We start from the raw sequence: 57302 nt of genomic DNA on the forward strand, positions 1-57302 counted from the left end.
GGCGGGGGCCTCGTTGGGTCCCGGATTGATCGATTGCGCTCATCCTGCCGCGGCGGCGCAGGGGTGCGCCGCCGCGCCGTCATCCTGCGATCAGACGATCACCGGCTCCACCTTGCCGTCGAAGATGCGGATCTTCTGGCCATCGAACTTGGTCAGCTCGAAAAAGGCGTCGTCCTCGTTGAAGCCCAGCGACATCTCCTGCAGCAGCCCGATGGCGATGGCCTCGCCGAAGGGCAGCGACTCGGTGTAGTCCGAGCGCCAGTGCACGCCCGCCGCGTTGCGGAAGAGGGCGATGTTGCCCGCCAGCTTGTTCAGCTCGCCGCCCACGTTCATCGCCGGCTCGCCGGCCGGCGCCACGTACGAGACCAGCGCCGTGCCGAGCGAGTTGGCCACCACCGGGTTCTCGATGGTCGTGCTCTCGTCGAAGAACGCCTTGAGGATGGTGGCGCAGGCGCCCGCGCCGGTCGCGTGGCCCGCCCCGTACGCCGGGTGCGTGGGCGCGCCCTCGGGGTACGCCTGCGGCAGCAGGTACGACTGCGGGAAGCGTTCGCCCAGGTTGCCGAAGTACGGCGCCAGCGCGCCGGTCAGCATGGAGTCCGTGATGCTGAAGTGCAGCGGGTAGTCGCCCCTGCCGGCGAGCAGGTTGTCCACGCGGCCCCCGTACTCCTCCGGGCGCAGGCGGCGGTGCACCCCCCACTTCTGCCACCAGGTCGCCCGCAGCGCCCGGCCCACCACCTCGCTGAGCACCTGCAGCAGGTGGATGGGTCCGAAGGTGGCGAAGCCGGCCTGCGTCCGCGAGTCGCCCGGCGTGCCCGGCGGGTTGTACGGGTTCCCCTGGTCGTTCTGGAACTCCTGGTCGATCTGCGGCCGGCCCGTAATCCCCGCCTGGAAGGTGAGCTGGTTCCCCGTGGGCTCCGACATCAGGATCCACGCGGCGTTGTAGAACGCGTCGATCACCTGGTCGAAGTGCACGAACGTGGCGCCGTCGCGCAGGTTGCGGATGAAGCGGCGCGTGGTGTCGAACACGTCGTCGCCGCGCTCGTCCACCCCGTTCTGCGCGGCCAGCCACTCCGCGTGGGTCTTGAGGTAGTCGGTGCCGGCGGCGGCGGGGATCAGCCGCTGGTCGATCACGCGCGCGCCGTAGGAGATGAAGCCCTCGTTGGCGTCGCGCCCCAGCCCGTCGGGCCTGCGCGGGTCGTTGTTCCCCTTGAGCAGGAACTGGCTCACGTACGGCCCGATCTGCTCGCCCGGGTACACGCCGCGGAACAGGTTCTTGCCCGTCACCGGCGTGGTGCCGCCGAACTGCGGGAACTCGTTGTTCAGCGAGCCGATGGCCGCCGTGATGTCGGCCGGGGGCGTGGTGGCGGTGTAGTCGGCGAAGTGGATGTCGCGCGCGACGGCCATCCAGTACAGCTCGCCCATCTCGTGCGCCGCGACGGCGCTGTCGAAGCGCGGCGCGGGGGGCAGCGTGTACGCCTGCGCATCGGGCCCCTCCAGGTCGAAGGCCAGGCCGGCCTGCGGGTTGGTGAACTTGAGGGCCGTGGACGAAGCCAGGATGATCTCGTCGAAGTCGGCCGGGTCGCGGCTTTCCAGCGCGCGCAGCATGGTGCCGTACGAGATGGGCTCCGGGTCGCCCACCGCATTGTGGCGCAGGCTCTTGGAGTAGCTGCCGATGAACGGCAGGTCCGGGTAGTTCACCTCGTCGTTGTTGTTGGCGTGCTCCTCGTGGTTGCGCTCCGCCGCCAGCTGCGCCGCCTGCACGCGGACGTCGCGCGCGGACAGCCGCCGCTCGTCCAGCCGCCGGGCGCGCCCGGTGTCCTGCACGTTGAAGTTGTCGAACACCACCACGCCCGGCGCCGGCACGGCCACCAGCGTGCCGCCGCCGAACAGCGCGTAGACGGCCGTCAGGGTGATGGGATGCGGAGAGCGGCTGGCGACCACGTGCCAAACCGTGCCGTCCGCGGACACCTCCCAGTACACCGTCCCGAACGCCTCGCGGATGCGCAGCCAGCGGTGCGCCACCGGGTCGTAGGGGATGCGGGCGAGCTTGGTGGTGGTGTTGGAGATGACGATGTCGGCGTTCAGGTTTCCTCCGGTCACCTGGAACTGCACGCGGTCGCCGCTCCCCAGCGTAGCCTGCAGGTACGCGCCGGCCCCGTAGATGCCGAAGGGCGCGCGGACCAGCTCGATGCGGAATTCCGAGTCGGTCAGGTCGTAGGTCGTGAGCGACCGGTAGTTGTAGAACGCCTGCGCCGTGTTTCCGATCGGGCGGATCTCCACCCGCTCGTTCACCTCGCTCAGCCGGTCGCCGGTGGAGCTGAGCCACCTTGCGGTGTCCTGCGCGTTGTCGTTGAAGTTGTCGACGAGGGTGTGTGCCTTTGCCATCGGTCGCTTTCCCGCCAGGGTGCATGGCGCCCCTCCGCGGATGTGCGGCGGGGCTCGCGGCCGGTCGCTCTGCCGGCGTGGCCTGGCTGGCCAGCTCTCGAACCGTCTCCATCGCGGGACACAAAAAGGCCCCCGTCCGGCGTTCTGCCGGCGGGGGCCTGGATGGTCCCGGATCTTTTCGTGTCTGTCGCCGCCGCATTGTCGCTCCACGTCTCGGCGGCGTGATCGAACGATATTCAGCTTCCCTCCGCCCGTCAACCCCCGCGTATCGGTGCCAAGTGTGCTTTCTGCAAAGGGTTACAGCCGACGCGACTGATTGGCACCCGTGCGGAAGCGGCCCGTTCCGGTGGGCTGATCGGTCAGGCCGCCACTCGATTTCGCCCTGCTGGAACCGTCCGAATCCGTCGCCTGTGTTGCCGACGCTCAGGAGGTTTGGCGGCGGACCACCAGAATTCCGACGGTAGATTCCTCAGTCGGCGCCAGGCTTCTGGGTGGGGTACGGTGCCGTGCGGCACCTCCTTCGGAATGACAGATCAAGGGGGCCGGACAGCATCACATGATCGCACTCCCGCACTCCCGCACTCCCGCACTCCCGCACTCCCGCACTCCCGCACTCCCGCACTTCACGTCCCTCCTCCCCCCGACCGCCACCGGCTCAGCCGGCGCCAGACCGCGCGCAGCTTGCGGAGCATGGTCTCGTTCTGCCGGTTCAGGCCGCGCAGCTCGTCCAGCGCCTGCCCCACCAGCCGCTGCTGCACGTTCAGCTGCTCCACCATGGCGCGGGCGCGGCAGTTCATCAGCGGCTGGCCGTCGGCCGGGTCGCTGCGGCCGCGCAGCTCGGCCAGCCAGCGCGTCTGCTCCTGGATTTCGGCCACGGTTTCGCCCATGCGCTGCAGCCGTTCCCGGTCCGCCGTCAGCATCTGGAACGCCTTCTCCAGCCGGCGCCGGTCCTCGTCCCGAAAGCCGCCGCCCGCGGGTGCGGCGGGGGCGGACGACTCGGCGGCGCGTGCGGTGAGCACCTTGTCCAGCACCCGCGAAAGCAGCTGCACCAGCCCGTAGGCCAGCAGCGCCAGCCCCACCGTCTCGATCGTGGCGTCGGGTCCGCCGGGGAGCACCTCCCCGCCCGGGACCGCGGCCTCGGTGGATTGATACAGGATGACCATCGTTCCTCCTTTTACGTGCCCGCACGTTGGGCGGGGATCTGCTCCGGCGGCGGCAGGCGCACGCCGGCGATTGTCGGGGTCTGGCATCCGCGCGGACACGCGGAACAGGCCCCCCGGACGCTGTGCCGGGGTGGCCGCTGGGTGTGGCCGGTGTCGATGGTTCCGCGGCGCGGGCGATTGCGGGCGCCCGTGCCCGGCGAAGGGCAGGCGGAGCCGGAGGGGTGCGGCGAACGAAAAAGGCCCCTCCGCCGGCGCTGTGCCGGGCGAGGGGCCTGTGCGGACCTCGTTCTCTCTTCCGTCTCCCTCCAGGCTAGCGGGAAACGGCTGTTCCGTCAACCCGGGGACTTCAGGACGCCTGCTGAAAGGCGCGGGCTACGAGGTCGAAGATGGCGCCGCAGCGGCGCCGCTGGCACTGGTAGGTGGCCAGGCGCGCGTCGGGGGCGTGCGCGGCCAGGGCCTGCACCACCCCGGGCGCCACGCGGACCGCGGGACGGGACCCGCAGCGGGGGCAGCTGGCCGACAGCCGCAGCAGCCGGCCGTTGGCGGGCTCCTCCGGCGGGGGCGGAACGGGTTGGCTTGTCATCACGGGTACCTCCTTATCTGGCGACGAAAAACGGCCCCGAACCGGCCGCTGTGCCGGTTGGAGGCCATCGTGGGCCGCTCGTTTGTCATGATCCTCCCGCGTCCCACGTTCGTGGGGCGGGGGTGCTTCCTCAGGACCGTATCCAGTCCGGTGCTGCCGTTCGCATAAAGTATAGCCAAACCTTTCACGAAACAAAAGGGGACATTTTGTCCCGATTCTCTTCGGTATAGATCTCTTTGTGCTTATCTTTAGGCGATTGACGCGCGGCGGCTGATCGGTTCGGGTGCAGGGGGTGATGCAACGAGCTACCCCGTCCCGAGGGCGGATGTTCATCTCCTGTGTTGGCGCTAGACGGATGTGGTGCGTCGGTCCCGCACGCGTCTGGCACCCATCCTGCCGACCGTCGGCGCGACACCAGCCCAACACGGAGACCGAGATGCTCATCCAGGAAGTGCTCACCGACGTGCCGGCGCCCGAAGTGATCCAGCGCGCCCGCGAGTTCTTTACGCTGCGGCTTACGCCCTACGGCGCGTTCGACGAGGATTCCAGCGACCACCACATCAAGCTGGCCACGGAGGCGGGCGACCTGACCATCGGCACGGGGACGCAGGACGGCAGGACGCTGGTGCGCGGCAGCACCAGCCGGCTGCACCACGAGCTCTCTCAGTTCCTGAGCACGCTCGCCCCGCCCGAGGAGGTGCGCCAGAACCATCCCGGCGCCGGCAGCTCCGGCGCGGGCTGAGCCCCATCCGCCGCCCCGCCCGAACCCGCGCGGGGCGGTGGTGTATCCGCCCTGCGCGGGTTGCCGTTATCTTCATCCACGGAAACGACGTGCGGGGCAGGCGGGGCGATCCCGAGGCCGATCCGCGCCCGCCCGCAGGGGATGCGGTGCGGTGTGGTCCCCAGGGATCGATGCGCGTCCGCCCGCGGGAGCGAATGAATTCGCCGCTGGAACGGCACGAAGTCCGCCTTCGCGGACTCGGCGGCACGGGGTGTACGGCGCTCCAGGCACCTGTGCGTCCGCAACGGGGGATGCGGCGGTTCCGCGGGATCGATGCACGTCCGCCTGCGGGAGCGAATGAATTCGCCGCTGGAAAATCGCAAAGTCCGCCTTCGCGGACTCGGCGGCACGGGGGTGTGCGGCGTTCCAGGCACCTGCGCGTCCGCAACGGGGTGAGATCCTCCGGATGTCGTAAAGATCTCCAGGAATCGGGCACTCACGCACTCACGCACTCACGCACTCACGCACTCACGCACTGCCTTGATCATCCGCTCCCTCTTCTTCGCCACGTACCGCGACCTTGCCGGCCACGACGAGCTGGCGGTGGAGCTGCCGTCCGGCGCCCGCGTGGCGGACCTGGTGGGCAGCCTGCGCGCGCGGGGCGGGGGATTCTCGCGCCTTCCCGAAAAGCCGGTGGTGGCGGTGAACATGGACTACGCGCCCCTGGCGACCCTGCTGGCGGACGGCGACGAGGTGGCGTTCATTCCCCCCGTGGCGGGCGGCTGACCGTGGACGGCAACCTGGCGCTCGTCACCACGGACCCCATCGACCCGGCGCGGATGCTGGGCGGCGCGCTGACCCCCGCGGACGGCGCGGCGCTGCTGTTCTGGGGCGTGGTGCGCCAGGAGAACGACGGGCGCGCGGTAAGCCAGCTGGAGTACAGCGCTTACGGGCCCATGGCGCAGCGCGAGATGCTGCGCATCGCCGACGAGGCGCGGGAGCGGTTCGGGACGGGGGCCATCCACGTGGTGCACCGGGTGGGGCGGCTGGAGATCGGCGAGGCGAGCGTGGCCATCGCGGTGGCTTCGCCGCACCGTGCCGAGGCGTACGAGGCGTCGCGCTACGTGATCGAGCAGCTGAAGCAGCGCGTGCCGGTGTGGAAGCGCGAGGGATACGTGGACGGGCAGACGGAGTGGGTCCCCGGATTCTCCCCCGTGGCGGAGGCGGCGCGATGACCACGCTGGTGCAGCTGGGCGGCATTCCCGTGGCGCCGGCGCGTCCGGTGCCGCAGGCGGGGCCCATGGCCGACGGGTTCGGGCGGCGCATCGAGTACCTGCGCATCTCCGTCACCGACAAGTGCAACCTGCGCTGCGTCTACTGCATGCCCGAAGAAGGGCTGCCCTGGCTGCGCCGCGACGAGATCCTGTCGTACGAGGAGATCGCGCAGGTCGTGCGGACGATGGCGGGCGTGGGGCTGCGCAAGGTGCGCATCACGGGCGGCGAGCCGCTGGTGCGCCGCGACCTGCCCGCGCTGGTGCGGATGATCCGCGCCGTGCCGCAGATCGAGGACGTGTCGCTTTCCACCAACGCGGTGCTGCTGGAGGAGCACGCGGACGAACTGCGCGCGGCGGGGGTGGACCGGGTGAACGTGTCGCTGGATTCGCTGCGGCCGGAGCGCATCGACGCCATCTCGCGGCGCACGGGCTCGGCGGAGGCGATCTTTCGCGGGCTGGCGGCGGCGGAGCGGGCGGGGTTCGCGCCCATCAAGGTGAACTGCGTGGTGATGCGCGGCCGCAACGACGACGAGGTGGCGGACTTCGCGGCCATCACCCGCGAGCGGCCCTGGCACGTGCGCTTCATCGAGGTGATGCCCACGGGCGACAACCTGGGCGTCAGCGCCGACGAGTTCGTCTCCGCGGACGAGATCCTCGAGAACGTCGGGCGGATCGGCGACCTGCAGGCGGTGCGCGGGCCGGCGGGGAACGGGCCGGCGCGCTACTTCGCCTTTCCCGGCGCGGCGGGGACGGTGGGCGTCATCACCCCCATGAGCCACAACTACTGCGAGCGCTGCAACCGCATGCGCCTTACGGCGGACGGCCAGCTGCGCCCCTGCCTGTTCGGCCACGTCCAGACCAACCTGCGCGACCCGCTGCGCCGCGGCGAGCCGCTGGAGCCGCTCATCCGCCACACGCTGACCATCAAGCCCGAGCGCCACTGGCTGGTGCAGGGCACCGACACCGGCTCCGGCGGACTGCGCGCGCTGTCGCAGGTGGGCGGCTAGGGCAAGGCGCCGTTGGGTTGCGCCGATGCGAATGGGGGTCCGGTTCCGATCGGCATCGTGCGGATCCGCCCGCGGAGCGAATGAATTCGCCGCGGGAAGTTCGCAAAGTCCGCCTGCGCGGACTCGGCGGTCCGGCCGTGTGCGGCGTCTCATGCACCTGCGCGTCCGCAACCGGAGGATCATCCAGTCATTGCGGCAATCGAAGCGGCCCCGCCGGAAATCCGGCGGGGCCGCTTGCTATCCGGCACGGAATGCGGCGCTCAGCACATCCCGCCGCCGGAGCAGCGCTCCTCGGTGCAGCACATGCGCGCGTCGGTGTTGGGATACAGACAGTAGCAGGTGAACTCGCCGTACGTTTCCGTGGGCTCGCAGCTGTGGTACACGGCCGTGGGATACACGCAGCCGTCGCGCACGGCCGATGCGTGGCCCACCACCGTGCCCTGCTTCTCCGGCTCCTGGCTGGCCGAGAACGACTCCACCTGCAGCTTCTCGAGGTTCAGCTTTACCTTCCGCATCGTTCGATCTCCTGGTGTGGGTTGAGGGACGCGGGCCGTTCATCCGCGCGACGGAATTCTAGGCGATAAACGTGAGGTTGCAAGAGGGGCGTGGGGCGCTGCTTTACGCTTCGTCCAGCAGGGCCGCGCCCTGTCGCAGGTGGGGGACAGGACGGTCCACAGGCAGGTCCTGGACCGATCGTAAAGCGGCGGCAGGCCCGGAGGCCTGACGCCGCTCTCTCTGTCGTTCCGCCACCCGGTGGGGGCGAGGTCAGCAGGCCGCTACGGCCGAGCAGCCTTCGCTGTCGCAGCAGACGCGCCAGTCCGTCCTGGGGTAGGCGCACCAGCAGGTCTGCTCGCCGTAGGTTTCCGTTTCACCACAACTGGTCGTCGGAAACACGCAGCTGGAGCCATTGGTGCACGGGCGCGCTGGGTCGCAGGCGCCGTGACCGACAACGGTTCCACGGTTAGCCGCGTTATCGGCGGTGTTGAAGGACTCCACGCGCAACGCGTTGACGTCCAGCCTCAGCTTGTTGTGCGACATCGGATACTCCTCGTTCGGGATCGGCGGGCGGTCGATGCGCACCAGTTCGCACACGCGAGCTCCAGTGGCAGGCGGACAATGTTAATCCGACCTTTTTCTTCGTGCAATAATCATCGTTGATTGGGGCGCTCGTCGGCATGTGTCCCGGGACCATCCATTACATCTGTGGGATCCCCATCGACCTGCCTGCCTGCGGGTGCATGGCGTGGCGCTTGCCCGAAGCGGGTTTTCGTGCTGACGCCACAACCCCCGATTCTCCGGAACATGATGCCGATTACGCGCCGGCTCGCTCGCGCCGTGCTCCTGCTTTCGCTTTGCGCGGGGTGTGCGGCGCCGCTGCCGGCCGGCGACACGGCGCCGATGGAATCCGCGGCTGCCATCGACATCCCGCCCGTGGCGCGGATCGACTCCGTTTTCGCGGCGTTCAGCGCGCCGGGGGCGCCGGGGTGCGTGCTGACGGTAATGCGGGCGGGGGACGTAGTGCTCTCTCGCGCGTACGGGGTGGTGAACCGGGAGACGGGAGAGGCGCTTTCCCCGACGACAGTCATCGACGGCGGGTCGCTGACCAAGCAGTTCACGGCGTACGCCATCGCCATGCTGGCGGCGGAGGGGCGGCTCTCGCTGGACGACGACATCCGCAAGCACGTCCCCGAGCTGCCGCGGTATCCGCACACCGTGACCCTGCGCCACCTGCTGAACCACGCCAGCGGGCTGCGCGAGTACACGGAGCTTCCGTCGCTGGCGGCCAACGGCCAATCGCCCGAGGCGCTGCTGCTGCGCGCGGGCGGGCTCAGCTTCAGGCCGGGGAATCGATACGAATACTCCAACAGCGGCTTTCACCTGCTGGGATGGGTGGTGGAGCGCGTGTCGGGGCAGCCGCTCGCGGCGTTCCTGCACGATCGCATCTTTCAGCCGCTGGGGATGGAGAACACGCGGCTGCCGGCCGACAGCGCGCAGGCGGCGGAGATGGCGCACGCCTACGTTCGCGCCGACACCGGCTGGGCGCACCAGATGCCGCCCGCGGAGCCCGGGTCCGGCGACTTCGGACTGCGAACCACGCCCGCGGACCTGGCGAAGTGGGACCGCCACTTCTACGCGCCGACGATCGGCGGGGCGGCGGTGCAGGCGGTTTTGCGCGATTCGCCGCGGATGAACGGCGGTTCAGTATCCACCTATTCGTTCGGATTGCACCGCGAGCCGTACCGCGGCGTGCGGCGGGACTGGCACGGCGGGCAGTCGTACGGGTTCCGCGCGCAGTGGTGGCGGTTTCCGGAGCAGCGCATCTCGTTCCTCACCACGTGCAACGTGCGCAACGCGGAGCCGGGCGGGCTTACGGAGCGCGTGGCGGACCTGTTCCTGGCGCCCGCCTTTGCGGCCGCCGGGCACGCGGTGCAGCCCGAGGCGCGGATCGACTCGGCGGCGGCGGCGCGGTACTTCGGATTCTACGTGAGTCTTGGCGGGAAGCAGCCGCGCTTCGTGCAGTGGCGCGACGGGCGGTTCGCGGTGCGCCACGTGGCCACGTGGTACGAGCTGGTGCCGGTGGCGCCGGACCGCTTTCGCCTGCGCGGCCAGCCGGCCGAGATCGTGTTCCGGATGCGGCCGGACGGCGGGATGCGGCTGGAGGAGTACGCGCACGGCGTGGCCGCGGCGCTGGTCTTCGAGACCCCGGACCCCGCCGAGCCAAAGCCGGCGCTGGCGGATTTCGCGGGAACGTATCGCAGCGCGGAGCTGGGGACGGAGTGGCGGCTGTCGGCGGGGGAGAGCACGCTGACGGCCGCGCTGCCGCGGGACACGACGGAGCTGCGCCACGCGGGCGGCGACGCGTTCTCGGACGGCTACGTGCTGGTGGTGTTCCGGAGGGATGCGGCCGGGCGCGTCACGGGATTCGACGCGTCGACGCCGCGGACGTTCAACGTCGCGTTCGCGCGCCAGCCGTAGCCGCGGGATCCTGAAAACTTATCCCCATCATCATACCAGATCCGGAAAACAACACCTTTGGGGTACAGAGGAACAGAGTCAAACAGAGAAAGCGAGTGGAAGCATGATCTCGTTTCCTCTGTCTGACTCTGTTCCTCTGTACGATTATTCTTTTTCAGGATCCTGTATCACACGGAGGGCACGAGGGATACGGAGTTCTTATCCTCCGTGTGAGCCCTTCTCTGTGTCTCTGCCCGTCAGCCGGTCACACGGCGGATGCGGCGGGCGCGAGGGCGGCGCGGGCGTCGGCGGTGATCTGGTACGAGCGCAGGCGGGCGGCGTGGTCGTAGATCTGCGACGTGATCATCAGCTCGTCGGCGCCGGTGCGGGCGATGAACGACTCCAGGCCCGCGCGCACCGTCTCGGGCGAGCCGGCGGCGGTGCACGAGAGCACCTCGTCCAGCATGGCGCGCTCGAAGGGCTGCAGCTGGCTCTCGAAATCGTCCACGGGGGGCTGCAGCGGGGTGGGGCGGCCCTTGCGCAGGTTCACGAACGCCTGCTGCATGGAGGTCATCAGCCGCCGCGCCTCGTCGTCCGTATCCGCCGCGAAGACGTTGAAGCCCAGCATGACGTACGGCCGGTCCAGCTGCTCCGACGGCTCGAAGCGCTCGCGGTACACCTCGATGGCCTGCATCATCATCCCCGGCGCGAAGTGCGAGGCAAAGGCGTACGGCAGCCCCAGCGCGGCGGCCAGGTGTGCGCCGAACAGGCTGGAGCCCAGGATCCAGATGGGCACGTGGGCCCCCGCGCCGGGGACGGCCCGCACCAGCTGGCCGGGCTCCGGCTCGCGGAAGTACCCCATCAGCTCCTGCACCTCCTGCGGAAAGGTGTCCATGGGGCCGGTGGGAATGGTGCGGCGCAGGGCGCGGGCGGTGACCTGGTCGCTGCCGGGCGCGCGCCCCAGCCCCAGGTCGATGCGGCCGGGGAACAGCGCCTCCAGCGTGCCGAACTGCTCGGCCACCATCAGCGGGGCGTGGTTGGGAAGCATGATGCCGCCCGCCCCTACGCGGATGGTGCGGGTCCCCGCCGCCACGTGGCCGATGAGGACGGAGGTGGCGGCGCTGGCCACGCCGGGCATGTTGTGGTGCTCGGCCAGCCAGAAGCGGTGGTAGCCCCAGCGCTCGGCGTGCTGGGCAAGGTCCAGCGAGTTGCGCAGCGCCTGCCCGGCGCTGCCGCCCTCCACGATGGGGGCCAGGTCCAGCACGGAGAACGGAATCGGTTCCGGCATCTGCGTCATCCAGACGAAAAGTAAAAATCCGAACCGCACCGCGAGGCCAGCTTCGCGTGCGGTTCTCCATCGCGATGGGCGCCGCGCCGATTGCAGCACAACGCCTGCCGCCCGATCATACACTGATGTCGCCGGTCGGGTCGCGCCCGCCCTCCACCCAACCCAACGCAGCCGAACCATACCGATGGACGACCGTCATCAACCGATCCACGTAGCGCTTCTGGAACCGGAGATCCCGGGGAACGCGGGGGGCGTGGCGCGCCTGTGCGGGGCCACGGGTTCGCCGCTGCACCTGATCGGGCGCCTGGGATTCTCGTTCGCGCATCCCAAGGCCAAGCGCGCGGTGATGGACTACTGGCAGGAGGTGGACATGCGGCGCCACGTGGCGTGGGAAGACTTCGAGGCGGCCGCCGCGGCGCAGCGGGTGTGGATGCTGACCACCAAGGCGCAGCAGACGATCTGGGACGCGGAGTTCGCGCCCGGCGACGTGCTGCTGTTTGGCCCGGAGTCTCGCGGGCTGCCGGAGCCGCTGCTGGCGTCCGCGCCCGAGCGGTGCCTGCGCATTCCCATGGCGAAGACCGCGCGCTCGCTGAACCTCTCCACCGCCGTCGGCATCTCGCTGTACGAGGCGCTGCGGCAGACGGGGCTGCTCACGTCCAGCTGACCCCGAACCGCAAACGATGGCCTCAGGGGGTGTCGCCAAACCTCACCCGATCCTGGGGGCACAGTGTCATCCTGAGGGAGCGCACGTCCGTAACCATAATGACCACAGGAGCTTGCGCGCGACCGAAGGATCTTTGCCGGGTCGCGCGAGGCCCACCCACCGGGAGCCGTTCAAGTCCCCTGGTCAGGCAGACGAGGTCCTTCGGTCGGCACCAACTCTTTGCGTGAAAGCAGTCTGCGGAGCGGCGCCTCCCTCAGAGGGTGTTGCCAAACCTCCCGGCGTGATTGACTTCCTGAGGGAGGCGCCGCCCCGCAACTCACTTGTACACTTCACCTTCGCGCCGACCGAAGGACCTCGCCAGCAGAACGACGGGGCTGGTCCCGTGCCCTGATCTGAGCCATGCGCCACCGAGACGAGGTCCTTCGGTCGCGCGCTATCTGTAGTGTGACTTCTGGCTGAACGTGATGCGCTCCCTCAGGAAGTCACCGCTTCGTCATGGATTTGAGGTTTAGAGCGGTTTGCGATCTGGTTTGCAGTCGATAGGCCGCGTCGATCTCGCGAATTTCCACGGTTTGCGCCCGGCAGGCGACTACAGACTGCCCTGCAAACCGCTCTAGCAACACCCTCTCAGGAAGTCAACGCTGTGGACGGTTCAGCAACACCCTCTCGCGCAGAGGCGCGGAGACGCGGAGAGAGCGAAAGAGGTTCTCTCTGCGCCTCCGCGTTTACGTGAGGCTACTGGATGGAATCGGGCGGCGCGGAATCCGGCTGGACGGAGTCGGTCCGCGGGGAGCCGGGACGGGGAGAGCAGCCGAGGGAGTCGGGCGCGGCGGTGCCCTGGCCGGCGTGCCAGCTGATGCACGCGGGAAGGCTGTCGGGCGGAAGCAGGATGCGCTCGCCCTGCTCCCAGCGGAACGCCAGCCGCTGGCCCACGCGGTACCGGCTCCACTGCTCGAGCGGGATCTCGATCTCGTCTTCGTACGTCCCGTCCGGTCGCCGGAGAGTGACGAAGTACTGTTCGGAGCGCGAGCGCAGCCGCCGGTCGGGGCCGAACGCCACCCCGGGCCATCCGGGTGGCGTGGTGTCGCCCTCCGCGCGGTAGATGCGGGGCGTCCACACGGGCATGTTCCAGGTGTACCACGTGCCGTGGACGGGAACGGTGCGGTAGACGGGCTCCTGGGTGGTGATGGTGTCCAGCCACCGCTCGGTGCGGTATCGCGGCTCCTGGTACGTTTCCGTCCGCGTGCGGGTCTCGTACGTGGGCTCGGTGCACTCCACGTCTTCGAAGTAGCCGTTGCCCAGGTCGCGCGACCCGCAGGTGTAGGTGCGCGTGCCGGTCCGCACCCGCTCGCTCACCTCACGCGTGCGCGTGTCGTACCCGTCGGCCACGCGGTCCGTCACCCACCGGGTGGAGGTGGTGGTGACGTAGCGCTCCACCACGCGCTCCTGGCCGCGGCCGCGGCGCTCGCTGGACAGCACCAGCGCGCCGTCGGGGAGCGCCCAGCCCGCGCCGGGCACCAGCCGCCGCTCTTCCACCGCCACGTCCCGCCGCCACCGCATCGCCTCTACCACGGCCGGCTGCACCGCGGGGGGCGCCTCGTACACCGGGAGGGGTCCGTCGTCGTACGCGGGCGCGGGCTCGTGGTTGGCGATCCCGATGAAGCCCAGCAGCACCAGGACGCCGGTGAAGGCGACGCCCGCCAGGATCCCCGCCCGGCCCGGACGTGCGTTGGTAGAATCGTCGGCGTCCACGGCGGGGTCGTCCGCATCCACGGCGGCGGCGGCCATCCGCGCGGGCTCGGCGCCGGGCTCGGGGCGCGGGGGAACGCTGCCGCGCGCCTTGCCGCACGCGGTGCAGGCCCAGACGTCCGGCGCGTTGGTGGTGGGGCAGTGGTTGCAGATCCAGCTGGGGCGGAACCCGCCCGCGGCCGTGGGCGAGGCCGCGGCAGGCGCATCGCCGGAGCGCGGAATCTGGCCCAGGGAATACGTAGCGACGGACTGCGTGGGGCTGGTGCCCCGCGGCGCGCCGCACCCGCCGCACGTGTCCTGCGCGGCGCGGGTGCTGGCGGCGCAGTGCTCGCAGATCCAGTCCGCGCCCGCCTTTGCCTCCGCAATCTGCGCTGCGTCGGCGATCGCCGGCTCGCCGTCCGCGAGGTAGAAGCGGACGCCGGCCGGGCGCGGCTTGCCGCATCCGGGGCAATCGACGTGGCGGCCGTAGATGGCCGTGGAGCCGCAGCTGGGGCAGTCCCAGCGGCCTTCGCGAATGGCCATGGCGGATCGTGCGGGGGAGGGACGAGCAAGGGATGGATGATGCCCGGTGCGGATCTGATCCGGTGATCGCCGGGTTGCGGACGCACAGGTGCCTGGGACGCCGCATGGAGCCGGGCCGCCGAGTCCGCGCAGGCGGACTTTGCGATTTTCCCGCGGCGAATTCATTCGCTCCAAGCGGGCGGGCGGCACGTTACCGGATGAGAATCGCGACAAGCATCATCCGTCATCGGAGCGGCGGAAACAGAAAGTGCGGTTGAAGTAGCAGATCAGCAAGAACCCGTGTGCCGCCGCGCGCACACCATGCTGTCGTGATGAAAGTGTGTTCAGGTTTCAGAGTTCTTGACGCAAGCGCCTGATTCCCTGAGAGGGTGTTGCTAAATCTCACATCCATAACGAAGCGGTGACTTCCTGAGGGAGCGCATCACGTTTACCCAGAAGTCACACTACAGATTGCGCGCGACCGAAGGACCTCGTCTCGGTGGCGCAGGGGCCAGATCAGGGCACGGGACCCGCCCCGTCGTTCTGCTGGCGGGGTCCTTCAGTCGGCGCCAGGCTTCTTCGTAGCAGCGGGTCAGGCGCGGCGCCTCCCTCAGGAAGTCAAAGCGGGCAAGCTGATTCTTGAACGCTCTGACAGGAAGTCAGGCGGCAGGCTCGTTCTTCAACACTCCGCGCTACTTCGACGCCGGCTCCGGTGGCGGGGGCGAGCAGCCCAGGGAGTCGGCGGGCGGCTTCTTGCGGTCGCGGTGCCAGCGGCGGCACGCGGCCAAGCTGTCGGCGGGGAGGATCCGGACCTGCGCGCCATCGTCCCCGGTGCGCAGAGCCACGCGCTCGCCGGGGCGCCAGCCGCTCCACTGCAGCATCCCCAGGTCCAGCGTGCGCCGCGCGCCGCCGGGCTCGCGCAGGACCAGGGTGTAGCGCTCCGTCTTTGGTCCCAGGCGCCGGTTGCGGCGAATGGTGGTGTCGGGCCACACCGGCCGCGTGGTGTCGCCCTCCGCGCGCAGGGTGTCGACGACGCTCCACTGGGGCACGCGCCAGCTGTAGTACGTCTGGTAGACGGGCTTGGGGCGGGTGATGGGCACGTCCTCCGTCACCGTCTCGTAGGTGGTGACGTCGCGGTAGCGCGGCACTTCGTAGCTTTCGGTGTGGGTGCGCGTCTCGTAGACGTCCTCCTCGCACTCGATGTCCTCGAAGTACCCGTTGCCCAGGTCGCGCTGCCCGCACACGTACTCGCGCGTCCCCGTGTGCACCCGCTCCTTCACCTCGCGGGTGCGCGTCTCCGTGCCGTCCCGCACGCGCTCCGTGCGCGGCACCTCGCGCGTGACGCTGCGGTAGCCGATCACCTCCTCGTCGTTGTGGTGCACCCGGCGGCGCTGGCGGACCACCTGCGCGCTGTCGGGGAGCTCCCATCCCTCGCCATCCACCACGCGCCGCTGCTCCACGAGCACCGTCCGCTCCCACTGCCGGCTCTCCACGACCGCCGGCTTCAGCTCCTCGCCGCCCACGGGCGGATCCGCCAGGCTGGCGATGGCTGACATCACCACCGGCAGGACCAGGAACAGGAGTCCGCATCCCAGGCACCCTCCGCCCCGCTTCTTTTTGCCCGGCTCCCCGGGCCCACCCGCGTCCGCCAGCGTCCGCGCGCCCGTGCCCGAGGCGGACGCGCCGCCGGAGCGCGGGACGTCGTCGTTGTCGTAGTCGATGACGCGCTGCGACGGGCTGGTGCCGCGCGCCGCGCCGCATCCGCCGCAGTCGTCTTCCGTGGCGCGGCTGCTGGCGCCGCAGTGCTCGCACACCCAGTCCGCGCCGGCCCGGGCCTCGCGCAGCCGGGCGGCGTCGGTGACCACGGGGGCGTCGTCGCTCAGGTAGAAGCGGATGCCGGCCGGGCGCGGCTTTCCGCACCCCATGCACTCCACGTGGCGTCCGTAGATGCCCGTGGAGCCGCAGCTGGGGCAGTCCCAGCGGCCTTCGCGAATGGCCATTCAGGATGTAGCGGGGGAGGGAGTGTGGCGGGATGCGGATGCGCGACCAGCGCAAACAAAAGGTGAAGCAATCGGTCGCGATCAGCAAGCCTGGACCCATCATGTCAGGTCCGGGAAACAACACCTCGATGGGTACAGAGGAACAGAGTCAGACAGAGGGGACCAGGATGATTTCAGCTCGCTTCCTCTGTCTGACTCTGTTCCTCTGTACGATCATTCTTTTTCAGGATCTGGAATCATCATCCCGGCCCCGGGATGAGGATGATTCATGTCAGTCCTCGATGAACCACACGTTGCGGATGAGCCCGTCGCGCACTTCGTAGATGATCACGCTCACGTGCGGGTCGTCCGCGGGAAGGCCCACGATGTACTCCTCGTCGATCACGAAGCGGCCCTTGACCATGCGGCTGCGCACCGTCGCGTGCAGCCGCGACGCGTCCGGATCCGAGAACAGCTCCGTGTAGTGCGCGCGGATCCGTGCGGCGCCGGCGAACGTCGTGTCGGCGGGATGCGCCCAGTGGATGGCGTCGGGCGCGTAGCCGGCCATGAACGCGTCCACGTCGCGCCGGTTGAAGGCGTCCACCTGCGCCTGCACCACCCGCTCCGCCTCGGACGGGGCGGACGGGGAAGGCCCGCGCTCCACGGACACGCTGCAGGCGGCCAGGAGCAGGAGGACGAAGGCGGGGACGATGCGCATCGGTCGGCGGTCTCCGTTCACTGGGGGAGGCGTTCGGCGGGGAGCGGCGAGCAGCCAAGCTCCGTTGGGGGAGGACGGCGGGCGCGGCCCTGGTGCCAGCGGCGGCACGCCTTGAGGCTGTCGCGCGGGAACACGGTGTACGACTCCCGCGCGTACCGCCGTCCGAGCGCGACGCGCTCGCCCGGGTGGAAGAGTCGCAGCGAATCCGCGTCCAGGAGGTACACCTGTCGCATCTCGCCCCGGATGTCGCGGACCCGCGCGTAGTGCCGGTGATGCCGCCAGGTCGGGCGCTCGCCGGGCGCAAGGGTGAGCACCGGCCACACGGGGAGGGTGTTGACCCCGGCGGTGTCGGCGTACCGCACGACGGCCCACCGGCGGGCGCGGTAGCGGTACCACGTGGCGTACACCGGGACCTTGCGGTACACGGGGACGCGCGTGGTGTCGTACTCCGTGTAGACCGGCGTCTCGTAGCGGGTGCGCGTGCAGTACCGGTCCTCGAAGTAGCCGTTCCCCATGTCGCGGCTTCCGCAGACGTACTGCTCGGTCCCCGCGCTGTACGGCTCGCCGCTGCGGGTACGGGTGCGCACGCGCGGCTCGTACCGCTCCACGACGCTGTCCTGGCGCTGCACCCGCTGCTCCGTCGCGATCAGCTCCGCGCTGTCGGGGAGCGCCCATCCGCCGTCCTCGTACGGCACCAGCGCCTCCACCGGGATCTGGCGCACCCACGACGTCTCGACGATCTCGCCGGGCACCATGCGCTCCGGCTCCCACCGGGCGATCAGCACCCCCGCGAAGACGAGCGCCGGCAGGCCCACCAGCAGCGCGAGGAACGTCCAGAGCCAGCCCGGCACGCGGGCGCGGGTGGCCGTCAGCCTCGCCGTGTCGAAGCGGACTGGCCCGCTGCTGGCCGGCGGGTCCGCGGCGGGACGGGGAGCGCCGGCGGACTGGGGGGAATCGCCGGTGGAAGCCCCGCTCGCGCCGCCGAAGCCGGCAAGTGGCGCCGCGGGCGGCGGATCGGCGACGGGGGGTGCCGCCGCGCGCGGCTCCTCGCGCGGCCTGCGATCCCAATCGTCGTAGACGGGCTGAACGAGGCTGTCGCGGGAGCGGTGGGCGCCGCAGCGGCTGCACTCCGCGTGAAGGGCGCGGTTGCTGGACGCGCACAGGCGGCAGATCCAGTCCGGCCCGGCGTTGGCCTGGCGCAGCTCCTCCGGGTCCGTGACCGCCGGCTCGTTGGAAGGGAGGTAGAAGCGCACGCCGTACGGCCGCGACGTGCCGCAGCCGCCGCAGGTGAGCGAACCACCCCGGTTGCCCTTGTGCCCGCAGCCGGGACAGTCCCAGCGCCCTTCGCGAATGGCCATTGTCGGCGGGGATGAATGGAAGAGAAACAACCGGCGGAACCAGCGGGGAAGGGAAGGTGCGCACCGGATGCGGGATGGGCAAGGATGCCGATCATCCCGCCGCCACCGTCCGCTCCCGCCGTTTTCGCGGCCCGTTCTACCGCCGGAGTGGCGGGGATGATCCACGCGGGCAAGGCGAATGGTGCCGGTTGCGATTCTAATCCGGCAACGTGCCGTCCGCCCGCTGAGCGAATGAATTCGCCGCTGGAAAATCGCAAAGTCCGCCTTCGCGGACTCGGCGGCCCCGGGAGAGTGCCGGCGGACGCGCGTGGTTGCCCAGGAGAGTGTCCGCCGGCGCGCGTGTCTGCTCACGCCGAGCCCCCCGGCCGCATCGCACGGAAACCGGCGATCCGCGCCCGGATTTCCGCGATCCGATCCGCCGCTCCTCCACGTATTTACGATGGGGCTCCGCCATCCCGTTGCGGTGTAATGACGATCACGGAACGCGTGTCACACCGCGCCACGTCCCCCGTCTTTGCTGTAGAGGCCTGAAATGCCGGGGAAACCGGGAGAAACAGAAGGCGCGGGAGGGCCGGAACGCCCTCGCTCCGCGGGCGGAGGCCACGGGCGGGAAAACGAGGCGGAACCAGCGGTTCTCACGTGCGTAGCAGCCGCGAGAAATCCTCGCGATGCTACGTTGACACCGCGAGACGCCGCCGGTATGTTGCCGCCACCGTCGGCCCCCAGAATGCAGTGGCAGCAACGGCGTGCACGGCGGCCCGAGAACTCTCGCACACGGCCTGGGATATGATCGACAAGATTACGGTGGTTGGGGCGGGCAACGTGGGCGCCACGGCCGCCCAGCGCGTCGCCGAAAAGGAGCTGGCGCGCACGGTGGTGCTCATCGACATCGCCGAGGGCATTCCCCAGGGCAAGGGGCTGGACCAGTGGGAGTCGGCGCCCGTCGAGGGCTTCGACACCCGCCTGGTGGGCAGCAACGGCTACGAAGAGTCGGCCGGCAGCGGCATCTACATCGTCACGGCCGGCATTGCCCGCAAGCCGGGGATGAGCCGCGACGACCTGCTGAACACCAACGCCGGCATCGTGCGCCAGGTGTGCGAGAACATCGCCCGCGTGTCGCCCGACGCCATCATCATCATGGTCAGCAACCCGCTGGACGTGATGTGCTGGGTGGCCATGGACGCATCCGGCTTCCCCCGCGAGCGCGTCATCGGGATGGCGGGCGTGCTCGACACGGCGCGCTACCGCTCGTTCCTGGCCGAGGCCATCGACGTGTCGGTCGAGGACATCCAGGCCATGGTGCTGGGCGGCCACGGCGACACCATGGTGCCCCTGATCAGCTACACCACCGTCAGCGGCATCCCCGTCACGCAGCTCATCGACCGCGAGCGGCTGGACGCCATCGTGGACCGCGCCCGCAACGGCGGCGCCGAGATCGTGAAGTACCTCAAGACCGGCAGCGCCTACTACGCCCCCTCGTCGGGCGCGGTGCAGATGGCCGAGGCGATCGTCAAGGACAAGAAGCGCATCCTCCCCTGCGCCGCGTGGCTGCAGGGCGAGTACGGGATGAGCGGGCTGTTCCTGGGCGTGCCCTGCAAGCTGGGCCGCACCGGGCTGGAAAAGGTGATCGAGGTCACGCTGACGGACGACGAGCGGGCCGCGCTGGAAAAGAGCGCCGAGGCCGTCCGCGAGCCCATGCGGGTTCTGGGCGCGAAGGTCTGATTCGCGCGACCGGCGCCGCGCCGCGAGCCCGAGGGGCACGCGGCGCGGCGCTTGTTGTACGGACGGGCAGGGAATAGGGAACAGGGAATAGGGAATAGCCTGCAACGGCACCGCGAGGACCGCGCTGCCCCACCTGGTTCCTAACACCGAGGAGTACCGCTGATATGGCTTCCGAATTCCGGGCCCGGTCGCTGGGCCACGCGCTGCGCTACAAGGGCAATGCGGGGATGTGGACCTGGATGCTGCACCGCGTGACGGGGCTGGGCATCCTGGCGTTCCTCATCATCCACGTGGCCGACACCGCCATCGTGGTCTACAACCCCGAGTTCTACGACCACACCCTCGAAATCTACCGCAGCCCGCTGTTCCGGGTGGCGGAGCTGGCCATCTTCTTCGCGGTCATCTTCCACGCCCTCAACGGGCTGCGCATCATCATCCAGGACTTCTGGCCGCTGGCCATGGCGCACCAGCGCCGGCTGGCGTGGGCGGCCGCGGGGATCACCGCCGTGGCCATCCTTCCCATCGCCTGGCTGATGCTGGCCCCGCTCTTCGGGCTTCGTCCGGAGCCGGGCGTGGAGCGTCACGAGCGCCGCATGCGCGAGCGCGGGCAGGCGGTGGAGATGAGCGCGGCCGCCCCGGCGAACGCGCCCGTGGCGCCCGTCAGCATGGAGGGCGCGCGATGAGCACCGTCGTCGACGAGACCCCCAGCGGACGCGGGGCGGCGCGAAGCGGGGGCGGCTACCAGCGGCCCACCGCGTACGAGCGGCCCGACGCGGTAATGCAGAAGAAGGGCAAGTTCGAGCTGTACAGCTGGGTGTTCATGCGGGTGAGCGGACTGCTGCTCATCTTCATGACCCTGTACCACCTTACGTGGTGGAACCTGCTGGTGGGCGTGGAGCACCTGAGCGCCGACCTGGTGCTGGAGCGCTGGAGCAACCCGCTGTGGCGCCTGTACAACATCGCGCTGGCGACGTTCGCCATGCTGCACGGGCTGAACGGCGCCCGCTACAGCATCGAGGACTACATCCGCAAGCCGGGCGCTCGCAAGGCGGTCAAGGCCGTCGTCTACGGCATCGTCCTGCTGGCGCTGGCCTGGGGCATCTTTGCCCTGCTGACCTACGACTTCGCCGCCGCATCGCGCCGATGATCCATACGCACACGTACGACGCGCTGGTGGTGGGCGGCGGCGGGGCGGGGCTGATGAGCGCCATCTACCTCTCCCGCACGCCCGGCCTGCGCACGGCGGTCATCTCCAAGCTGTATCCCACGCGCTCGCACACCGGCGCGGCCCAGGGCGGCGTCTGCGCGGCGCTGGCGAACCTCGAGGAAGACCACCCGGAGTGGCACGCGTTCGACACCGTAAAGGGGTCGGACTACCTGGGCGACCAGGACGCCATCGAGGTGATGTGCGAAGAGGCGGTGCCGGTGATCATCGAGCTGGAGCACATGGGGCTTCCGTTCAGCCGCACGGTCGACGGCAAGATCGCCCAGCGCCCCTTCGGCGGTCACACGCACCACTTCGGGCAGGGGCCGGTGCGCCGCAGCTGCTACGCGGCGGACCGCACGGGGCACATGATCCTGCAGACGCTCTACCAGAACTGCATCAAGCAGGGGGTGGAGTTCTTCGACGAGTACCAGGTGGTGGACCTGATCATCAGCGACGACGGGCGCTGCTGCGGGTGCGTGGCCTGGGAGGTTTCCACCGGCGACCTGCACGTCTTTCACGCCAAGGCGGTGGAGTTCGCCACCGGCGGCTTTGGGCGCGTGTGGTCCATTACGTCGAACGCGCACGCCAACACGGGGGACGGCGTGGCCATCGCCTACCGGCGCGGCTTGGCGCTGGAGGACATGGAGTTCTACCAGTTCCACCCCACGGGCATCTACCGCCTGGGGATCCTGATCACCGAGGGCGTGCGCGGCGAAGGCGGCATCCTGCGCAACGACCTGGGCGAGCGCTTCATGGAGCGCTACGCGCCGACGATGAAGGACCTGGCGTCGCGCGACGTGGTCTCGCGCGCGATTTCGAAAGAGATCCGGGAAGGGCGGGGGATCAACGGCAAGAAGATGGTCTACCTGGACGCCACCCACCTGGGCGCCGAGGTGATCGAGGGGAAGCTGCCCGACATCGCGGACTTCTGCCGGACGTACCTGGGGATCGACCCGGTCAAGGAGCCGATGCCGATTCAGCCCACGGCGCACTACGCCATGGGCGGGATTCCGACCGACATCAACTGCCGCGTGCTGCGCGACGGTACGGCGGTGCTGCCGGGCTTCTACGCCGCGGGCGAGGTGGCGTGCGTCAGCGTGCACGGCGCCAACCGCCTGGGCACCAACTCGCTGCTGGACCTGGTGGTGTTCGGGCGCCGCGCGGGGATCGCCATGGCGGAGTTCTGCCAGACGGCGGAGCTGCCGCCGCTGCCCGCGAACCCGACGGCGTTCGCGGAGGAGCAGTTCTCGAAGCTGCTCAGCGTGCAGAAGGGCGAGCCGGCGGCCAAGCTGCGCGAGGAGATGCAGGACGTGATGCAGGACGACGTGGGCATCTACCGCACCGGCGAGGGGATGGCGGCGGCGCTGGAACGCATCCGCGGCCTGCAGGAGCGCTACAAGGGCGTGGTGGTGGGCGACAAGGGCACCCGCTTCAACACGGACGTGCTGGAGGCGTGGGAGCTGGGCAACCTGCTGGACCTGGCCGAGGTGACCACGGTGGCCGCGCTCAACCGGCAGGAAAGCCGCGGCGCCCACATGCGCGAGGACTACGAGAAGCGCAACGACGCCGAGTGGATGAAGCACACGCTCACCACCCGCGCGGCCGAGGGCGCGCCGATCGAGATCACCTACAAGCCCGTGACGCTGACCAAGTTCGAGCCCAAGGAGAGGGTGTACTGATGGCGGCTCCTGCTTCCCGTCCGGCGGCCGGCGGCTCCGCGGCCGCGCGCGCGGCGAACGTGCTTGGCCACAAGCCGGTCACGCTGCGCATCTTTCGCTACAACCCGGACACCGACGCAAAGCCGGAGTACCGCGAGTACACGGTGAACGCGGACCCCACGGACCGCGTGCTCGACGCGCTGATGACGGTGAAGGGGTACCAGGACGGCACCCTCACCTTTCGCCGCAGCTGCGCCCACGGCATCTGCGGGTCTGATGCGATGCGCATCAACGGGGTGAACCGGCTGGCCTGCAAGGTCCTCATCAAGGACGTGGGCGAAAAGGTCACCATCGAGCCGCTGATGGGGTTCCGGGTGATCAAGGACATGGTGGTGGACATGGAGGGCTTTTTTGCCCAGTACCGCTCTGTGCTCCCCTTTCTGGTCACCGACGCGCAGGTCCCCGCCGACGGCCGCGAGCGCCGGCAGAGCGTGGACGACCGCGAGCGCTTCGACGATACGACGAAGTGCATCCTGTGCGCGGCGTGCACCACCAGCTGCCCCAGCTTCTGGGCGGACGAGAACTTCGTGGGCCCCGCGGCCATCGTGAACGCGCACCGCTTCATCTTCGACAGCCGCGACGAGGCGAGCGACGAGCGGCTGGAGATTCTGAACGACCGCGAAGGAGTGTGGCGCTGCCGCACGATCTTCAACTGCACCGAGGCCTGCCCCCGCGAGATCCGCATCACCAAAGCCATTGGCGAGGTGAAGAAGGCGATCCTCAAAGGCTCCGCCCGCGCCGAACCCATCCGCCACCCGGCGACCTCCGCGGCCTGACGGACGGCTGGCGGCTGATCCCAACACGGAACCGGCCCCGCTGCGATGAATGCCGCGGGGCCGGTATGTCCTCTGCTAGCAATGGTTATGTTAGAAAAAAATCGATTTCTAGAAAAGTACCGTATCCCGGAAGACAAGCTCGCGGACTCCAAGCTCGATTGGGAGGAGCTTAGCGCGATTCATGATGAGTTCATATCGAGCCAGCCACACTTCCTTGCTGCAGCAAATTATATCAGCGAGCGCCTACAAGCTCTTCCTGACGTTCACTCAATCAAGTTGCGTGTGAAAGATCCGGAACATGTAGTTGAGAAGATCATCCGGAAGCGTATCGCGGATCCCAATCGTGATATCGGCCTCCATAACTTCAAAACGGAGCTCACGGATCTGATTGGATTACGTGCTCTCCATCTCTTCAAAGATGGCTGGCGACCAATTCACGACGCAGTATCTGGCACGTGGGATCTGTACGAAGTCCCGGTCGCGAATGTAAGGCGCGGTGACCCAGAAGAACTGATTCAGGAATTCAGATCCGCAGGTTGCGAGATCAATGAACATGAATTCGGGTACCGCTCCATTCACTATCTCGTCCGCTCACAGCCTGCAAAGCAAGAGTACATCGCTGAAATTCAGGTGCGCACGATCTTCGAAGAGGGATGGAGTGAAATCGACCACCAAATCCGGTATCCTTATGATATCGAGAATACTATCCTGGGGCAGTTTTTGGTGATGTTCAACCGGCTGGCGGGCTCCGCTGACGAGATGGGCTCATTCGTGAAGCTGCTGAAGCGCGAATTACATGATCGTGAAACTGCAGCTACAGTTGCGCTCACGGAGAAGAACACGCTCATCAACAACCTTCAGGAACAGATCGCTCAATTGAAGGTTGCGAAACAGGAGAAGGACAAGCTGAAGCGTAGTGTAGAGGAGATCCAGCGGACAATCGTGAGCCCAGTCACACTGGCATTGAATGAATCCGCGGCGGCTGCTGTTCTATCGGCTGCGGCAAATAGGTTGTCATTTGATTCGAGCGTATTTGCATCAATTGCAGCAGCTGACGATCGTTTTTCAAATTTCAGGGATTCCGTATTGAGGTCGTCCGTTGCGGTAGAAAGTCCAATAGCCAAGGCTGCCGCGCAAGCCATGACACCAGCGACTTCGGTAGCTATAGCTGCTGCTGCCCGAGGCGCAAGTCCAGAGGGTAAGAAGACGGAATAATCACGGTTTCTTGAACAAGCTAGGTTTTCCGTGAGTTTCGCTTTACCAACGCCGATGGCGACCTGAAGAAGGCATGCACAAAGGCTCTGCCCGCGCCGAGCCCATCCGCCACCCGGCGACCAGCGCGGCCTGACGGGCGGCTTACGGCAGCACAGAACCGGCCCCGCGGCGATGATGCCGCGGGACAGGTTGCCTCCTCAAAGCGGTGCATCAATTTCGCTGCGCCGCGAGCCCATCCGCCATGTTCTCGCTGCGCAGGTTGTACAAGTTCGACCGACGACAGGCTTGCGCCGGCCCCGAACCCCCTGCCTCTTGTGTCGTTCGGCTCTCCCACTCTAATCCGGAACACGCGTGCTAGTACATGCTCTCGCCTTCTTCGGGCCGATAATCGTTGCGATTGGAACGGTACTCCTCGCTTATGAGCTCTTGAAGGCTCCCGTGCGGCACGCGAGCGAAGAACTGTATAACTCCGCAGTCACTGGACTCGAAACCACCCGCCAGGAGTTGGCAGCAAGGTACCGAGGTATGTCACCTCCGTACCCGCCGGAGGAGGTGGAGCAGTTCATTGGTAAGATGAACGAAACCTTCGATGGGCTTCTCGCGAGCACCAATCAGAAGCGAGAGGGTGAGCGTGCCGCTCACCGCGATCATGTTCTCCGATACGCTCTGCTCGGTCTGTTCCTAGTTCTTCTTGGGAGCGGAATGCAAGCGGTCGTACCGCTACTAGGTCCAGAGCCGGGCTCAGCCTCATCACTGAGTGGTGACAAAGCGCTTCAGCCTCCCGCTAGCGAGACGGCCCCGCAGAACGCGATGGAAGGGGACACGATGCGGTAACGTACGGCTGCTGCCTAATAGGCGTTGCACGTGGACGAGGGATCGGGCATGATTTCGAGCACTCTGCGGATTAGCGCAACGGCCCTCGCCAGTGAACACCAGGGTCGTTAGGCGCCGTCGGTGCGGCGAACTGCTGGGCGGACGAGAACTTCGTGGGCCCGGCGGCCATCGTGAACGCCCACCGCTTCATCTTCGACAGCCGCGACGACGCGGCGGACGAGCGGCTGGAGATTTTGAACGACCGCGAAGGCGTGTGGCGCTGCCGCACGATCTTCAACTGCACCGAGGCCTGCCCCCGCGAGATCCGCATCACCAAAGCCATCGGCGAGGTGAAGAAGGCGATCCTCAAGGGCTCCGCCCGCGCCGAGCCCATCCGCCACCCGGCGACGTCCGGCGCCTGACGGGCTGATCGGCGGCCGACGGCAGGAACGAGAACCGGCCCCGTGGCGAGATGCCGCGGGGCCGGTTTTGTAGATGTGTTGCGCCATCACGGCATCGTGCACTCGCCGAGAAAGTACACGGCCGACATACAGTCGTTGCCGCACGCGGTCACGTTGCACGTGTATTGGCAGGTCTCCGGGATGGTCACGCCGCCGCAGTCGCCGGTACAAAAGGCGGTACAAACGTCGGTGCGCCCATTAGCGACCACCGTCCCGCGAGCGTCCTGCTTGGCGCCGAGTTCGAAGCTTTCGACGCGCACGTCTTCCAGATGCAGCTTTTTCATGATTCTGTCCATCTCACGGGATGAAGGTTGTTCCGGGCGAACCGTTGTCGCTCGGATCGATCGGACGGCTACCGTCGTCATCAACGCCCCATCCCCGTGTAAGCCAGGCAGCAAGAACGGAAACGGCGAGGTGATTGAAACCGCCGCCGGAAGCATAGTATTATACGACCAATTATACAATCACCCGGAGTGCGAGGCCAACAACAGCTGATTTCGGCAGTTCGTTGCTTGCACGATGTTGTCTGCGTGGCGACGGTCTTCCACCAACACAAAAGCTTCCCGACCTTGGCGCCACCGCGAGAAGTTCGACGACACCACCAAGTGCATCCTGTGCGCGGCGTGTACCACGAGCTGCCCCAGCTTCTGTGCGGACGAGAACTTCGTGGGCCCGGCGACCATCGTGAACGCACACCGCTTCATCTTCGACAGCCGCGACGAGGCCAGTGACGAGCGGCTGGAGATCCTGAACGACCGCGAGGGCGTGTGGCGCTGCCGCACCGTCTTCAACTGCACCGAGGCGTGCCCCCGCGAGATCCGCATCACCAAGGCCATCGGCGAGGTGAAGAAGGCGATCCTCAAAGGCTCCGCCCGCGCCGAACCCATCCGCCACGCGGCGACCTCCGGCGCCTGACGCGGCTGACAACCCCACGCACGAGAACCGGCCCCGCGGCGATGATGCTGCGGGGTCGGTTGTGTATCGCCTCATCAACGATGAGGTTCAGTCAGCGGTGCGGGGCCGTCATGCTTTCACAGACGACAGGCTCGCGAGCGGGTCCCGCACTCCTGACCCCTGTGTTGTTCGACGGATAGCGTGAAACAGGGCACGAAGGCGGTCGTATTGACGAGGGTAGCGCGGCTCATCCAATGCACCGATGCTTCCGGTCACCAACCATGGTAAAGATCCTCTTCGTCGTAGTCTGGGGTATGGGCGTGAACGTGCTGGCATTCCGCCTTCGATGCCATTTCCGGAATCGGGACGAGCGTGAGTTCTTCGGCCTGTTTCCACGGGGTATTTACGTTCTCGACTTCTTCCGCCCGGATCTCTTCACCGAAGAGGGCGAACGCGTTCGCCGTCAGGCGCGAAACTGGTTTATATATGGAGGCCTAGTGATACTCTTGGTGTGGCTCCTGCCCGGGCTGCCTTGATGGGCTGAGATACTTGATCCAGCCGCGACTTTGCTGGCACGCTGTCGAATCAAGAGTTGCAGTGGGCGCCGGAGTGACGGCGCAGTCAGAAGCAGCTGTGCAGTCCAGCAGCTGAACCTTGTATCAGGGCCGACGAGCGGCTGGAGATTCTGAACGACCGCGAAGGCGTGTGGCGCTGCCGCACGATCTTCAACTGCACCGAAGCCTACCCCCGCGAGATCCGCATCACCAAAGCCATCGGTGAGGTGAAAAAGGCGATCCTCAAAGGCAGCCGCGACATCTCCATCCGCCAGGCGCACGTCAGCCACGGCTGAGCGGGCGGCTGAGGACAGCACGAGAACCGGCCCTGCGGCAGGATGCCGTGGGGCCGGTTTACCGTATTAGCAAGCTAAACTGACTGCCCCACGACACTACCGATTTGTTCCGATCGTGCGATTGGTCCGCGAGCGCGACACGTGAACACCCTTCCTCACTTGACTTGCGGAATTCCAAAGTTTTCTTTCTTTTAGGGCTGGGGGTAGCTTCGCACATTGGAGTATGTCGTGTATACGCGACAACAGACGACAACGTCAACCACAGAGTGCGCAGCGCAACGTGTGCCGTGTATCGTGCGGCGCGGAAGCATAGAACGGGCGAAGCTACCCCCCCCCACTACCATATTCCACATCGCGTAGATTAGTCCATGGCACTCCGTCCCCAACTCACAGCTTCAGACTCGGATCTCATCACTCGCTTTCAGACACTTCAAACCCGGGCCGATGTCGCGGCCATTCTCGAAGTTCCGGAGCGATACCTCTTCAAGGTTCTGTACCTTCGGAAAGACACACGTAGATATCGCAAGTTCGATATTATGAAGCGTTCAGGTGGGAAGCGTACGATTTCAGCCCCTCCTCCTGCACTCGCGGTGCTCCAGTCAAAGTTAAATCACATTCTACACTTGGTGTACACGCCCCGAGGGCCCGCACATGGGTTTGTGCGAGAACGGAGTATTAGAACCAATGCGGAACGACATGTAGGGAAAAAATGGGTTCTCAACATCGACCTGGAGGATTTTTTCCCTTCGATACACTTCGGCCGTGTACGTGGCGCATTGGAGGCAAAGCCAATGCGGATGAGATCTGAGGCCGCGAAAGTGATTGCGCAAATCTGCACGAGTGATGGTGTTCTACCTCAAGGTGCACCCACTTCTCCGATACTCGCGAATATAGTTTGTAGCAAGCTTGATGGTGACTTGGTAGCCCTAGCACGGAGATATAATGTTTGGTACACTCGTTACTGTGATGATCTAACCTTTTCATCGCGTGACCAAGTGTTTCCGGCAGAACTGGCGGTTTCTACCACCGCAGCTGTAGGCAATGGAGTAGAGGTTGGTGCCGCTTTGAAAGCTGTCGTCGAAGGAAATACGTTCAAAATCAATCCAGAAAAAACTCGACTTCAATTTCGTACCGAACATCAGGAAGTTACAGGGATTACCGTCAATAGCTTTCCGAACGTGTCTCGTAGCTACATCCGTGCTATAAGAGGGATGTTGTACGCTTGGCGTCGTCACGACATTACCCCGGCGGCTACGGTCTTCATGTCCAAATATGCTAAGAAGCCTTATAGCAGTATGTCCAATGAAGATGCATTTCGGCATGTGCTCCGTGGACGAATAGAGTATGTTGGATCGATCCGGGGTTCAACCGATCCGATCTACTGCAAACTCCGTCAGAGTTTACATGTCCTTGATCGGACTCTTATAGGACCGGCACCAACCCCCACTAACTATCCCTTGTCGCTTGCCGGGCCACGAGGAGAGCGGTGGACACGACTTTTTGCGGCACGCCGGGATAGCATATTTCACCTTGAGATAACGACAACTGATGTTAATTCCGGAACTGCGTTTGCTATCGCACCTAATCGCCTCGCTACGGCTGCTCATAATCTTGTCGGTCAAAGTACATGTCACATCGGGAACAGAACGGAGCAATTGCACAATGCGCATGTCCACGCGCGCGGGGAGAAGGAGATCGATGCTGCCATCTGCCCTTGTCCCCACGGTGCGACACCGGTTCCGGTGGATCGACGCCTTCCAGAACCAGGCGAGCCCATCGCAATCATCGGCTTTGCCTCCGTTCCGCTCCGCCATCCAGATCTAGGACTGTACGTCGGAACGGTTGAAAGTATTCGTCTCAATTATCCCCGAACGACTACATATATCCACGTTTCGGTTCCCTCAGGAGGCGGGCTCAGCGGTTCTCCGGCATTTGATAACCGTGGGAGGCTTGTGGGTGTGGTCGTAGAATCCGTTTTTGAGAAGGTGGACGAGGGAGTGCCGCGACGGGAGTACTGTACGATTCTGCCGACCCAATACCTGCTTGAGATCGACCCAACCTCAGTTCCAGTTGGAGTGCCGATGAGTACCGCTTAACAAGCCGACTGAGACACCGATGCTGCCGCACCATCTTCAACTATCAGACAGCACAACATCGGCCCCGCAGTGATGCCGTTCATAATTTTGCCGACGAAAGGCTTGCGCGTCGCGCCTCGCACCCGTGACCCTTGTGTCGTTAGGCGACACACGTCCAACATACAATCGCACGATAATCGACGGCGTCATCTCTGACCAACGAGGTTGCCATGAGCAGTATGCCGGATCCCGCGAGTCAGTCTGCTGCCGACTGGGAGGCGGCGGACGAGATACTGGGTAAGTGGCGAGATACAATTGGGCAGATTCAGAATGCCCACTACAGATCCGCAATCTATGTACAACGGCTTAATTACGCTCTTGGAATTCCCGCCCTCGTCATCTCTACTGCAGTTGGGAGTACGATCTTCGCGACGATCTCTGACGACGCGAGTAACGCTGTGAAGATCGTGCTTGGGTTGCTGAGCCTAGCGGCTGCTGTACTCGCTGGCTTGCAGACGTGGCTGGGGTACAAAGAGACGGCTGCACGTCACCATATAGGCGGAGTACGGTACGGTGCGCTACTGCGGTTGATTGATCAGACTCGGAGCTTTCCGTTCGAACGACGAGAGGATGCCAAAGCGTTCCTAGATTTGGTCCGGGGCGAGTGGGATTCTCTACAAAAAGAGCTCCCTATGATCAGTCAACATGTCTGGGAAAATGATCACACGCTACCTCAGCGGATCGCTGGCCGTACAGGTTGAAGGAACTGGTGCGACGATGCTCGGTGATCATCTGCACCGTGTCACCTAACGCGTCGTTGCAACTGAAGTGGCCGCGGGCGCATCATGAGTACTCCAGTTCGGCAGCAGTACCCGGCACTGCAGATGTGCGCTCAGAGCGTTTCGCCGTGTTCAGCTTCACGGCAGCCGCAGACCCTTCCTGCGGCCGCCGTGCCATCCTCACGGCAGCGGTGCCACCCCCCGCGCCCTCGCCCACTGCATGGCTCCATCCCTCGCCTCGCGCAAACTGCTGCCGAACTCCAGCACCGATTCCGCGACGAGCAGATCCATCGCCAACTCGTGCTCGGGTGCGTAGTGGGCCAGCTTGATCGACGAGTTGGCGACCGCTTCGAGCGCGCCGAACCTATCCTTCAGGATCTCCAGGAGGCGCATCGGCGAGGGCGGGTGCTGCTGCTGTTCCATGCTGAACCTCCAAACTCTTGACCCTGGCCGCAGGGCAGGGCTACTGTTCGGAGCGAGCGGCCGTCAGGTCGTTCGGTAAGGCTGGTCGGTTCTTCTTGGCGGGAGAGCGGCCAGCCTTGCTTTTTTGCCCTGCTGGACAGGATAGTATATCCAGTTTCCGTGTGTGTCAAGAGAACTCTATCCAGCACGAGTCGTGGACTTCAAGACTGCAACAGACATCCTGAGCCGCCGCGTTACAGCGGACGAGATCGCTGCGGCTGCTGGCGTTTCGATCAGTTCGGTCGCTCGCGCTCGACTTGATCCCGCCAGTTCTGCGTACCGTTCGCCCCCGGCGAATTGGGAAACGGTGTTGGCTCAACTGGCGAGAGAACGTAGCGAGGAGTTCGGAGAACTCGCGGAACAATTGGAGCAGCAGAAGAAAGCGAGTAGGTGACACGTGAGTGGGAGAACGCGTGGCAAAAAACACAGCCCCCGGGCGGCGCAGATTGGGAAGATCTGGCGGTCAGCGCCGATCTGGACGAGCATCGCAGCGTTCGTCTTGGCCTCGGCGAGTCTCTGGATTACGCTGCGATCTGATGCGCGCGAGAGGGAGCAGTGGATTCTCTCAAATACACCCCGGATACGAATCAAGGATGTGGAATTTCGGACGTTTCGTGTAATTAGCGAGGATTCGGCTCGCAACATGGATTGGGGGTACCATGCGTTCTTGATCCCGGAATTCGATGATTATGGTATTGAGACGGGCAGGACCATGCTTCTGAGCCGCTTGCTCCTAGCGGACAACTTGCCCTCACCGAATCCGCCTTCGTTCCTGACACGAAGGGATGTGATGCGGGAAGTGTCGCGACGCGGAGCCAATTCCGTCGAGGTTACGTCGCAGATTAAGCTGGTGGTCACCCTGCAAAATGACGGCGCCTTGCCCTTGCCGCTCACACGCGTAGATCTCCTTGACGTCAGCGCCAAGGATACTGTGATCGCTCGTTTCCGCACTGACTCCTTTACTGTGTTCGGGCAGCAGGAACTACCGATCACCTTTTCCCATTACATCAAGCCTAACGAGCCTTTGCCCGACTCTCTCCAGTTCATCCTCCGATGGGAGTTCGAGGGTATGGAACAGAAGATCCGATCGCAAACAAATCTCACGTATATTCGATCGGATCACGCATGGGTCATCCACGGTACCAGGCTCGCTGAACTTCATTAAGATCGAAGTGAGCGTCCATAGGGTGGACTAAACAAGGATATTGCCGGCGTTCCACACACGGGAGGCTTTCTGCACCGGTCGGGCCCGTCACGGGCCTAACAATCGGCTGCAGCGGATGTGGGGCCGCCCATGCTTTCGTTGGGAGGACAGTATTGTGCGCCGGCCCCGCACCCCTGACCCTTGCGTCGTTAGGCCGCTGGGCAAGCATCGCGGTAGCCGCAATCGATCGCTCCCGCGGCTGCGTCAGTCTTGAGCGGCGAGGTGACGACCACCACTCGCGCACTCTTCCGGCGCGCGATGAGGCACATCAACTCACGTCATTCTGTACCAGCCCGACCAAGACATTATATTGTAAATCACGAATTCATCACCGGTCTCGGCTGTCTATTGGACCACATCATGCAGGAGAAATCGATGCAGCCTACCTCCTCTCTAATCCGCCTGCGAATCAAACGGGTTCGCCATATCCTCCCCAGCTCTGCTCTAATCTTGCTCCTGAGCTGCGATGCGGATCCAGAGATCGAAGCCCCGCCCTGCCTGACCGCTGAAGAGGCGGATCTGTACATCTCCTTAACCCAACGCCAGAATGAGATTACCGAGGGGATGAGGGAAGGAAAGGTTGATGCCTCAGATTGGAATGAATTAAACTCTATTGCTCCTCGGCTTGGGTATTTGGTAAATGCCTCCAATGTACGAAATACCCCCACGGGGTGTCAGTCTGGCTGGTACTAATTAGCAGCCGCGGTCTAACAATCGGCTGCAGGGGATGCGAGGCCTTGCATGCTTCGGCCCGAGGAACTTCTTGCGCGGCGGCCCCGCACCCCTGACCCTTGTGTCGTTGGGCGACTCGGTACATCGCCAAGTTGAAGGGAGATTGGGTGAGCAGGCACCCACTTGAACGACTTCGGTGGGGCTGAAGTTGCCGTGTTGACAGCGAAATAGCAGGTAGTTTCACGAGGCACTGTACGCGCTGATCATGCCAAGAAGGGGCATACGATGAAAGTCGGAACATTCAACATCTACTGGTTCGGCGACACGCAGGGAGACAAGTTTCAGCATGCGCCCGAGGACGACGCGCGGCTCGCGTCGCTGATCGGATCGATGAACACCGACGTGATCGGCTTCATTGAGATCGTCGATGTACTACGTTTCGAAGCATTGCTCAGCAAGGTTGGGTCCGCGTGGACTTTCCGAGATGCCGCGAACGCCCCGCTGACGAGCAAGCCGGGCTCGCAGCACCTCGTCCTCGCGTGGAACACCGACACTGTCGAACTCGTCCGCTGGGCGCGAATCGACTTCGGCAATCGCAGTCCGATCGTCGCACGCTTGAAGGAACGAGCCACGGGCAAGGAGGTGCTTGCGATCCTTGTGCACCCCAAGAGTAGCGCCTTTACTAATCCCGATGGCATCAAGCAACGCACGCAGACGTTTGAGGCCGTCGTCGGCTTTCTGGCCGATCCGCCACCGGAGTTCCGCGACCTGCCCGCGTTTGTGTTTGGCGATCTCAACTCGCTCGCCGGTTCGCCGGAGCAGGCACCGCTCGTTGCGCAGGACGGCTGGCGCGTGCTCGCGCCGACCGTCGTACCCGCAGGCGCCGGAGTGTGGACGACAAACTTGGACAGGGAGGTGATTGATCACTTTGTGCTTTCGCCGACGATCGCCGTGACTGACGGACCCACGATAATCGCGTACGATCGCGACACCGCGATCGACGACCCGGGCGGCTCAACGGACGCCGTGATGAAGCGGCTCAGCGATCACCGCCCCGTCCGGGTCACTTTTGCGCTGTGATTATCGATCACGCCATCTCGGGTGTGGAGGCGAAAATGGTCCAGCTGATGACGCGCGGTCAGGTGCACAGGGCTCTGGCAGCAGTCGTCATGCTTGCCCTTGTCCCCGCAATCTCCTGCACGACGCAGGAGGACGCGGCGAGATCGGAGCAGAACGACAGCGCCATCCGTCCGTCTACGCGGCTCCGGTTCAAGACCGTACGCTCCATCCTCGAGGACAGCAAGGGCAACTACTGGTTTGGAAGCTGGAACGAGGGTGTCGCCCGCTTCGACGGCGATCGTCTCACCTATTTCACCGTGGAAGTTGGCCTGAGCCACAACCAGGTCAGGTCAATCCACGAGGATCGAAACGGAGTGGTCTGGTTCGAGGGAGGCGTCGGGATCAGCGGCTTCGACGGCAAGAAGATCATCACCCCCACCAACAGGGACTACACGTCGAGGGACGACTGGCGGCTGAGTCCGGGAGACTTGTGGTTCAAGGAGGATGGGCTGTCCAGGCCGACCGAGATCGAGGCGCAGCCGGGTGTGTATCGGTACGACGGAGAGGCCTTCACGTACCTGGCATACCCTGTCCCCCAGGGCACTGCTCACGCGACGACAGGTATCGCCAGGGGGAAAAGCGGGAGGGTCTGGTTCGCGACGTACGAGGCGGTGTTCGGGTATGACGGCCAGTCCTTCACCGTCATCGATGACGAGAGCATCGGGCTCAACGAGAGCACCGGCCGGCTCCACGTCCGGACCGTCTTCGAGGACAGCCGGGGGAGGCTGTGGATCGGGAACAACGGGATCGGAGTCATCCTGCATGACGGACACACGGCCACCCAGTTCACGCAGGAGAAGGGGCTTGGCTTTCTGGGGCCGCACGGTGGGAGAACGGTGCCTCAGCCCGGGGACGTAACGGATGGGTCCCCCACGTTGCACCGGGTGTTCTCGATCGGAGAAGACCGTGCTGGGAACATCTGGTTCGGCACCGTCGAGTCTGGTGCCTGGCGATACGACGGCAGGTCGTTGAGGAACTACACGGCCAAAGACGGGCTGACGAGCAAGGACATCCTTGGTATCTACACGGATCGCCATGGCGACCTGTGGTTGACGGGGAATGGCGTGTTCAAATTCAACGGAACGTCGTTCGACCGGATTCACTGACACGGTCTGCAGCGACGGCAGCGCGCTGCTGATGCAGGATAAGCCTGACGAGTCTTCGATGCAGGATGCTGCCCAACCCGGCGCTGCAGCCGACGCCCGCGCGGCTGAGCTCATCCCGGCTCGCGACATGAGCCGCAAGGAATGGAGGCTCTACTCGACGTACGTCGTACAGTAGCCGCGCAGGTGGCAGGTCTTCGTAACTACGGTCGTACAGTACCTGAAGAAGGTCACGGTAACTATGAAGGATCGACTTCCCGCGTTCGCTTCAGAGGAAGAAGAGCGCGACTTTCTGGGCTGATCACGACTCCACGGAATACGTGGATTGGTCCCGGGCGGAGCGTATAATCCTGCCGAACCTGAAACCCTCGACCAGGACGATCTCCCTTCGGCTCCCTGAGCACATGCTCGACGAGATCAGGATGCTGGCGAACAAGCGCGACGTGCCCTATCAATCACTGTTGAAAACGTTCCTGGCGGACCGTCTTGATGCGGAATTACGTGGCACCGCGCAACGCAAGGCGTCCTGATCGTCGTTCAGACGCTTGCCTCACGGTCGACGAGCGGCTGGAGATTCTGAACGACCCTGAAGGTGCGTGGCGCTGCCGCACCATCTTCAACTGCACCGAGGCCTGCCCCCGCGAGATCCGCATCACCAAGGCCATCGGCGACGTGAAGAACGCGATCCTCAAGGGCTCCGCCCGCGCCGAGCCCATCCGCCACCCGGCGACCTCCGCGGCCTGACGGGCGGCTGACGGGCTGAACGACAATACGGAACCGGCCCCGCGGCATCTTCGCCGCGGGGCCGGTTTTGTACAGGTTCCGTTCACACGCACGTTCTCCGGTCAGAACTCCTGACCGTAGTCGTGCTGGTTGCGCCCTCAGCAGCCGGATCGGGACGGATCAGGATTGTCGCTGCCTGGATTCACACACTCTCTCTACTCCTGCGTATGTGCACGGTGAGAAGTCTCGTGTCACGAGCCGCTCTCGTTCTTGCCGCCCTTTCCGGGCTTCCGTGCCAGGCTCAGGACCTGCCCAGGCCCGACGCACGGCCAGTGGCCGTGCTGATCACCTCTGATCCGTGGGCCATGGTGGTCGGTTCCGACGGCCCCTCCATCGTGGCCTACGACGATGGAACCATCATCTTTCGCCGCCAGGTGAGCAGGGAAAGGTACGAGTATGCCGTCGTGCATGACAGAAGGGCGCTCCATCGTCTTGTAGGAACCCCCGAGCAGCGCAGGTCCTTCGCGACTGCCGAGGATCGGTACGTGCTGTATCACGGGACAGACCAGCCTGTGACGCGTCTTTGCCTATGGCTTGATACCGGACGGAAGTGTACGAGCATCTACGGTTTGTCGGAAGCCGAGGCCAAGCAGGCAAGGACAGTCCCACCCCAGGTTGCCGGCATCTTGCGTCGCCTCGCTCGCTTCTCTGACCCGCAAGCCTGGCCGTGGTGGCCCGGGCAGATCGAAGTCATGCTGTGGCCATACGATCATTCGCCAGAACAGCCCGTGAAATGGCCGGCGGAATGGCCCGGCCTGGATGATCCGTCGACCGTGGCCCGCGGCGGGGCCTTGTTCAGCGTCTTCATCCCGTCAGGCCAGCGAGAACGGTTGCTGTCCTTTGTCCAGCGGTTGCGTCAGCGTCAGGCTGTTGAGATTCGTGGGCGCAAATGGTCTGTCGGGTTGCGGGTCCCTTTTCCGCATGAGGCTGAATGGATGTAAGGAGGCTCCATCAAGTGGCGTCGTGCTCCAGAAGGCGGATGGGGGCACGTGGGGTTCATGGTGATGAACGCGATCCTCAAGGGCTCCGCCCGCGCCGAACCCATCTGCCACGCGGCGACCTCCGGCGCCTGACGGGCGGCTGGCTTGCCCCATCCATCCACCGGACCTGCGCGAAAAGCCGCGCAGGCCGGTGAATCCAAACGTCGGGCCGCTGGAAAGCATCACGGCAGCCGCGGGTGATCCCTCCCGCGGCTGTGCTTCTGCTTGATGATGGTGTAGACCGGCTGATCCTTCGCTTCGTCAGACATCGTGCGCTCCGATCCTATTGACCGGCCCCGCACCCCTGACCCTTGTGTCGTCAGGCCCCATTCAGCTTCGCGGCAGCCGCGGACGTTCCTCCGGCTGACGTGCATCCTCACGAGGCGCAGCCGCCTGACGAGAGCGCTGCCGGCGACAGTTGGCCCGCATCCTTTCGGTGCGGAAGTGAGCAACGGGGCAAGCTCCTCGCGCGCCCGAACACTTGCGCTCTCTGCTAACTGCGCCTGAGCTTGAGGGCGTTGGATCGCTTCCCTTCGCAGTCGAGTCCCATGGCGAATCCTGGCACCTACATCCGGTTCAGATCGGCAGGCCTGTTCCCCGCCGTCCTGGCCGGGGCGCTTCTTGGCTGCGGTGCCCAACCGCCAACGCCCGCGGGGGGAGCATCCGTCTCTGACACATCTGCGTTGGCCGTTACCGCGCGGACGTTCCTCTCGGTGCTGAACGACAGGCAGCGTGCCGCCGCCTCGTTTCCCTTCGACCATCCTGAGCGCACCAGGTGGGTGTACGTTCCGGAAAGGCGCACCGGCATCCCTCTGCGGGCGATGGATGCCGGGCAACGTGCAGCAGCGTTCGAGCTGCTGGGCACCGGTCTGAGTGAGCGCGGCACCGGGCTCGCGCGTGGCATCATCGAGCTCGAAGGCACTCTCCGCGAGCTGGAAGGAGCGGCGGGCAGTCTCCTGGGGCCCGGGCGCGATCCGGAGCTCTACTACCTGGCACTCTTCAGCGGGCCGGGTGGTACGCCGCACCCCTGGGGCTGGAGCTTCGAGGGCCATCACCTCTCGGTGAACGTCACGGATCTCGGACCACACGGGCAGATCGTCGCACCGCTCTTCATGGGCGCCAACCCGGCGCGCGTTCCCAGCGGCCCGCGCGAAGGGACTCGGCTGCTCGCCGCGGAAGAGGACCTCGCCTTCGAGCTGCTGCACATGCTCGATCTTGGCCAACGCGCCCGCGCCACCATCGCCGCGCAGCCATTCGGGGACATTCTCACCCGCAACGATCCCGTGGTGGGACCGATGGCGTTCGCCGGCCTCCCCGCGGCCGAGATGACGGTTGCCCAGCAACGGCAGCTGCGCAGGCTGCTCGAATTGTACGCCGGACGGATGGCGGACTCCTCCGCATCCCGGCAGTTGCGGCGTATCGAACAGGCCGGATTTGGGCGACTGCACTTCGCCTGGGCCGGTGCGCACCAGCCCCGCGAGCCGCACTACTACCGCATCCACGGACCTACCGTGCTGGTGGAGTACGACAACACACAGAGCGACGCGAACCACATCCACACTGTCTGGCGCGACCTGGAGAACGATTTTGGAGGTGATCTGCTGAGGAGGCATTATTCACGGCAGTCTCACCGTGACTGAACGGGCTTGCGCGCATGAATTGACGAATCGTTGCAGCTGATAGGGCGGCGCGGCGTTCCAAACAGGCCGCATGGCTCCAACCCTGCGGCCTTGCAGCTGAACTGGGCGTCAGGCCGCTCGCAAATATCTCTGCAGGGATGCGTAGGGAGGCGTAGCGATGGCAGAGGACTTCAAGCGTGGACCACACGACAGCCTCATTGAGAAGGCCATTGCGGCGAAGGGCCCGGGCTACTCGGAGGTGTCGGCCCGGACCTTCCGCACCGACGGCTCGCCATCCTGGAGGCGTTGGTGGCGGAGGCGGACGAGGCGGCGGTCGCGGCGGCCCTGGCTCGGCAGGGGTTCCGGTCGTCGGACTCGTACCTGACCACCCTCCGCGCCCTTGCCGCCGTGGCCCGGTCCCGCCGCCCACCGGCCGGGACAGGAACGGCGAGTTGATTCTCGCGCGAGCGCCCGGCGAGGCCTAACAATCGGCTGCAGCGGATGCGGGGCCTTGCATGCTTTCGGCGCGATGAAAGCCTTGCGCGGCGCCCCACACCCCTGACCCTTGTGTCGTTAGGCCGCTGGGCAAGCATCGCGGCAGCCGCAGGTGATACTTCCCCGCGGCTGCCGTGTGTTCATCCTGATCAGCCAAGCGTCCGTCACCCACGGCTGACGGACGGTGGATGCGCGACACGCGACCGGCCCCGCGGCGATGACGCCGCGGGGCCGGTTTTCATGCGGATATCGGAGTGCCGCGCACGTTGCTTTCCGGTCACACGCCAAACGGCCAGCGCGTCCGTGGCGAATAGGGGTTGTGCGGCGGTGGCGTGTCTACAGGAGCACGAGGAACGGAGACGAAGGACTGGCGTCAGGGGGCGATGAGCATTGCCTGGGATGGCGCGGTTCGGCCCTGCGCTCCGCTCGTGCCGCTGGCCGGAAGTCCGTCCACTGAACGACCCGTCAGCCGGCTCCGGATCGCACGCGAGGATCTGGATCTGGCGGCAGTCAGGGGGGATGTCCTGATCGCAACGTGTGGCGCGTTGATTTCACCAATGTGGCGGAGACGAGGCACGACGCCCCGGTTGGGCGACGCGACCGTAGGGTCGGGCCGAGCATCGGATCGATGAGCTTCCCTGGAGAGTGCTGATGAAACCTGCAATAGCACTGGTGGCATTGTTCGTTTCCGCATGCGCGGGCTCCACGACCGGGCCGCGCGCCGCCGCCGATTCGTGTGCGGTCGCACGTCCCGATTTCGGGGGCGTGGCGACCGCGGCAGACCGGAACCTGTTCGCGTACGACGCCAGTGCGCCGCTGAACCTGCAAAAGACGGTCGAATCCACGAACAAGGGCGTGGAGGTCAGCGCCATCTCCTTCAGCAGTCCGGACGGCGGATCGGTAACCGGATTGTTGTTCGATCCGGTCACACGCTCCAGTCTGCGCCCCGGCATGGTGCTCATGCACGGCCTGCCCGGCAATGCGCGCGTCATGGCGGCCCAGGCGCAGCAGCTCGCGGAGCACGGCGCGGTGGTGATTGCGATCGACGCCCCGTTTGCTCGCCGCGGTGGGCCGCCCGTCCAGTTCAGCACCCGGGACCGGGACGAGCAGATCCAGCTGATCAAGGACCTGCAGCGCGCCGTCGACGTGTTGCGCGCACGGCCCAACGTCGACGATGCGCGCATCGCCTACCTCGGCATCAGCTACGGCGGCGCGATGGGTGCGCTGTTCGCCGGCATCGAACGGCGCATCGAGGCCACGGTGCTCGTGGTGGGAGACGGCGGCCTCGTCTCGCACTTCACCGGTCCGGAAGATTCCAGCGGCATCCTGGCCAACCTGTCGTGTGCAACCCGTGCCGACTGGTTGCGGGCCATGACACCCATCGAGCCGATCCGATTCATTGCGCACGCGCCGCCCACCGCGTTGCTGCTGCAATCCGGACGGCTGGACAACCTGGTCCCCGCGGCCGATGCGCAGGCGTTGCATACAGCCGCGCCGCGGCCAAACACGATTCGGTGGTATGACGCGGGACACGGACTCAACCAGCAGGCGGCGTTCGACAGGCTGGATTGGCTGCACGAGGAGATCGGTCTCGACGCCCGTCAGTAGCGCTGTCGCTGGGTCGTTACATGGCTCGGATGCAGGTCTCAATCGGGGGTTTCGCCGGTGAACGCCTGGCCGTGAGAGCCGCTGACCGGCAATGACTCGCAATCGAATCGATGATCTTCCCTGGAGCGTGCCCCCCTCCCGATGCGGCGGAGCTGCACGCAGCCGCGCCGCAGCCCAGGACGATTCACGGGTATCCCGCGGGACACAACCTCGATCAAGAGGCCGTGCACGACAGGCATGACTGGCTGGCCGAAAGGATTGGCCTCGACGCCGCCCAGGCGGGTTCATGAAACCCACGATGGCGATCGTTCGCTTTGCTGCTGGCGGCATGCGGCGAAGACCCGGCGGCCGGGTCCGGGGATCGAGCCGGATCCGGCCCCCCCCCGGGCGAGATGCAGGTTTCGAGCGGGCCTGGCTGCGAGCCGCTGATTGGCAACGACTCGCGATCGAATCGATGACCTTCGCTGGAGAGCGTACATGAAACTGGTAGCGCTGGCAGCCGCGTTCCATTCCGCACGCGCGGGCTCCGCAGCCCGGCCGGGCACCCCGCCGCCCCCGCCAGGCCCCGGCGCCGGAGGCTCCGTGCGGCGTGCGCTCAGCGTCGCGGCAGCCGTCATTCTCGCGGCATGCGGTGATGGTGGGGGTCCGACCGACGGCGGCTCCGACACCCATGGCGGCATCCGGGGCACCGTTACCGACAACAGCGGCGGCGCCGTGGCGAACGCCGCGGTCGCGCTGACCGGAAACGGGCAGGCTGCGCGCACCACGAACAGCGGTGCAGACGGCGCCTACACCTTCGCGAACGTGCCCCCCGGAACGTATACGCTGGCGGTTACGCCCCCGGCCGGCTTTACCCTCGGCGCGGCGGGGACGGCGTCGGTCACGGTGGCAGGCGGAGCGCAGGCGGATGCGTCCGCGTTCGTTCTCAGCCGCGTGCCGGTTGGACCCGGCGAATGGGGCCTCCGGGCAGCATTGATCCAGCCCAACTCCGAGCTGGCGGTCGCCGAATCGAACGGCAGGCTCTACCTCATGGGCGGCTATCCGCCGAGCCGGCAGACGGCCCGCACGGTCCAGGTCTACGACGTCGCGAGCGACCGCTGGGCGCTCGGACCGCAGCTCCCGCAGCCCAACAACCACGGGATGGCGGCCGCCGTCAACGGAAAAGTCTACCTGATCGGCGGCCAGCTCACGGCGGACCAGGAGGGCTACGTCGACACGGTGTACGAGCTGGATCCCGCGACGGGTGCATGGGTCGAGAAGGCCCGTATGCCCACGGCTCGCAGCGGGGGCGTGGCCGTCGTGCACGACGGCAAGATCTACGTCGCCGGGGGACGCGTGCCGCGCGGAAGCGACTTCGCCGTCTACGACCCGGCGGCCGACCGGTGGGAGGTGCTGCCGGATCTGCCTACCCAGCGCAATCACATTACCGGCGCGGCGATCAACGGCCGCATCCACGTCGTCGGCGGGCGTCTCGGCAACGGCCTGTCACCGCTCAAGACGACGGCGCACGAAGTCTTCGACCCGCAGACGCGGAGCTGGACGACGGCGGCCCCCATGCTGAGCGGCCGCAGCGGCATCAACGGCGTCATGGCCCGGGGCTGCTTCCACGTATGGGGCGGCGAGGCGCCGACCGGCATGACCCCCCAGCACGAGTACTACGATCCTCGGACCGACCGATGGTCGAGCCTTCCCGACATGCCAATCCCCATCCACGGGGTCGTCGGGTCGGCCTTCGTCGACGGCCTGATCTGGGCAACCGGCGGCGGCACCCAGATCGGCGGCAGCTTCGGCAGCCTGCTCAACCAGGTCTACCGGCCGGCGGTGAGCTGCGAATGACGCGGATCGTCGCGGGCCGGGTGGCGGCCTTCGTCCCCGGCCGCCTGCCGGCCCCCACGCCCGCCGCCAGCGGTCGCTGAGGGCGGCGGCGGGAGATCGGCTCATGGTGCGCATGCTTGCACGAGCGGCGGCGGTCGCGGCCGTGTGCGGTGCCCTCGCGGCCATGCGCACACCGGCGGCGGCACAGCAGGAACATCACGGCGGTCCGGCCGGCGGCGCGCAGGTGGTGCTGACGGGAACCGCCTGGTGCGCGGGCACTCCGTCGGGCGGTGCGATCGTCCAGCTCTTCCACGGCGACGGCCCCGGGCGCCACCTGGTGGCGGCGTCGGTCGCCGATGCCACTGGCCGCTTCGCCGTCCGCGCCGGCGCCGGCACGTACACGCTCGAGATCCGCTATCCGGGGAATGAGCCGCACCGCCGGCGGGTCACCCTCGCGAACGCGCCCGTGAGCGCGGGGAGCGTGCGCCTCCCGTGCAGTCCGCTGCGGCTGGATACGCTGACGGTGGGCGCGCGCCGCGACGCGGTCCAGCTGCGCAGCGGCGCCACCGTGGTGGACACGCGCGCGTCCGCGGCGGCGGGGGGCAGCATCGCGGACGTCCTGCGCACGGTGCCGGGCGTCGAGCTGGATGCGGACGGGCGCATCGGCATGCGCGGCAGCACCAGCGTGCTCGTGCTGATGAATGGGCGGCGCATCCCGCTGACCGGTGACGCCCTCGCCGCGTTTCTGCGCCAGATGCCGGCGACGGCGCTGGAACGCATCGAGGCCGGCACCGCCGCGTCCGCGCGGCACGATGCAAACGGCGCCGCCGGCGTGGTGAACCTCGTCTTCCGGGACGATGCCGCGCGGCGCACCGGTATGCGCTCCGTGGCGGGCTCCATGGCCACGGACGATCACTACATGGGCTCCGCCGCCGCCTCGGGGAGCGCGGGTGGCGTGCTGAGCTGGGATGCGACGTACGCCCTGTCCGCCACGCGGCCGCGGACGGACTCCAGGACGGCGCGCTGGAGCGTCGTGCCCGGGGACCTTCCGCTCCAGACGGACGAGGACAGCCGCGCACGTGCCAGCCACCGCCTGCACTCCATCCTGGCGGGCGCAGCCGCAACGCCGGCACCCAACACGTCCCTGGCGCTGCGCGGGGCGTACTCCTGGATGGAGGGCGCGTACCGGAACCGCACCGCGTTCGTCTACACGGATGCGGCGGGGAACAGGGGGACGAGCGCGACCGGCAGCCTGCTGGAGCACGTGATCCCGGCGGCGGAGCTGGGCGCCGTCGCAAGCGTCGATCGAGGGCGCGTCCGCTTCACCGCCGAAGCGCGCACCAGCCTGGTGAAGGAGGATTTTCGCGGCGACTACGACAACGAGGATGCGGGCTACCGCTACCTGTCCATCGCCATGGCCTCGCGGCAGCGTGAGCACGTCCTCCGCAACGACCTGGAGGTGCGCTTCCCGGGCATCGGTCTGGACGTGGGGCAGGAGTCCCAGTTCCGCACCCTCACCGCCGCGCACGATGCGACCCACGTTGGCGCGACCGTGTCGCGGGGCTACCGCTACGAGACGCGAGTGCACGCCGGCTATCTCACCGCGCACCGATCGGCCGGCGGCGTGCGCGCGGAGGCGGGGGTGCGCGTGGAGGCGGACCGGACCCGCATCCGGCTCGACTCCGCCAGCGCCCGGACCGCCGTGCGCCTTTTCCCCAGCATCAGCGGCGAGTGGACCGACGCGCGCCGCGCCCGCGTGGTTCGGCTCGCGTACGGCCGCCGCATCCACCGGCCCGGGCCGGAGATGCTGAACCCGTTCTCCATGGGCGAGGACGACATGAACGAGATCATCGGCAATCCGTCGCTGTTGCCGGAAGTCTCGGACCAGGTGGAGCTCGGCGTGGAACGGCACGGCTCGCGGCTGACGCTGCAGCTGACGCCGTTTCTTCGCTGGACACGGGACCCGATCCGCCCGCTCATGGCGACGACGGCAAGCGGCGGCTCGACGACCACGCTGAAGAACCTGATCGGGACGCGGGCCACCGGCGCCGACGCCAGCGTGCGCGCACGGCCGGCGGAGCGCATCGTCGTGACGGTGGCGGGGAGCGTCGCCCGCATCGAGACGACGGCCGCCGCGTTCCGCGGCAGCGGCGTGTACGCCACGGCGCGAGTCACCGTCGACCTGCGGGTGGCGAAGAACACCACGGCGCAGCTCTACGCATACCGCCGGAGCGCACAGGCCATCGAACAGGGCGAGATCCTGCCGGCGTTCACCAGCGAGCTGGCGCTGACGCAGCGGCTCGCCGGCGACCGCGGGCGCGTGACGCTGCGCATCAGCGACCCGCTGCGCAGCGACCGCCTGGAGTTCCGGGTCGCCGACGCGACCTTCACGCAGGAGAGCCGCCGGCGCACGGCGCGGCCGCTGCTGTCGCTGTTCGCGTCCTGGGCGGTGGGTGGCGCGCCGCGTGAGGATGCGCCGGCCCGGACGGAGGGGCCCGCCCGGATCTTCTGATGCGGCCAAGCGGTACCGCCGACTTCATGGAGCGCTACAACGACCATCGGCCGCGGCAGGCAGCCGCAGACCTTCCTGCGGCTGCGGTGCAATCCTCACGCGAGCGGTGCCACCCCCCGCGCCCCTGCCCACTACATGGCTCCGGCCCTCGCCTCGCGCAAGCCGCTGCCGGACTCCGCCGACCGCCGTCCATGCTTTCCCCAGGACAGGCTTGCGGACGGGCACCACACCCCTGATCCTTGTGTCGCCAGGCCCTTACCGTTACCCATGGGCATGCGCCGAACCCTTCTGGTAGCTGCCGCGACTGCCACTCTCCTGGCGAGCCTTGCGAACCCGCACTTCATCGCTGGGGGCGCCTATGATGTGTATGGGTTTGCCCCATGGTGGCAGCGGACGGGCGCGATCCTGTGCCTGGCCGCTGTCGTCGTGGCCGCGTTCATGGTTTGGCGCGGTTCGGCGCGTGGGCTCATGCTCCTGGGATGCGAACTGCTCGTGTACCTGTCGTTAGCCGTGGGATCAGCTTTGTACGCGGGCCGGGGCCACTTTTCTAACGGGTGGGGCGGCAGCTTTCTCTATGCGTTTTACGTCTCAGCCGGGTTGCGACTGATCCTGCTCTACCTCGCGTATCGGGAAGTAAAACCAGCCAGGACCATTCAGTGGTCATGACGATGCTGACGTCTTTCCACAGAGTAGGTCGGCTCAGCGTCGGAAAGGCCGCGGTAGCTGCCGCCTGACAATCGGCTGCAGCGGATGCGGGGCCGTCCATGCTTTCAGCCGGACGAAAGGTTTGCACGCCGGCCCCGCACCCCTGACCCCTGTGTCGTCAGGCCGCTGGACAAGCATCGCGGAGCCGTGGCGCCTGGACGTTCGGGCGTTCGTACGCCAGCCGAGGATATGATGGAGAAGCGCCTCAGTCGAATCGGGCAGATCATGATGGCGGCCGCTCGGCTTGCGGCTCTCTACGCGCTTGCGGTCGTCCTCCTGATGGTGGTGCTCGCCCTGTGGACCCGCGAGTGGGTGGGTGCGGTGTCGGGCGTCGCGTCTCAACACCTGTGGGTTTTCGCGATCCTGTTTGCCGGGGCGTTTGTTCTCCTTGCCACGGCGCGGCGCGCGGGCTTTGCTCTGATCTGGGTTCTGCTTGTCGGGGCATGGGTCTGGTGGGTCTGGCCGCTGGGCCGCTCCAGATGGACGTCCGACGCCGTGTTCAGCCTCTTCGTCTTCTGGAGCATCCTGGCATTGCCGATGTATGCGCTGGGTGCCATCGCGCTCCCGGGACCTCAGTTGTTTCGCGTCGGGAGGTGGCCGATTACCGGACCGGCGATGGTTGCGGCAGGTTGGCTGCTTCTTCTCTTCATCACGCTTGCAGTGACGCCGCCGGAATGGCTGTTTACCGCCAGTGCGATCGACGGTTGCTTCGGGCGTCCACCGCAGATCCTCCGGCAGCTGGCATGGTCAATCCTGGGACCCGCTCCCCTGCTTTTCGGAGTAGAGGGCGCGATTCGGATGCGGCCCCGAAACCCCGTTCCGGCAGCGAGCTTGCCGGCGCGAAAATAGGCAGTGACAGTCGCCGGACCAGTCCCGGCCGCGGCCCGGCAATCGGCTGAAGGAGATGCGGGGCTGTCGATGCGTTTCGCCGACGACAGTCTTGCGCGCCGGCCCGCACCCCTGACCCTTGTGTCGTCAGGACGCTGAGAAAGCCTGCGGCGAGCGTAGCCCAAGCGACAACAGAGTCTCCGCCGAATCAATGCTTCCATGCCTCAACCTGCGCGCCGATCCTCTGTTCTGCTCTTATTCGTTGCACTGGCCTCCTGCGAGAGCGGTGAGCCGATCGGTCTGATACCATCGACTGGCAAGTACGGCTTCATCGGCGAGGACACAAAGGTCTGGCGTGAGCCGCGGGAGATCAACTCCGGCACTGAAGAAATCTCGGGGATCTACCAAGCCAATCTCTACGAAGTAGGTCGGGGTGGTTTGGGTTATGTGACACCGGTGCTCGCTGATTCGGCCTGGCTCGTCCTGACATCGGACTCGACGAGAGTGGACACGATCGGATTCATCCGGCGGGAGGAGGTCCGCGCAGTTCCCGAAGAACGTGAACGTGCAGAGCCGCTCAAACTCCGTAGCGCTAACGGCAACCTCGTGCTCAGCCGTGGTGTTGTGCGCGTCCTGGCAGAGCGGCGCCCGGGCGCCGAGATTGTGCGCGAGTTTCCGGAGGGCGAGTCTATCGTTGTAGGACGGACCACTCGGGCCGACTGGGCCGCGGTATTCGTGAATGGATACGATGGCGCTCTAATCGGATTCGCACCGATGAAGCCCATCGCCCGCTGGATTGCTGAACAGCGAGAATTTTCATCGGTCCCTGAGCTTTCACTTCCTCCCACCAGTGATGAAACGCTCAGGGGCATCTACGAAGCTTCCTACTTCGGATGCTCGCATCCTGAGGTATGGAACGAGTTCGGTTCTCGCGATGCGACGCATATTGCTGAGCGTCATTCAAAAGAATTCCGGTCAGAGCTACAGGGCGTCGCTTTTCGGGGTTGCTACGACGCGCTGATAAGCTCAAAGCGCAATCATTAGAGGGCTGGAGTGCAACACCCTACTGCCTTGCGGTGACGCGGCCTGACAATCGGCTGCAGGGGATGCGGGGCCGGGCATGCTGTCGGCCGGAGGGAAGTCTTGCGCGCCGACCCCGCACCGCTCACCCTTGTGTCGTCAGGCCGCAAGTCGACACCTCTTTCTGATCAGAATGACCATGGCTGATGTGATGACGTGGCAAGCGGAGCGCGACGCTCTCGCGACTCTCGGTCTCCTAGCCCGAGCATACGAACTCTTTGACGTGCCGGTGGAATACCCTGGCGAGAGCGCACCTTCCCATATACTCGGACTCAATATTCACGCGTTAATCGTGGACAACGCTGATGGTGAGGTGCTTGCGCTTGAACGCAATACAATCCACATGGATGGTAGCCCGCTTCAACACGGCGAGCAGCGCGCACTCCGCACAGCTATAGCAAGAGTTGGCACGAAGCGTCCGAAACAGCCGACACAGGCAATCGAAGGATATTATCGCTCGTCGATGTTCTTAGCTAAAGGAACTACTCTTGATGACTTCTACAATTTGGGAGTGACGCTCTACACATCTCTGGAGCCATGCCCATACTGTGCAAGTGCGCTACTCGTAGCACGTATGAAGCGAGTAGCATACCTGATCCCCGACAACAAGTACGGTGGGGCGTGGACTACACTCAAAGCAGCGTACTACGCTGGCGATGATACCACCTACTTACAACTCGCGTTGACAGGGTCCGCGAGTGCGTTTGCTGATAAGGTCGAGCAGCTTCGAGCACAACTCATTGCTAAGGCTGACCAGTTGAGAACCGGTGGAACCCGGGATACTCACATTCTCGACTTCTGTCGCGATGAACTGAAGATCGCCTTTGACCTGATCAGACAAACCAAGCCCAGTGATCTCACGTCGACAGCTAGCGGAGATCTTCGCAATTCAAACACACTCGCAGATTTGCAACGTCTGCTTGGGATGCCAGTTCAGTAAACACAGCGCTCATGCGGCCTAACAATCGGCTGCAGCGGATGCGGGGCCTTGCATGCTTTCGCGCCGAAGAGAGTCTTGCGCGGCGGCCCCGCACCCCTGACCCTTGTGTCGTCAGGCGGCTACTCCGGCGTGGATTTGGGTGTGTCAGGAGGACCCGCCGGTGCGTTGCAGGCAGAGAGTAATGCTCGGCGCCTCGCAAGCCGCTCCTACTCCTCCCGTGGAGGGACTCTTGCGGGCTCCGGATCTGCCCCTCTCGGCTTTCGGCGTGCTTCGTTACCGCCGCATTCGCATACACACAATCAGGAGAGCCCGCTTTGACGAGCACCCCCGAAGGCGCGGACGCCGGGATCAGAGCGGATCTCGGCTATCCACCAAAGAAGGACGACTGGTACTTCGAGGTCTTACCGGGTGACGCAGAGGGGACGTATCGGTTCACGATGTTCGAAGGCGCCGAGTCGTACCTGGGTGCGGAGATCTTTGATTCCCTGCCGGAGCGCTTCTCCACGATTCCGGGCGTCTCGGAAGTGGAGCAGGAAGACCGCGAATCGTACCTGGTCGATTCAACCCTGCCGCAGCCCGAGCTCGAGGCGAAGCTCTGGACCGTGTTTCAGGCCGCCGCGTCGGACGCGTTCGCGCCGTGACGACGGAGAGGCCGAAAGATCGGCTGGCCCGGATTCCGAGGGACCCTTGATCCGCCAAGAATCATGCAACTTCACAATGCCCTGGCTGCAGTCCTCGCGACCGCAGGCGTCGCGGGTGAGTCGTTCATCCTCAGGCATTCGCTCGTGAACACGTATCCGTTCAAAGTGTTCACGTATCCGTCCCCAGAGTTCTTCGCGCTCGCGGGAAATGTCCTGGCGCCCCTTCTCGTCGCAGCGTTCGCGTTGGCCGCCGTGTTTTTGTCACGGCGCTCACCCATCGAGACGCCGCTGTTGCTCACCGTCCTGCTGCCCGTTGTCTTTGCCCTGGCGGTATCAGTCGTGACCGTCATCTCGCACGGGCTTCAGGTTCCCGCGCACCTTGGCAACTTCGACGGCTATACCATTGGCCAGGCGCTAGGAGATTTCTCACTGATCGCGGTGGCTTTGTCGGTTCTGGCTCTCTTCGCTGGTGGGCTCTCATCCGCACTCGTTGCTCTCGTTTGTCCAGCGCAAGGGGCTGACGGCTAACTCGCTGATTCGGTGCGGTGCGCTCATGGGCTGGCGCGCTGAGGCGGGCCAGGTGACCGCCCGCTGGCGGCCTAATAACCGGCTGCAGGGGATGCGGGCCGTGCATGCTTTTCGCGCGACGAGAGCTTGCGCGCTGGCCCCGCACCCCTGACCCTTGAGGCGCGTTCGCCGCTGCGAGGTAATTCGTCGACAAGCGACAATCCAGCGGAACGCCCAACTCGGAGCATCGCATGGGACTTCTAACCTTCAGCCTCAACGTCACCCTGGACGGCTGCGTCGACCACCAGGAGGGAATCGCCGACGACGAGACACACGCTTTCTTCACCCGCCTTATGAACGAGGGCGGGGCGATGCTTTGGGGCCGCGTCACCTACGAGATGATGGAGGGCTACTGGCCGGCGGTCGCGCGGGGCGACGAGGAGGCGCCGCCGGCGATGCGCGAGTGGGCGGTCAAGCTGGAGGCCAAGCCGAAGTACGTGGTGTCGTCGACGCGAACGGACTTCCCGTGGACCAACAGCCACCACATCGCCGGCGACTTGCGCACGAACGTGCAGAAACTCAAGGATGCGACCCCTGCCGGCGTGCTCCTCGGCAGCGGCAAGCTCGCGGCCGAGCTGGACCGGCTGGATCTGATCGACGAGTACAAGTTCCTCGTCCACCCCAGGATCGCCGGTCATGGCCCGACCCTTTACGAGAGCGGACTCCCCGGCACGCGGCGGCTCGAGCTGGTCTCGTCGACGCCGCTCCGCAACGGCGCAGTCGCCATGCACTACCGGCGCGTGCGCGGCTGACAACGCGTTGCAGCGGACGGTCCGCTGCGCGGCCCGCCGCTGAACCCGAGCGTTACGCACACACGATCGCCCGCGCCGCAAACCGCCACCTCGACCGCGAGGCGGCCGGCGTGCTGTCGGCCGCGCTACGTGAAGCGCGCATGCACTCCCCCGTTCGAAACCGATCGAAGCCTATTCGGTTGCGAGGAAGCGCTCGACGATCTGCGGTAGCATCGGATCGACGGGGAGTGTGTGGTGGGTGGCGTTCGGCACGATCGCGAACTGGTTTGCGGGCCGCAGCGAGCCATCCATCCCGGCATCGCGCTGGCCGCCTCCCAGCGCCTTCCAGAACTCGACCATGTGTTCGGGCCGGATGCAGTCGGCATCGGCAAAGACCAGCAGTGTCCGGGCCTGGACTTTGGCGACGTCGGCGCTCCAGTCGAAGGGGCGTTTGGTCAGGTCGCCCAGCTTGCGGAACAGGTTCGTCCAATCGACGTCGGGATAGGCCTGCCCCAATGGTGATGCCTTGACGCCAGGGCCAATGATCGGGGCGTTGGCCTCCATCTGGTTGAAGGCCGCCACGACCTCCGGATACGCGCCATCGTGCTTCATCCTTGCCGCCACGAGCACGAGCCGGTCGACTGCGTCCGGATGGCGGATGGCGGTCTGCAGCGCGACGGCGGCGCCCATGGAGTAGCCCATGACGTCCGCCTTGCCGAGATTCAGATGTCCGATCAGGGCGGCAACGTCGTCACCGAGCGATTCACTGCGCAGAGGCCGGTCGGTGTCGGGGGTTCGGCCATGCGCCTGGAGATGGACCGCGATCACCTGCCGGTCCCTGGCCAGTTCAGCCAGGTTGCCGCCGAAGCTGTCGGGGGTTACGCCACCGTGAAGAAGGATGAGCGGCTTGCCGGCGCCGTGCACGCTGTAGAAGACGTGCTGGTCGTTGACGTCGGCAAAGTTGGCGTTCGGCATCGCGGATGGCTCCCTGGCTTTGAACGGAAAGGGTCGCAGTCAGCACTGCGGTCGCTGCGGCGGTCTTCGGGAAATCGCGTCTGAGCATATCGTCCTCACGCCGCGGCGAACAGGCGGATGAGAAGCAGCGTCAGATCCTGTTCAGGGGGTCCAGGCTCGGATCCGCTCCGGGCGTGTTGTACACGCATCCGGAGCGGCTCTGTCGTATTTGCATGTACGGCAACAGGTTACAAAACTCGTGTAAGCTGTCGCTGTCAAATGCCTGCTCTGAGCGGCCTGACAATTGGCTGCAGGGGATGCGGGGCCTTGCATGCTTTCGGGCGAGACGAAAGTCTTGCGCGTTGGCCCCGCGCCCGTGACCCTTGTGTCGTCCGGCGCGGGGATCGGCGACCCGCGGCCGCCCCGGGGCACTCGCATCCAGCGACCTGCGTGCGACAAACGGGCACACCTTTGCTGAGAGCTTGATGACCGCACCCGAAGATGCACTGGTGGCGCTGCCCGATCCGGGGGACCGGACGCATCCTCCCATGCCGCTCGTCTCCATCGTCATCCCGTGCTACGTCGCGACGCCGAAGCAGGCGGAACTGCTCGACGAGACGCTGCACACGGTCGCCGCACAGACGTGCCGCGACTTCGAAACCATTGTCGTGGACGACGGATCGCCCCTGGACGTCGGCGCCATCACCGCCCGGCACGCCGGCACGGTCACGCTGCGGCAGGCCAACGGCGGACCGGCCGTCGCTCGCAACACCGGCATCCGCGCGAGCCGCGGCCGGTACTTCGTGTTTCTCGATGCCGACGACCACCTGCTGCCACACGCCCTGGAGGCGGGGCTTCGGGCGTTCGTGGAGCATCCCGAATGCGGATTCGTCATCGGACGGCGTGAGGAGATGACGTACGAGGGAACTCCCGTCCCGTGGGGCGTGGCCAGCCTGCCGCGCGAATCCTGGCTGTACAACATCCTGCTCGGCTTCGACTGGTACATCATCCCGCCCTCCTCGGCGATGTTCCGGCGTGAGGCCGTGGAGGCCGTGGGGGGCTTTCGCGATCCCTGGGGCGCGGACGACCTCGATTTCTACCTGCGGGTGGCGCGCGAGTACCCGGCCTGGTGCTACGAGGAACTCGCGGTGACGCGCTACCGCCGCTACAGCGCCAGCTCGTCCCGCGACGGGGAGCGCATGCTGCGTAGCATTCGTGCCGTCTACGACCGTCAGTGGCCGCTGGTGCAGGGGGACCCGGCGGCCGAAGCGGCCTTTCATCGCGGGCTGGCGGCGCTGACGAAGATCTTCGTCGACTGCCTGGCGGAGAACTTCAGCGACGGCGTCCGGGCGAGAAACTGGCGCCGGGTACTGCGGACCGGATTCCTGTTCGCGGGTGAAAAGGGGCGCGCTGCCCTGGGGCTGCGCTCGTGATGCGCCGATCGATACTCCAGGAGTCGCGTGCCAGCACATGTTTTCGCGTGCTCTGCTGATTTCGGCGCACGGCCCTTCGCCAGTGAACGTCAGGGACGTCAGGCGCACTACGACCAGGCCGTTCACCGTCCATCTGGGTCAGCATGAGTACACGGAGGGCGGCTCCTGCGGCCATGGACAGGCGGAGGAGCCAGGCAGACTACTCCGGGCATACCTCCGGCCTGGCGATCGGCTGCAGGGGATGCGGGGCCGGGCATGCTTTCGCAGACGACAGCCTTGCACGCCGGCCCCGCATCCCCTGACCCTTGTGTCGTTAGGCGGCTCATTGAGGGAGCGGATGAAGGTCCGACTATATCAACCTGGGGACTCTGCTGAGTGGCTCCGCATGCGGCGCGCACTCTGGCCTCACCACGTCGCGGAGGAAGAGGCTGCGGATGCCGCGGACTGGCTCGCACGCTCGGATGCCGTTGTGCTCGTGGCGGAGCGGCCGAGTGGAAACGGGCTCGCGGGATTCGCTGAGCTAGGCGCTCGCCCCTATGCAGATGGCTGCCGCACCAGCCCCGTCGCTTACCTCGAAGGCTGGTACGTCGATCCGGACGCGCGGGAACAGGGTGTGGGGGCTGCGCTAGTTCGAGAAGGCGAGCGGTGGGCTCTACAGCAAGGCTACCAGGAACTCGCCTCAGATGCGCTGCTCGAGAATATGACCTCGCGGCAAGCCCATGCGGCGTTGGGATTCTCCGAGGTAGAGCGCTCGGTAAAGTATCGCAAAACGTTAGCGGCGGAGCTGCTCACCCCGCCGCCGAACCAGCGTTGCAGCGGACGATGAGCCCAGACAATGGTGAGTGCTGAGGCATTTGTTCAGGCTCACCGCCGCTGAACCTGGTGTTCGGCGGCTACCCTCCTTCACGGCCCCGGTCGGCTGGCAGCCGCATGCTGGGACAAGCCTCCTGCTCCGGCCCCTATCGTCCCGGGTTAGGTCGTCCCATGAAGCGACTCCGCACGCACAACCGCGATCGGAAAGTGCTTATGAAACGCGCACGAGCGTTGATGACTGGCGTGCTGGTGGCTGCGTCATTCGTCGCATGCGACAAGGATCCGTCGCCTTTCTCTCCTCCGGTCACGCCTCCCGCGGAGATTCCGATCAGCGGTGCCGCCGTGCCGGGAATGGAGTCCTACGATCAGACCATCACCGATTTCATGCGGAAGTACGCCATTCCCGGTGGCGTGGTTGCCGTGATGCGCGACGGCAAGCTGATCTACGCGCGCGGCTTTGGTTACGCCGATGTCGAGAACAAGACTGCGGTGCAGCCCGACGCGCTGTTCCGGATCGCCAGCATGTCCAAGCCGATCACCGCCGCCGCCATCATGAAGCTGGTGGAAGAAGGCAAGCTCAGGCTGGACGACCGCGTTGCGCCATTCATTGCGCACCTCACCCCCGCGCCGGGAGCGAACGTCGATCCGCGGTGGGAGCAGATCACGATCCGGCACCTGCTCAACCACACCGGGGGCTGGGATCGTGGGAAGCCGAATGGTGGATTCGACCCGATCGATCGGCCGGCGATCGCCGCAGCCGCGGTCAACGCGCCCGCGCCGGCGTCCGCCGAAACGCTCGTCCGCTACATGAAGGGAATGCCGCTGGACTTTGATCCGGGCGAGAGGTTCGCCTACTCGAATTTCGGTTTTATCATCCTCGGCCGCGTGATCGAGCGTGTGAGCGGCATGCCGTACGAGGAGTACGTGCGCGCACGCGTGCTGCAGCCCGTGGGCGCCAATCGCACGCAGCAGGGCAAGTCGCGCATGGGCGACGCGCTCGCGGACGAGGTGAAGTACTACTGGCCCGGGGCGGGCGTGAACGCGCCGCTGGTGCCATCCGTTTTCCCGGGCGAAGGCACGGTGCCCCTCAACTACGGGGGCTTCCACCTCGAAGCGGGGGATGCAAGCGGCGCCTGGGTTTCGTCGACCGTCGATCTCTTGCGATTCCTGGGCGGCGTCGATGGCCGCGCCAATCGTCCGGACATTCTCAGCGCTCCACTGGTCGCGGAGATGGCCAGCAACGGCGCTGCGGTATGTCCGGATGGCGCGTGCTATTACGGCGCTGGCTGGTTCGTTCGCCCAACCCAGGGCGACGCGAACTGGTGGCACGGGGGAACGCTGCCCGGCACGACGAGCATGCTCGTGCGCACGTATCACAACTTCTCGTTGGTCGGGCTGTTCAACACTCGCTCCCTGACCGCCAACCTGGAGGCCGAGCTCCATACCGCACTATGGAACGCGCTTGCGGGCGTCACATCGTTTCCGGCGCACGACCTGTTTTCGACATTCCGATGACGTGAGGCGCAGAGGCGTCCGGGTGCGAGCCAGGTAAACTTGCAGGGGGGCAGTGGAGCAAGGTGCTCCGTCTCGTGAGAGCGGCCTATCAATCGACTGCAGGGGATGCGGGGCCGGCCATGCTTCGCCGCCGACAGTCTTGCGCACCGGCCCCGCACCCCTGACCCTTGTGTCGTTCGGCGGCTCACCTCGAGGTCCCAGAATGGAGTTCGACGAAGCTCTCAAGACTGCAGAGGAGTTCATCGCCGCAGTCAACGGTGAGGGTGGCGAGCCGGTAGCGCTCATGCCGGACCAAACCCGCATCCTGCCTTACGGTTGGGTCTTCTTTTACCAATCGAAGCGCTTCATCGCGAGCGGAGATCCTCGCGATGGTGTCGCGGGAAATGCCCCGCTCCTCGTTACACGCACCGGCGAGTCGCATGTGCTCGGCACGGCACGTTCCCTCGATGACTACCTCCGTGAGTTCGAGCGCAGCGGCAGTCCGCACCCCCTCCCCGGCAGGCGTTCCGTTTCAGGTGCGGATCACGGGCTGGCGAGCGGGCTTGCAGAAGGTGAGTATGACCCTGACGATCCGCGACGAGACAGGGATGGGCCTGGGCGCGGCCAAGTCGATCACCGATGAGGTGCTGGAAGGACGCGCGGCTGCCGTACCGGTGCGCAACTGGGGTGCGGCCATTCGGCTCGCTGAGGCGCTGGAAGCTTTGGGTGCCGAGGCGCGCCCTGAGCGTGTTCCCCCCGCCGCCGAACCAGGCGGTGCAGCGGACGCCGAGCCGGAGTGACGGTGCAGGTGAAAACAGCCGTGCTGCTCGGCGCCGCTGAACCTGGTGTCAGGACCGAAATCACCTCAACCCTCTCGGTGGCGTGAGGAAAACCCGGGAGACGTGCGGCAAGGAGACATCATGACGGTCAAGCGGATGGACAACGTCGGCATCGTAGTCGAAAACCTGGATGCCGCCATCGAGTTCTTTGCCGAGCTTGGACTCGCGCTCCAGGGGCGCGCCCTGATCGAAGGAGAGTGGGCCGGGCGCGTCACCGGACTGGGGACCCAGCGCGTCGAGATCGCCATGATGGTCACCCCGGACGGCCACAGCCGTCTTGAGCTTTCGCGATTCCTCAGCCCGCCCGTCGTCGCCGATCACCGGAACGCGCCGGTGAACGCGCTCGGCTACCTGCGCGTCATGTTCACCGTCGAGGACGTCGACGACACGCTCGCCCGGCTCCGCACGCACGGCGCGGAGCTCGTCGGCGACGTGGTCAACTACCAGGACACGTATCGGCTCTGCTACATCCGGGGACCCGAAGGAATTCTCATCGGGCTCGCCGAAGAGCTTGGGCAGCGCGCTTCCTGAGCGGCACACGCCAATCTGACCTGGCCTCATCTGATGAGCGCACACATCCTCGATCACGGCGGGTGCCGCCTGGCCTACGAAGTGGTGGGCGAGGGTCCGCCCGTACTCTTCATCCAGGGCGTCGGCGTGCACGGCGGCGGCTGGTCACCTCAGGTCGAGGCGCTCTCGTCCGGGTTCCGCTGCCTCTCCTTCGACAACCGCGGTATGGGAGCCAGCCAGCCTCTCACGGTGCCGCTCACGGTCGAGCAGATGGCGGATGATGCGCGGGCACTCCTCACCTGCCAGGGGTGGGATTCCGCCCACGTGGTCGGGCACTCCCTGGGCGGGCCGGTCGCACTGGAACTGGCGCTCTCGGCACCGGAGCGGGTGCGCAGCCTTTCGCTTCTCTGCACCGTGGCCCGCGGGCGCGATGCCACCCGGCTCTCACGGCGAATGCTGTGGCTGGGGCTTCGCTCTTCGCTCGGCACGCGGCGGATGCGACGGCGCGCGTTCCTGGACATCGTCATGCCACCCGGGGCT

51 protein-coding genes and 4 pseudogenes (1 of these 55 running past the window's edge) are annotated in these 57302 nt (G+C 66.1%); 42 read left to right on the top strand and 13 right to left on the bottom strand.

Annotated elements, in window-relative coordinates; all coding sequences use genetic code 11:
* Positions 1 to 90: 90 nt before the first annotated feature.
* The 3 genes from VGC13_RS17955 to VGC13_RS17965 all read right to left on the bottom strand — a co-directional run bounded on the left by VGC13_RS17955 (position 91) and on the right by VGC13_RS17965 (position 4134).
* Positions 91 to 2385 (bottom strand): hypothetical protein, encoded by a 2295-nt coding sequence (locus VGC13_RS17955; protein WP_331126661.1) that lies wholly within the window; start codon positions 2383 to 2385, stop codon positions 91 to 93.
* 623 nt (positions 2386 to 3008) lie between these two features.
* Positions 3009 to 3548, bottom strand: a complete 540-nt coding sequence (locus VGC13_RS17960; RefSeq protein ID WP_331126662.1) for a hypothetical protein — start codon at positions 3546 to 3548, stop codon at positions 3009 to 3011.
* A 346-nt stretch (positions 3549 to 3894) separates the two neighbouring features.
* Positions 3895 to 4134 carry a hypothetical protein gene (locus tag VGC13_RS17965; RefSeq protein WP_331126663.1) on the bottom strand — a complete coding sequence of 80 codons (240 nt, stop codon included), beginning with the start codon at positions 4132 to 4134 and terminating at the stop codon, positions 3895 to 3897.
* A 433-nt stretch (positions 4135 to 4567) separates the two neighbouring features.
* Between VGC13_RS17965 and VGC13_RS17970 the strand changes: the two genes are divergently transcribed.
* The 4 genes from VGC13_RS17970 to moaA all read left to right on the top strand — a co-directional run bounded on the left by VGC13_RS17970 (position 4568) and on the right by moaA (position 7133).
* Positions 4568 to 4873, top strand: coding sequence for a hypothetical protein (locus VGC13_RS17970; RefSeq protein WP_331126664.1), 306 nt, complete (start codon positions 4568 to 4570; stop codon positions 4871 to 4873).
* A gap of 519 nt (positions 4874 to 5392) precedes the next feature.
* Positions 5393 to 5638, top strand: a complete 246-nt coding sequence (locus tag VGC13_RS17975) for a MoaD/ThiS family protein (RefSeq protein WP_331126665.1) — start codon at positions 5393 to 5395, stop codon at positions 5636 to 5638.
* 2 nt (positions 5639 to 5640) lie between these two features.
* Positions 5641 to 6087, top strand: a complete 447-nt coding sequence (locus VGC13_RS17980; RefSeq protein WP_331126666.1) for a molybdenum cofactor biosynthesis protein MoaE — start codon at positions 5641 to 5643, stop codon at positions 6085 to 6087.
* On the top strand, positions 6084 to 7133 hold the full coding sequence (gene moaA, locus VGC13_RS17985) for a GTP 3',8-cyclase MoaA (RefSeq protein ID WP_331126667.1): 1050 nt from the start codon (positions 6084 to 6086) through the stop codon (positions 7131 to 7133). Before VGC13_RS17980 ends, moaA begins: the two co-directional genes overlap by 4 nt.
* Positions 7134 to 7393: 260 nt before the next feature.
* On the opposite strand, the gene VGC13_RS17990 is transcribed toward moaA, so the two are convergent.
* Both VGC13_RS17990 and VGC13_RS17995 read right to left on the bottom strand, forming a co-directional pair.
* Positions 7394 to 7648, bottom strand: a complete 255-nt coding sequence (locus VGC13_RS17990) for a hypothetical protein (protein ID WP_331126668.1) — start codon at positions 7646 to 7648, stop codon at positions 7394 to 7396.
* 250 nt (positions 7649 to 7898) lie between these two features.
* Positions 7899 to 8225, bottom strand: a complete 327-nt coding sequence (locus tag VGC13_RS17995) for a hypothetical protein (protein ID WP_331126669.1) — start codon at positions 8223 to 8225, stop codon at positions 7899 to 7901.
* 213 nt (positions 8226 to 8438) lie between these two features.
* Between VGC13_RS17995 and VGC13_RS18000 the strand changes: the two genes are divergently transcribed.
* Entirely contained in the window at positions 8439 to 10109 is a 1671-nt protein-coding gene (locus VGC13_RS18000; RefSeq protein ID WP_331126670.1) for a serine hydrolase, read from the top strand.
* Between the two features lie 244 nt (positions 10110 to 10353).
* On the opposite strand, the gene VGC13_RS18005 is transcribed toward VGC13_RS18000, so the two are convergent.
* Positions 10354 to 11376: an LLM class flavin-dependent oxidoreductase gene (locus VGC13_RS18005; protein WP_331126671.1), complete on the bottom strand. Its 1023-nt coding sequence runs from the start codon at positions 11374 to 11376 to the stop codon at positions 10354 to 10356.
* Positions 11377 to 11560: 184 nt separating this feature from the next.
* Between VGC13_RS18005 and VGC13_RS18010 the strand changes: the two genes are divergently transcribed.
* Positions 11561 to 12040 (top strand): tRNA (cytidine(34)-2'-O)-methyltransferase, encoded by a 480-nt coding sequence (locus VGC13_RS18010; protein WP_331126672.1) that lies wholly within the window; start codon positions 11561 to 11563, stop codon positions 12038 to 12040.
* 735 nt (positions 12041 to 12775) lie between these two features.
* Here the strand turns inward: VGC13_RS18010 and VGC13_RS18015 are convergent.
* From VGC13_RS18015 to VGC13_RS18030, 4 genes are all read right to left on the bottom strand, one after another.
* Entirely contained in the window at positions 12776 to 14311 is a 1536-nt protein-coding gene (locus tag VGC13_RS18015; protein WP_331126673.1) for a hypothetical protein, read from the bottom strand.
* Positions 14312 to 14982: 671 nt separating this feature from the next.
* A complete protein-coding gene (locus VGC13_RS18020; protein WP_331126674.1) occupies positions 14983 to 16290 on the bottom strand; it encodes a hypothetical protein in 1308 nt (435 codons plus the stop codon).
* 271 nt (positions 16291 to 16561) lie between these two features.
* On the bottom strand, positions 16562 to 16987 hold the full coding sequence (locus VGC13_RS18025) for a nuclear transport factor 2 family protein (RefSeq protein WP_331126675.1): 426 nt from the start codon (positions 16985 to 16987) through the stop codon (positions 16562 to 16564).
* Positions 16988 to 17004: 17 nt separating this feature from the next.
* Positions 17005 to 18345, bottom strand: a complete 1341-nt coding sequence (locus VGC13_RS18030; protein ID WP_331126676.1) for a zinc finger protein — start codon at positions 18343 to 18345, stop codon at positions 17005 to 17007.
* Positions 18346 to 19131: 786 nt separating this feature from the next.
* Here VGC13_RS18030 and mdh point away from each other — a divergent pair.
* The 7 genes and pseudogenes from mdh to VGC13_RS18065 form a co-directional block, all read left to right on the top strand.
* On the top strand, positions 19132 to 20067 hold the full coding sequence (gene mdh, locus VGC13_RS18035) for a malate dehydrogenase (RefSeq protein WP_331126677.1): 936 nt from the start codon (positions 19132 to 19134) through the stop codon (positions 20065 to 20067).
* A 164-nt stretch (positions 20068 to 20231) separates the two neighbouring features.
* A complete protein-coding gene (sdhC, locus tag VGC13_RS18040; protein ID WP_331126678.1) occupies positions 20232 to 20750 on the top strand; it encodes a succinate dehydrogenase, cytochrome b556 subunit in 519 nt (172 codons plus the stop codon).
* Positions 20747 to 21214 (top strand): hypothetical protein, encoded by a 468-nt coding sequence (locus tag VGC13_RS18045; RefSeq protein WP_331126679.1) that lies wholly within the window; start codon positions 20747 to 20749, stop codon positions 21212 to 21214. The genes sdhC and VGC13_RS18045 overlap by 4 nt, the downstream gene beginning before the upstream one ends.
* Entirely contained in the window at positions 21211 to 22953 is a 1743-nt protein-coding gene (gene sdhA, locus VGC13_RS18050; RefSeq protein WP_331126680.1) for a succinate dehydrogenase flavoprotein subunit, read from the top strand. The genes VGC13_RS18045 and sdhA overlap by 4 nt, the downstream gene beginning before the upstream one ends.
* On the top strand, positions 22953 to 23768 hold the full coding sequence (locus tag VGC13_RS18055; protein WP_331126681.1) for a succinate dehydrogenase iron-sulfur subunit: 816 nt from the start codon (positions 22953 to 22955) through the stop codon (positions 23766 to 23768). Before sdhA ends, VGC13_RS18055 begins: the two co-directional genes overlap by 1 nt.
* A gap of 45 nt (positions 23769 to 23813) precedes the next feature.
* On the top strand, positions 23814 to 24983 hold the full coding sequence (locus VGC13_RS18060; RefSeq protein ID WP_331126682.1) for a hypothetical protein: 1170 nt from the start codon (positions 23814 to 23816) through the stop codon (positions 24981 to 24983).
* 983 nt (positions 24984 to 25966) lie between these two features.
* A pseudogene (locus VGC13_RS18065) lies at positions 25967 to 26218 on the top strand (hypothetical protein); the annotation flags it as partial.
* An 86-nt stretch (positions 26219 to 26304) separates the two neighbouring features.
* On the opposite strand, the gene VGC13_RS18070 reads toward VGC13_RS18065, so the two are convergent.
* On the bottom strand, positions 26305 to 26541 hold the full coding sequence (locus VGC13_RS18070) for a hypothetical protein (protein ID WP_331126684.1): 237 nt from the start codon (positions 26539 to 26541) through the stop codon (positions 26305 to 26307).
* A gap of 235 nt (positions 26542 to 26776) precedes the next feature.
* On the opposite strand from VGC13_RS18070, the gene VGC13_RS18075 reads away from it, so the two are divergent.
* The 5 genes and pseudogenes from VGC13_RS18075 to VGC13_RS33685 all read left to right on the top strand — a co-directional run bounded on the left by VGC13_RS18075 (position 26777) and on the right by VGC13_RS33685 (position 30837).
* Positions 26777 to 27172, top strand: coding sequence for a 4Fe-4S dicluster domain-containing protein (locus tag VGC13_RS18075; RefSeq protein WP_331126685.1), 396 nt, complete (start codon positions 26777 to 26779; stop codon positions 27170 to 27172).
* A 260-nt stretch (positions 27173 to 27432) separates the two neighbouring features.
* Positions 27433 to 27687: a hypothetical protein gene (locus tag VGC13_RS18080; RefSeq protein WP_331126686.1), complete on the top strand. Its 255-nt coding sequence runs from the start codon at positions 27433 to 27435 to the stop codon at positions 27685 to 27687.
* Positions 27688 to 27815: 128 nt separating this feature from the next.
* Positions 27816 to 28001, top strand: a pseudogene (locus tag VGC13_RS18085) (hypothetical protein); the annotation flags it as partial.
* Positions 28002 to 28537: 536 nt separating this feature from the next.
* A complete protein-coding gene (locus VGC13_RS33680; RefSeq protein ID WP_414683004.1) occupies positions 28538 to 30097 on the top strand; it encodes a reverse transcriptase domain-containing protein in 1560 nt (519 codons plus the stop codon).
* 218 nt (positions 30098 to 30315) lie between these two features.
* Positions 30316 to 30837 (top strand): SLATT domain-containing protein, encoded by a 522-nt coding sequence (locus VGC13_RS33685; RefSeq protein ID WP_414683005.1) that lies wholly within the window; start codon positions 30316 to 30318, stop codon positions 30835 to 30837.
* 198 nt (positions 30838 to 31035) lie between these two features.
* On the opposite strand, the gene VGC13_RS18090 is transcribed toward VGC13_RS33685, so the two are convergent.
* Positions 31036 to 31278 carry a hypothetical protein gene (locus VGC13_RS18090; protein WP_331126688.1) on the bottom strand — a complete coding sequence of 81 codons (243 nt, stop codon included), beginning with the start codon at positions 31276 to 31278 and terminating at the stop codon, positions 31036 to 31038.
* Between the two features lie 193 nt (positions 31279 to 31471).
* Between VGC13_RS18090 and VGC13_RS18095 the strand changes: the two genes are divergently transcribed.
* The 17 genes and pseudogenes from VGC13_RS18095 to VGC13_RS18175 all read left to right on the top strand — a co-directional run bounded on the left by VGC13_RS18095 (position 31472) and on the right by VGC13_RS18175 (position 50740).
* Positions 31472 to 31711: a hypothetical protein gene (locus VGC13_RS18095; RefSeq protein ID WP_331126689.1), complete on the top strand. Its 240-nt coding sequence runs from the start codon at positions 31472 to 31474 to the stop codon at positions 31709 to 31711.
* Between the two features lie 249 nt (positions 31712 to 31960).
* Positions 31961 to 32482, top strand: coding sequence for a hypothetical protein (locus tag VGC13_RS18100; RefSeq protein ID WP_331126690.1), 522 nt, complete (start codon positions 31961 to 31963; stop codon positions 32480 to 32482).
* A 996-nt stretch (positions 32483 to 33478) separates the two neighbouring features.
* Positions 33479 to 34273 (top strand): endonuclease/exonuclease/phosphatase family protein, encoded by a 795-nt coding sequence (locus VGC13_RS18105; RefSeq protein WP_331126691.1) that lies wholly within the window; start codon positions 33479 to 33481, stop codon positions 34271 to 34273.
* A gap of 35 nt (positions 34274 to 34308) precedes the next feature.
* On the top strand, positions 34309 to 35418 hold the full coding sequence (locus VGC13_RS18110; RefSeq protein WP_331126692.1) for a ligand-binding sensor domain-containing protein: 1110 nt from the start codon (positions 34309 to 34311) through the stop codon (positions 35416 to 35418).
* 238 nt (positions 35419 to 35656) lie between these two features.
* Positions 35657 to 35945: pseudogene (locus tag VGC13_RS18115) on the top strand (BrnA antitoxin family protein).
* Positions 35944 to 36159: pseudogene (locus VGC13_RS18120) on the top strand (hypothetical protein); the annotation flags it as partial. The pseudogenes VGC13_RS18115 and VGC13_RS18120, both read left to right, overlap by 2 nt.
* Before the next feature lie 311 nt (positions 36160 to 36470).
* A complete protein-coding gene (locus VGC13_RS18125) occupies positions 36471 to 37139 on the top strand; it encodes a hypothetical protein (RefSeq protein ID WP_331126694.1) in 669 nt (222 codons plus the stop codon).
* 722 nt (positions 37140 to 37861) lie between these two features.
* Positions 37862 to 38818: a DUF3500 domain-containing protein gene (locus tag VGC13_RS18130; RefSeq protein ID WP_331126695.1), complete on the top strand. Its 957-nt coding sequence runs from the start codon at positions 37862 to 37864 to the stop codon at positions 38816 to 38818.
* A 1125-nt stretch (positions 38819 to 39943) separates the two neighbouring features.
* Positions 39944 to 40900 (top strand): alpha/beta hydrolase, encoded by a 957-nt coding sequence (locus VGC13_RS18135; protein WP_331126696.1) that lies wholly within the window; start codon positions 39944 to 39946, stop codon positions 40898 to 40900.
* A gap of 477 nt (positions 40901 to 41377) precedes the next feature.
* Entirely contained in the window at positions 41378 to 42736 is a 1359-nt protein-coding gene (locus tag VGC13_RS18140) for a Kelch repeat-containing protein (protein WP_331126697.1), read from the top strand.
* 103 nt (positions 42737 to 42839) lie between these two features.
* Entirely contained in the window at positions 42840 to 45227 is a 2388-nt protein-coding gene (locus VGC13_RS18145) for a TonB-dependent receptor domain-containing protein (protein ID WP_331126698.1), read from the top strand.
* 897 nt (positions 45228 to 46124) lie between these two features.
* Positions 46125 to 46781, top strand: a complete 657-nt coding sequence (locus VGC13_RS18150) for a hypothetical protein (RefSeq protein WP_331126699.1) — start codon at positions 46125 to 46127, stop codon at positions 46779 to 46781.
* 198 nt (positions 46782 to 46979) lie between these two features.
* Positions 46980 to 47804 carry a hypothetical protein gene (locus VGC13_RS18155; protein WP_331126700.1) on the top strand — a complete coding sequence of 275 codons (825 nt, stop codon included), beginning with the start codon at positions 46980 to 46982 and terminating at the stop codon, positions 47802 to 47804.
* A 175-nt stretch (positions 47805 to 47979) separates the two neighbouring features.
* Positions 47980 to 48780, top strand: coding sequence for a nucleoside deaminase (locus VGC13_RS33690; protein ID WP_331126701.1), 801 nt, complete (start codon positions 47980 to 47982; stop codon positions 48778 to 48780).
* Positions 48781 to 49094: 314 nt separating this feature from the next.
* Entirely contained in the window at positions 49095 to 49421 is a 327-nt protein-coding gene (locus tag VGC13_RS18165) for a hypothetical protein (RefSeq protein ID WP_331126702.1), read from the top strand.
* 63 nt (positions 49422 to 49484) lie between these two features.
* Positions 49485 to 49949 carry a hypothetical protein gene (locus VGC13_RS18170; protein ID WP_331126703.1) on the top strand — a complete coding sequence of 155 codons (465 nt, stop codon included), beginning with the start codon at positions 49485 to 49487 and terminating at the stop codon, positions 49947 to 49949.
* A gap of 230 nt (positions 49950 to 50179) precedes the next feature.
* Positions 50180 to 50740: a dihydrofolate reductase family protein gene (locus VGC13_RS18175; protein ID WP_331126704.1), complete on the top strand. Its 561-nt coding sequence runs from the start codon at positions 50180 to 50182 to the stop codon at positions 50738 to 50740.
* A 171-nt stretch (positions 50741 to 50911) separates the two neighbouring features.
* Here the strand turns inward: VGC13_RS18175 and VGC13_RS18180 are convergent, their stop codons facing one another.
* Positions 50912 to 51694, bottom strand: a complete 783-nt coding sequence (locus VGC13_RS18180) for an alpha/beta fold hydrolase (RefSeq protein WP_331126705.1) — start codon at positions 51692 to 51694, stop codon at positions 50912 to 50914.
* 464 nt (positions 51695 to 52158) lie between these two features.
* Here VGC13_RS18180 and VGC13_RS18185 point away from each other — a divergent pair, with 464 nt between their 5' ends.
* The 7 genes from VGC13_RS18185 to VGC13_RS18210 form a co-directional block, all read left to right on the top strand.
* Positions 52159 to 53106 carry a glycosyltransferase family A protein gene (locus VGC13_RS18185; RefSeq protein WP_331126706.1) on the top strand — a complete coding sequence of 316 codons (948 nt, stop codon included), beginning with the start codon at positions 52159 to 52161 and terminating at the stop codon, positions 53104 to 53106.
* Positions 53107 to 53491: 385 nt separating this feature from the next.
* On the top strand, positions 53492 to 53932 hold the full coding sequence (locus VGC13_RS18190; protein WP_331126707.1) for a GNAT family N-acetyltransferase: 441 nt from the start codon (positions 53492 to 53494) through the stop codon (positions 53930 to 53932).
* A gap of 221 nt (positions 53933 to 54153) precedes the next feature.
* Positions 54154 to 55434 (top strand): serine hydrolase domain-containing protein, encoded by a 1281-nt coding sequence (locus VGC13_RS18195; protein WP_331126708.1) that lies wholly within the window; start codon positions 54154 to 54156, stop codon positions 55432 to 55434.
* Positions 55435 to 55636: 202 nt separating this feature from the next.
* The gene (locus tag VGC13_RS33695) at positions 55637 to 56056 is read left to right on the top strand and encodes a YrhB domain-containing protein (RefSeq protein WP_414683003.1); all 420 of its coding nucleotides are present in this window, start codon (positions 55637 to 55639) and stop codon (positions 56054 to 56056) included.
* Positions 55992 to 56213, top strand: coding sequence for a hypothetical protein (locus tag VGC13_RS18200; RefSeq protein ID WP_331126709.1), 222 nt, complete (start codon positions 55992 to 55994; stop codon positions 56211 to 56213). The genes VGC13_RS33695 and VGC13_RS18200 overlap by 65 nt, the downstream gene beginning before the upstream one ends.
* 120 nt (positions 56214 to 56333) lie before the next feature.
* Complete coding sequence (locus VGC13_RS18205) at positions 56334 to 56783, top strand: VOC family protein (RefSeq protein ID WP_331126710.1); 450 nt, start codon at positions 56334 to 56336, stop codon at positions 56781 to 56783.
* A gap of 33 nt (positions 56784 to 56816) precedes the next feature.
* Positions 56817 to 57302, top strand: the 5' portion of a protein-coding gene (locus VGC13_RS18210) for an alpha/beta fold hydrolase (RefSeq protein ID WP_331126711.1). Its footprint extends 348 nt past the window's final position; 486 of the gene's 834 nt are visible here — the first part of the coding sequence; it begins with the start codon at positions 56817 to 56819; its stop codon lies beyond the right edge, outside the window.

Origin of the sequence: Longimicrobium sp., assembly GCF_036399255.1 — a bacterium.
Lineage (GTDB): Bacteria > Gemmatimonadota > Gemmatimonadetes > Longimicrobiales > Longimicrobiaceae > Longimicrobium.

Excerpts from the sequence above, each read along its gene's own strand:
- VGC13_RS18205 (WP_331126710.1), top strand. The coding sequence starts at position 56,334 with ATGACGGTCAAGCGGATGGACAACGTCGGCATCGTAGTCGAAAACCTG.
- VGC13_RS18200 (WP_331126709.1), top strand. The coding sequence starts at position 55,992 with ATGACCCTGACGATCCGCGACGAGACAGGGATGGGCCTGGGCGCGGCC.
- VGC13_RS18100 (WP_331126690.1), top strand. The coding sequence starts at position 31,961 with ATGGATTGGGGGTACCATGCGTTCTTGATCCCGGAATTCGATGATTAT.
- VGC13_RS18005 (WP_331126671.1), bottom strand. The coding sequence starts at position 11,376 with ATGCCGGAACCGATTCCGTTCTCCGTGCTGGACCTGGCCCCCATCGTG.
- VGC13_RS18025 (WP_331126675.1), bottom strand. The coding sequence starts at position 16,987 with ATGCGCATCGTCCCCGCCTTCGTCCTCCTGCTCCTGGCCGCCTGCAGC.
- VGC13_RS17960 (WP_331126662.1), bottom strand. The coding sequence starts at position 3,548 with ATGGTCATCCTGTATCAATCCACCGAGGCCGCGGTCCCGGGCGGGGAG.
- VGC13_RS18090 (WP_331126688.1), bottom strand. The coding sequence starts at position 31,278 with ATGGAACAGCAGCAGCACCCGCCCTCGCCGATGCGCCTCCTGGAGATC.
- VGC13_RS17970 (WP_331126664.1), top strand. The coding sequence starts at position 4,568 with ATGCTCATCCAGGAAGTGCTCACCGACGTGCCGGCGCCCGAAGTGATC.
- VGC13_RS18190 (WP_331126707.1), top strand. The coding sequence starts at position 53,492 with ATGCGGCGCGCACTCTGGCCTCACCACGTCGCGGAGGAAGAGGCTGCG.
- VGC13_RS18195 (WP_331126708.1), top strand. The coding sequence starts at position 54,154 with ATGACTGGCGTGCTGGTGGCTGCGTCATTCGTCGCATGCGACAAGGAT.
- VGC13_RS18015 (WP_331126673.1), bottom strand. The coding sequence starts at position 14,311 with ATGGCCATTCGCGAAGGCCGCTGGGACTGCCCCAGCTGCGGCTCCACG.
- VGC13_RS33690 (WP_331126701.1), top strand. The coding sequence starts at position 47,980 with ATGGCTGATGTGATGACGTGGCAAGCGGAGCGCGACGCTCTCGCGACT.
- VGC13_RS33680 (WP_414683004.1), top strand. The coding sequence starts at position 28,538 with ATGAAGCGTTCAGGTGGGAAGCGTACGATTTCAGCCCCTCCTCCTGCA.
- VGC13_RS17955 (WP_331126661.1), bottom strand. The coding sequence starts at position 2,385 with ATGGCAAAGGCACACACCCTCGTCGACAACTTCAACGACAACGCGCAG.
- VGC13_RS18105 (WP_331126691.1), top strand. The coding sequence starts at position 33,479 with ATGAAAGTCGGAACATTCAACATCTACTGGTTCGGCGACACGCAGGGA.
- sdhA (WP_331126680.1), top strand. The coding sequence starts at position 21,211 with ATGATCCATACGCACACGTACGACGCGCTGGTGGTGGGCGGCGGCGGG.
- VGC13_RS18150 (WP_331126699.1), top strand. The coding sequence starts at position 46,125 with ATGGAGAAGCGCCTCAGTCGAATCGGGCAGATCATGATGGCGGCCGCT.
- VGC13_RS18185 (WP_331126706.1), top strand. The coding sequence starts at position 52,159 with ATGACCGCACCCGAAGATGCACTGGTGGCGCTGCCCGATCCGGGGGAC.
- VGC13_RS33695 (WP_414683003.1), top strand. The coding sequence starts at position 55,637 with ATGGAGTTCGACGAAGCTCTCAAGACTGCAGAGGAGTTCATCGCCGCA.
- VGC13_RS18045 (WP_331126679.1), top strand. The coding sequence starts at position 20,747 with ATGAGCACCGTCGTCGACGAGACCCCCAGCGGACGCGGGGCGGCGCGA.
- VGC13_RS18175 (WP_331126704.1), top strand. The coding sequence starts at position 50,180 with ATGGGACTTCTAACCTTCAGCCTCAACGTCACCCTGGACGGCTGCGTC.
- VGC13_RS18055 (WP_331126681.1), top strand. The coding sequence starts at position 22,953 with ATGGCGGCTCCTGCTTCCCGTCCGGCGGCCGGCGGCTCCGCGGCCGCG.
- VGC13_RS18080 (WP_331126686.1), top strand. The coding sequence starts at position 27,433 with ATGGTAAAGATCCTCTTCGTCGTAGTCTGGGGTATGGGCGTGAACGTG.
- VGC13_RS17990 (WP_331126668.1), bottom strand. The coding sequence starts at position 7,648 with ATGCGGAAGGTAAAGCTGAACCTCGAGAAGCTGCAGGTGGAGTCGTTC.
- VGC13_RS18155 (WP_331126700.1), top strand. The coding sequence starts at position 46,980 with ATGCCTCAACCTGCGCGCCGATCCTCTGTTCTGCTCTTATTCGTTGCA.
- VGC13_RS18110 (WP_331126692.1), top strand. The coding sequence starts at position 34,309 with ATGGTCCAGCTGATGACGCGCGGTCAGGTGCACAGGGCTCTGGCAGCA.
- VGC13_RS18135 (WP_331126696.1), top strand. The coding sequence starts at position 39,944 with ATGAAACCTGCAATAGCACTGGTGGCATTGTTCGTTTCCGCATGCGCG.
- moaA (WP_331126667.1), top strand. The coding sequence starts at position 6,084 with ATGACCACGCTGGTGCAGCTGGGCGGCATTCCCGTGGCGCCGGCGCGT.
- VGC13_RS33685 (WP_414683005.1), top strand. The coding sequence starts at position 30,316 with ATGCCGGATCCCGCGAGTCAGTCTGCTGCCGACTGGGAGGCGGCGGAC.
- VGC13_RS18140 (WP_331126697.1), top strand. The coding sequence starts at position 41,378 with ATGAAACTGGTAGCGCTGGCAGCCGCGTTCCATTCCGCACGCGCGGGC.
- VGC13_RS18000 (WP_331126670.1), top strand. The coding sequence starts at position 8,439 with ATGCCGATTACGCGCCGGCTCGCTCGCGCCGTGCTCCTGCTTTCGCTT.
- VGC13_RS18145 (WP_331126698.1), top strand. The coding sequence starts at position 42,840 with ATGGTGCGCATGCTTGCACGAGCGGCGGCGGTCGCGGCCGTGTGCGGT.
- VGC13_RS18060 (WP_331126682.1), top strand. The coding sequence starts at position 23,814 with ATGAATGCCGCGGGGCCGGTATGTCCTCTGCTAGCAATGGTTATGTTA.
- VGC13_RS18030 (WP_331126676.1), bottom strand. The coding sequence starts at position 18,345 with ATGGCCATTCGCGAAGGGCGCTGGGACTGTCCCGGCTGCGGGCACAAG.
- VGC13_RS18170 (WP_331126703.1), top strand. The coding sequence starts at position 49,485 with ATGCAACTTCACAATGCCCTGGCTGCAGTCCTCGCGACCGCAGGCGTC.
- VGC13_RS18020 (WP_331126674.1), bottom strand. The coding sequence starts at position 16,290 with ATGGCCATTCGCGAAGGCCGCTGGGACTGCCCCAGCTGCGGCTCCACG.
- sdhC (WP_331126678.1), top strand. The coding sequence starts at position 20,232 with ATGGCTTCCGAATTCCGGGCCCGGTCGCTGGGCCACGCGCTGCGCTAC.
- VGC13_RS18180 (WP_331126705.1), bottom strand. The coding sequence starts at position 51,694 with ATGCCGAACGCCAACTTTGCCGACGTCAACGACCAGCACGTCTTCTAC.
- VGC13_RS18075 (WP_331126685.1), top strand. The coding sequence starts at position 26,777 with ATGTTGTCTGCGTGGCGACGGTCTTCCACCAACACAAAAGCTTCCCGA.
- mdh (WP_331126677.1), top strand. The coding sequence starts at position 19,132 with ATGATCGACAAGATTACGGTGGTTGGGGCGGGCAACGTGGGCGCCACG.
- VGC13_RS18070 (WP_331126684.1), bottom strand. The coding sequence starts at position 26,541 with ATGAAAAAGCTGCATCTGGAAGACGTGCGCGTCGAAAGCTTCGAACTC.
- VGC13_RS18010 (WP_331126672.1), top strand. The coding sequence starts at position 11,561 with ATGGACGACCGTCATCAACCGATCCACGTAGCGCTTCTGGAACCGGAG.